58 protein-coding genes, 2 tRNA genes and 5 pseudogenes (1 of these 65 cut by a window edge) are annotated in these 54,583 nt (G+C 64.5%); 25 read left to right on the top strand and 40 right to left on the bottom strand.

Annotated elements, in window-relative coordinates:
- The 6 genes and pseudogenes from B3E91_RS18795 to B3E91_RS18770 all read left to right on the top strand — a co-directional run.
- A protein-coding gene (locus B3E91_RS18795) for an IclR family transcriptional regulator (RefSeq protein WP_287030955.1) crosses the window boundary here: on the top strand, positions 1-460 show its 3' portion. Its footprint begins 311 nt before the window's first position; the window shows 460 of its 771 coding nt (coding positions 312-771); its start codon lies beyond the left edge, outside the window; it ends in the stop codon at positions 458-460.
- A gap of 587 nt (positions 461-1,047) precedes the next feature.
- Entirely contained in the window at positions 1,048-1,539 is a 492-nt protein-coding gene (locus B3E91_RS18790) for a gamma-glutamylcyclotransferase family protein (protein WP_287030953.1), read from the top strand.
- A gap of 138 nt (positions 1,540-1,677) precedes the next feature.
- Complete coding sequence (locus B3E91_RS18785; protein ID WP_287030952.1) at positions 1,678-2,028, top strand: hypothetical protein; 351 nt, start codon at positions 1,678-1,680, stop codon at positions 2,026-2,028.
- An 87-nt stretch (positions 2,029-2,115) separates the two neighbouring features.
- A complete protein-coding gene (locus B3E91_RS18780) occupies positions 2,116-2,574 on the top strand; it encodes a hypothetical protein (protein ID WP_287030951.1) in 459 nt (152 codons plus the stop codon).
- A gap of 407 nt (positions 2,575-2,981) precedes the next feature.
- The gene (locus tag B3E91_RS18775; RefSeq protein WP_287030950.1) at positions 2,982-3,638 is read left to right on the top strand and encodes a hypothetical protein; all 657 of its coding nucleotides are present in this window, start codon (positions 2,982-2,984) and stop codon (positions 3,636-3,638) included.
- Positions 3,639-4,115: 477 nt separating this feature from the next.
- A pseudogene (locus B3E91_RS18770) lies at positions 4,116-4,381 on the top strand (tyrosine-type recombinase/integrase); the annotation flags it as partial.
- Positions 4,382-4,391: 10 nt separating this feature from the next.
- Here the strand turns inward: B3E91_RS18770 and B3E91_RS18765 are convergent.
- The 4 genes from B3E91_RS18765 to dapA form a co-directional block, all read right to left on the bottom strand.
- Positions 4,392-4,481 (bottom strand) — tRNA-Ser (locus B3E91_RS18765).
- Positions 4,482-4,580: 99 nt separating this feature from the next.
- Positions 4,581-5,447, bottom strand: a complete 867-nt coding sequence (locus tag B3E91_RS18760) for a phosphoribosylaminoimidazolesuccinocarboxamide synthase (protein WP_287030948.1) — start codon at positions 5,445-5,447, stop codon at positions 4,581-4,583.
- Positions 5,448-5,552: 105 nt separating this feature from the next.
- Positions 5,553-6,662, bottom strand: coding sequence for an outer membrane protein assembly factor BamC (gene bamC / locus B3E91_RS18755; RefSeq protein ID WP_287030946.1), 1,110 nt, complete (start codon positions 6,660-6,662; stop codon positions 5,553-5,555).
- Between the two features lie 17 nt (positions 6,663-6,679).
- Entirely contained in the window at positions 6,680-7,558 is an 879-nt protein-coding gene (gene dapA / locus B3E91_RS18750; protein ID WP_090228034.1) for a 4-hydroxy-tetrahydrodipicolinate synthase, read from the bottom strand.
- 167 nt (positions 7,559-7,725) lie between these two features.
- Here dapA and B3E91_RS18745 point away from each other — a divergent pair, with 167 nt between their 5' ends.
- Positions 7,726-8,283 carry a glycine cleavage system protein R gene (locus tag B3E91_RS18745; protein ID WP_090228037.1) on the top strand — a complete coding sequence of 186 codons (558 nt, stop codon included), beginning with the start codon at positions 7,726-7,728 and terminating at the stop codon, positions 8,281-8,283.
- A gap of 13 nt (positions 8,284-8,296) precedes the next feature.
- A complete protein-coding gene (locus tag B3E91_RS18740) occupies positions 8,297-8,767 on the top strand; it encodes a peroxiredoxin (RefSeq protein WP_287030942.1) in 471 nt (156 codons plus the stop codon).
- 46 nt (positions 8,768-8,813) lie between these two features.
- Here the strand turns inward: B3E91_RS18740 and B3E91_RS18735 are convergent, their stop codons facing one another.
- Positions 8,814-9,065, bottom strand: a complete 252-nt coding sequence (locus tag B3E91_RS18735; RefSeq protein ID WP_287030940.1) for a sulfurtransferase TusA family protein — start codon at positions 9,063-9,065, stop codon at positions 8,814-8,816.
- A 113-nt stretch (positions 9,066-9,178) separates the two neighbouring features.
- Between B3E91_RS18735 and B3E91_RS18730 the strand changes: the two genes are divergently transcribed.
- Positions 9,179-10,612, top strand: a complete 1,434-nt coding sequence (locus tag B3E91_RS18730) for a M48 family metalloprotease (RefSeq protein ID WP_090228044.1) — start codon at positions 9,179-9,181, stop codon at positions 10,610-10,612.
- A gap of 45 nt (positions 10,613-10,657) precedes the next feature.
- Here B3E91_RS18730 and nadA read toward each other — a convergent pair whose 3' ends face one another.
- The 16 genes and pseudogenes from nadA to aspS form a co-directional block, all read right to left on the bottom strand.
- A complete protein-coding gene (nadA, locus tag B3E91_RS18725) occupies positions 10,658-11,716 on the bottom strand; it encodes a quinolinate synthase NadA (protein ID WP_287030937.1) in 1,059 nt (352 codons plus the stop codon).
- A 102-nt stretch (positions 11,717-11,818) separates the two neighbouring features.
- Positions 11,819-11,894, bottom strand: a tRNA-Lys gene (locus B3E91_RS18720).
- Between the two features lie 58 nt (positions 11,895-11,952).
- On the bottom strand, positions 11,953-12,627 hold the full coding sequence (queC, locus tag B3E91_RS18715; protein WP_273229450.1) for a 7-cyano-7-deazaguanine synthase QueC: 675 nt from the start codon (positions 12,625-12,627) through the stop codon (positions 11,953-11,955).
- A gap of 67 nt (positions 12,628-12,694) precedes the next feature.
- Positions 12,695-13,519 carry a tol-pal system protein YbgF gene (ybgF, locus tag B3E91_RS18710; protein WP_287030935.1) on the bottom strand — a complete coding sequence of 275 codons (825 nt, stop codon included), beginning with the start codon at positions 13,517-13,519 and terminating at the stop codon, positions 12,695-12,697.
- Positions 13,520-13,525: 6 nt separating this feature from the next.
- Positions 13,526-14,026 carry a peptidoglycan-associated lipoprotein Pal gene (pal, locus tag B3E91_RS18705; RefSeq protein ID WP_273229446.1) on the bottom strand — a complete coding sequence of 167 codons (501 nt, stop codon included), beginning with the start codon at positions 14,024-14,026 and terminating at the stop codon, positions 13,526-13,528.
- Between the two features lie 59 nt (positions 14,027-14,085).
- Positions 14,086-15,336 (bottom strand): Tol-Pal system beta propeller repeat protein TolB, encoded by a 1,251-nt coding sequence (gene tolB, locus B3E91_RS18700; RefSeq protein ID WP_217632887.1) that lies wholly within the window; start codon positions 15,334-15,336, stop codon positions 14,086-14,088.
- Between the two features lie 53 nt (positions 15,337-15,389).
- Complete coding sequence (gene tolA, locus B3E91_RS18695; RefSeq protein WP_287030933.1) at positions 15,390-16,418, bottom strand: cell envelope integrity protein TolA; 1,029 nt, start codon at positions 16,416-16,418, stop codon at positions 15,390-15,392.
- Entirely contained in the window at positions 16,418-16,870 is a 453-nt protein-coding gene (gene tolR, locus B3E91_RS18690; protein ID WP_090228062.1) for a protein TolR, read from the bottom strand. The genes tolA and tolR overlap by 1 nt, the downstream gene beginning before the upstream one ends.
- A 50-nt stretch (positions 16,871-16,920) precedes the next feature.
- Positions 16,921-17,616 (bottom strand): protein TolQ, encoded by a 696-nt coding sequence (gene tolQ / locus B3E91_RS18685; protein ID WP_090228063.1) that lies wholly within the window; start codon positions 17,614-17,616, stop codon positions 16,921-16,923.
- A 2-nt stretch (positions 17,617-17,618) separates the two neighbouring features.
- Entirely contained in the window at positions 17,619-18,062 is a 444-nt protein-coding gene (ybgC, locus tag B3E91_RS18680) for a tol-pal system-associated acyl-CoA thioesterase (protein WP_273229440.1), read from the bottom strand.
- 62 nt (positions 18,063-18,124) lie between these two features.
- A pseudogene (gene ruvB / locus B3E91_RS18675) lies at positions 18,125-19,012 on the bottom strand (Holliday junction branch migration DNA helicase RuvB); the annotation flags it as partial.
- Positions 19,011-19,457, bottom strand: a pseudogene (locus B3E91_RS18670) (AAA family ATPase); the annotation flags it as partial. The pseudogenes B3E91_RS18670 and ruvB, both read right to left, overlap by 2 nt.
- A 1-nt stretch (position 19,458) precedes the next feature.
- Positions 19,459-20,064 (bottom strand): Holliday junction branch migration protein RuvA, encoded by a 606-nt coding sequence (ruvA, locus tag B3E91_RS18665; RefSeq protein ID WP_090228070.1) that lies wholly within the window; start codon positions 20,062-20,064, stop codon positions 19,459-19,461.
- A gap of 21 nt (positions 20,065-20,085) precedes the next feature.
- Positions 20,086-20,610 (bottom strand): crossover junction endodeoxyribonuclease RuvC, encoded by a 525-nt coding sequence (gene ruvC, locus B3E91_RS18660; protein ID WP_273229437.1) that lies wholly within the window; start codon positions 20,608-20,610, stop codon positions 20,086-20,088.
- A 142-nt stretch (positions 20,611-20,752) separates the two neighbouring features.
- Positions 20,753-21,499: a YebC/PmpR family DNA-binding transcriptional regulator gene (locus B3E91_RS18655; protein ID WP_090228074.1), complete on the bottom strand. Its 747-nt coding sequence runs from the start codon at positions 21,497-21,499 to the stop codon at positions 20,753-20,755.
- 73 nt (positions 21,500-21,572) lie between these two features.
- Positions 21,573-23,348: an aspartate--tRNA ligase gene (aspS, locus tag B3E91_RS18650; RefSeq protein WP_090228077.1), complete on the bottom strand. Its 1,776-nt coding sequence runs from the start codon at positions 23,346-23,348 to the stop codon at positions 21,573-21,575.
- 54 nt (positions 23,349-23,402) lie between these two features.
- Here aspS and B3E91_RS18645 point away from each other — a divergent pair, with 54 nt between their 5' ends.
- From B3E91_RS18645 to B3E91_RS18630, 4 genes and pseudogenes are all read left to right on the top strand, one after another.
- On the top strand, positions 23,403-23,633 hold the full coding sequence (locus B3E91_RS18645; RefSeq protein WP_287030930.1) for a hypothetical protein: 231 nt from the start codon (positions 23,403-23,405) through the stop codon (positions 23,631-23,633).
- 112 nt (positions 23,634-23,745) lie between these two features.
- Positions 23,746-24,216, top strand: coding sequence for a Dps family protein (locus B3E91_RS18640; RefSeq protein WP_090228079.1), 471 nt, complete (start codon positions 23,746-23,748; stop codon positions 24,214-24,216).
- A 309-nt stretch (positions 24,217-24,525) separates the two neighbouring features.
- Positions 24,526-24,798, top strand: a pseudogene (locus tag B3E91_RS18635) (cold shock domain-containing protein membrane protein); the annotation flags it as partial.
- Positions 24,799-24,915: 117 nt separating this feature from the next.
- Positions 24,916-25,134: pseudogene (locus B3E91_RS18630) on the top strand (cold-shock protein); the annotation flags it as partial.
- Positions 25,135-25,184: 50 nt separating this feature from the next.
- Here the strand turns inward: B3E91_RS18630 and B3E91_RS18625 are convergent.
- Positions 25,185-25,391 (bottom strand): SlyX family protein, encoded by a 207-nt coding sequence (locus B3E91_RS18625; RefSeq protein ID WP_090228082.1) that lies wholly within the window; start codon positions 25,389-25,391, stop codon positions 25,185-25,187.
- The gene (locus tag B3E91_RS18620) at positions 25,388-25,819 is read right to left on the bottom strand and encodes an HIT family protein (RefSeq protein WP_090228085.1); all 432 of its coding nucleotides are present in this window, start codon (positions 25,817-25,819) and stop codon (positions 25,388-25,390) included. Before B3E91_RS18620 ends, B3E91_RS18625 begins: the two co-directional genes overlap by 4 nt.
- 469 nt (positions 25,820-26,288) lie before the next feature.
- Between B3E91_RS18620 and B3E91_RS18615 the strand changes: the two genes are divergently transcribed.
- Positions 26,289-27,515 (top strand): OprD family porin, encoded by a 1,227-nt coding sequence (locus tag B3E91_RS18615; protein ID WP_287030928.1) that lies wholly within the window; start codon positions 26,289-26,291, stop codon positions 27,513-27,515.
- 86 nt (positions 27,516-27,601) lie between these two features.
- Here the strand turns inward: B3E91_RS18615 and B3E91_RS18610 are convergent, their stop codons facing one another.
- On the bottom strand, positions 27,602-28,009 hold the full coding sequence (locus B3E91_RS18610; RefSeq protein WP_287031013.1) for a PaaI family thioesterase: 408 nt from the start codon (positions 28,007-28,009) through the stop codon (positions 27,602-27,604).
- 112 nt (positions 28,010-28,121) lie between these two features.
- Here B3E91_RS18610 and B3E91_RS18605 point away from each other — a divergent pair, with 112 nt between their 5' ends.
- Genes B3E91_RS18605 through B3E91_RS18595 form a run of 3 tightly spaced genes read left to right on the top strand, consistent with a single transcriptional unit; the run spans position 28,122 to position 31,400 of the window.
- Positions 28,122-29,837, top strand: coding sequence for a proline--tRNA ligase (locus tag B3E91_RS18605; RefSeq protein WP_273229428.1), 1,716 nt, complete (start codon positions 28,122-28,124; stop codon positions 29,835-29,837).
- 14 nt (positions 29,838-29,851) lie between these two features.
- The gene (locus B3E91_RS18600) at positions 29,852-30,805 is read left to right on the top strand and encodes a hypothetical protein (RefSeq protein WP_287030926.1); all 954 of its coding nucleotides are present in this window, start codon (positions 29,852-29,854) and stop codon (positions 30,803-30,805) included.
- Between the two features lie 4 nt (positions 30,806-30,809).
- Positions 30,810-31,400 carry a lytic transglycosylase domain-containing protein gene (locus B3E91_RS18595; protein WP_287030924.1) on the top strand — a complete coding sequence of 197 codons (591 nt, stop codon included), beginning with the start codon at positions 30,810-30,812 and terminating at the stop codon, positions 31,398-31,400.
- A gap of 48 nt (positions 31,401-31,448) precedes the next feature.
- Here B3E91_RS18595 and B3E91_RS18590 read toward each other — a convergent pair whose 3' ends face one another.
- On the bottom strand, positions 31,449-31,724 hold the full coding sequence (locus tag B3E91_RS18590) for an acylphosphatase (protein ID WP_287030923.1): 276 nt from the start codon (positions 31,722-31,724) through the stop codon (positions 31,449-31,451).
- Position 31,725: 1 nt separating this feature from the next.
- Complete coding sequence (locus B3E91_RS18585) at positions 31,726-32,193, bottom strand: TlpA family protein disulfide reductase (protein ID WP_287030922.1); 468 nt, start codon at positions 32,191-32,193, stop codon at positions 31,726-31,728.
- 29 nt (positions 32,194-32,222) lie between these two features.
- Between B3E91_RS18585 and B3E91_RS18580 the strand changes: the two genes are divergently transcribed.
- Entirely contained in the window at positions 32,223-33,623 is a 1,401-nt protein-coding gene (locus B3E91_RS18580; protein ID WP_287030921.1) for a PilZ domain-containing protein, read from the top strand.
- Positions 33,624-33,632: 9 nt separating this feature from the next.
- Here B3E91_RS18580 and B3E91_RS18575 read toward each other — a convergent pair whose 3' ends face one another.
- Entirely contained in the window at positions 33,633-34,862 is a 1,230-nt protein-coding gene (locus tag B3E91_RS18575; RefSeq protein WP_287030920.1) for a virulence factor BrkB family protein, read from the bottom strand.
- Between the two features lie 132 nt (positions 34,863-34,994).
- Here B3E91_RS18575 and arsC point away from each other — a divergent pair, with 132 nt between their 5' ends.
- From arsC to B3E91_RS18560, 3 genes are read left to right on the top strand one after another with little or no spacing between them, the layout of a single operon-like run.
- Positions 34,995-35,348: an arsenate reductase (glutaredoxin) gene (gene arsC, locus B3E91_RS18570; RefSeq protein ID WP_287030919.1), complete on the top strand. Its 354-nt coding sequence runs from the start codon at positions 34,995-34,997 to the stop codon at positions 35,346-35,348.
- On the top strand, positions 35,345-35,941 hold the full coding sequence (wrbA, locus tag B3E91_RS18565) for an NAD(P)H:quinone oxidoreductase (protein WP_287030918.1): 597 nt from the start codon (positions 35,345-35,347) through the stop codon (positions 35,939-35,941). The genes arsC and wrbA overlap by 4 nt, the downstream gene beginning before the upstream one ends.
- A 1-nt stretch (position 35,942) precedes the next feature.
- Positions 35,943-36,356: a DUF2069 domain-containing protein gene (locus B3E91_RS18560; RefSeq protein ID WP_287030917.1), complete on the top strand. Its 414-nt coding sequence runs from the start codon at positions 35,943-35,945 to the stop codon at positions 36,354-36,356.
- Between the two features lie 129 nt (positions 36,357-36,485).
- Here the strand turns inward: B3E91_RS18560 and hda are convergent, their stop codons facing one another.
- The 3 genes from hda to B3E91_RS18545 are packed head-to-tail and all read right to left on the bottom strand — an operon-like array spanning position 36,486 to position 39,373.
- A complete protein-coding gene (gene hda / locus B3E91_RS18555; RefSeq protein WP_090228118.1) occupies positions 36,486-37,190 on the bottom strand; it encodes a DnaA regulatory inactivator Hda in 705 nt (234 codons plus the stop codon).
- Complete coding sequence (locus tag B3E91_RS18550; protein ID WP_090228120.1) at positions 37,187-38,275, bottom strand: AI-2E family transporter; 1,089 nt, start codon at positions 38,273-38,275, stop codon at positions 37,187-37,189. The genes hda and B3E91_RS18550 overlap by 4 nt, the downstream gene beginning before the upstream one ends.
- A gap of 48 nt (positions 38,276-38,323) precedes the next feature.
- Positions 38,324-39,373: a DUF2066 domain-containing protein gene (locus tag B3E91_RS18545; protein ID WP_287030914.1), complete on the bottom strand. Its 1,050-nt coding sequence runs from the start codon at positions 39,371-39,373 to the stop codon at positions 38,324-38,326.
- A gap of 186 nt (positions 39,374-39,559) precedes the next feature.
- Here B3E91_RS18545 and purM point away from each other — a divergent pair, with 186 nt between their 5' ends.
- Genes purM through B3E91_RS18530 form a run of 3 tightly spaced genes read left to right on the top strand, consistent with a single transcriptional unit; the run spans position 39,560 to position 41,993 of the window.
- The gene (purM, locus tag B3E91_RS18540; protein WP_287030913.1) at positions 39,560-40,618 is read left to right on the top strand and encodes a phosphoribosylformylglycinamidine cyclo-ligase; all 1,059 of its coding nucleotides are present in this window, start codon (positions 39,560-39,562) and stop codon (positions 40,616-40,618) included.
- Positions 40,618-41,268, top strand: a complete 651-nt coding sequence (purN, locus tag B3E91_RS18535; protein ID WP_287030912.1) for a phosphoribosylglycinamide formyltransferase — start codon at positions 40,618-40,620, stop codon at positions 41,266-41,268. The genes purM and purN overlap by 1 nt, the downstream gene beginning before the upstream one ends.
- An 8-nt stretch (positions 41,269-41,276) precedes the next feature.
- Positions 41,277-41,993, top strand: coding sequence for a DUF3108 domain-containing protein (locus B3E91_RS18530; protein WP_287030911.1), 717 nt, complete (start codon positions 41,277-41,279; stop codon positions 41,991-41,993).
- Positions 41,994-42,087: 94 nt separating this feature from the next.
- On the opposite strand, the gene B3E91_RS18525 is transcribed toward B3E91_RS18530, so the two are convergent.
- The 10 genes from B3E91_RS18525 to B3E91_RS18480 form a co-directional block, all read right to left on the bottom strand.
- A complete protein-coding gene (locus B3E91_RS18525) occupies positions 42,088-42,627 on the bottom strand; it encodes a DUF2058 domain-containing protein (RefSeq protein ID WP_090228133.1) in 540 nt (179 codons plus the stop codon).
- Between the two features lie 122 nt (positions 42,628-42,749).
- Entirely contained in the window at positions 42,750-43,577 is an 828-nt protein-coding gene (gene mazG, locus B3E91_RS18520) for a nucleoside triphosphate pyrophosphohydrolase (protein ID WP_287030909.1), read from the bottom strand.
- Positions 43,578-43,603: 26 nt separating this feature from the next.
- Positions 43,604-45,850 (bottom strand): GTP diphosphokinase, encoded by a 2,247-nt coding sequence (relA, locus tag B3E91_RS18515; protein WP_273229409.1) that lies wholly within the window; start codon positions 45,848-45,850, stop codon positions 43,604-43,606.
- Between the two features lie 66 nt (positions 45,851-45,916).
- Positions 45,917-47,278, bottom strand: coding sequence for a 23S rRNA (uracil(1939)-C(5))-methyltransferase RlmD (rlmD, locus tag B3E91_RS18510; RefSeq protein WP_287030907.1), 1,362 nt, complete (start codon positions 47,276-47,278; stop codon positions 45,917-45,919).
- 18 nt (positions 47,279-47,296) lie between these two features.
- A complete protein-coding gene (gene cysM, locus B3E91_RS18505; protein ID WP_287030906.1) occupies positions 47,297-48,196 on the bottom strand; it encodes a cysteine synthase CysM in 900 nt (299 codons plus the stop codon).
- A gap of 99 nt (positions 48,197-48,295) precedes the next feature.
- Positions 48,296-49,123: an ABC transporter ATP-binding protein gene (locus tag B3E91_RS18500; protein WP_287030905.1), complete on the bottom strand. Its 828-nt coding sequence runs from the start codon at positions 49,121-49,123 to the stop codon at positions 48,296-48,298.
- Complete coding sequence (locus B3E91_RS18495; RefSeq protein WP_287030903.1) at positions 49,120-50,175, bottom strand: FecCD family ABC transporter permease; 1,056 nt, start codon at positions 50,173-50,175, stop codon at positions 49,120-49,122. Before B3E91_RS18495 ends, B3E91_RS18500 begins: the two co-directional genes overlap by 4 nt.
- Positions 50,172-51,185, bottom strand: coding sequence for a FecCD family ABC transporter permease (locus tag B3E91_RS18490; RefSeq protein WP_287030902.1), 1,014 nt, complete (start codon positions 51,183-51,185; stop codon positions 50,172-50,174). The genes B3E91_RS18495 and B3E91_RS18490 overlap by 4 nt, the downstream gene beginning before the upstream one ends.
- Positions 51,185-52,120 carry an ABC transporter substrate-binding protein gene (locus B3E91_RS18485; RefSeq protein WP_287030901.1) on the bottom strand — a complete coding sequence of 312 codons (936 nt, stop codon included), beginning with the start codon at positions 52,118-52,120 and terminating at the stop codon, positions 51,185-51,187. Before B3E91_RS18485 ends, B3E91_RS18490 begins: the two co-directional genes overlap by 1 nt.
- 137 nt (positions 52,121-52,257) lie before the next feature.
- Positions 52,258-53,220 carry an alpha/beta hydrolase gene (locus B3E91_RS18480; protein WP_287030900.1) on the bottom strand — a complete coding sequence of 321 codons (963 nt, stop codon included), beginning with the start codon at positions 53,218-53,220 and terminating at the stop codon, positions 52,258-52,260.
- 189 nt (positions 53,221-53,409) lie between these two features.
- On the opposite strand from B3E91_RS18480, the gene B3E91_RS18475 reads away from it, so the two are divergent.
- The coding region (locus tag B3E91_RS18475) for a histidine kinase dimerization/phospho-acceptor domain-containing protein (RefSeq protein ID WP_287030899.1) at positions 53,410-54,583 on the top strand (1,174 nt) is incomplete at its 3' end.

Raw genomic sequence — 54,583 nt, 5'->3', positions numbered from 1 at the left:
CTCGCTCTCCTGCCACCTGTCGGTCCGCGAACAGACCGACAGCTTGTACATAGGCCGGGCCTTCGCCGCTCAGCGCCTCTCCGTGAACATCCCCATCGGCACACGTATCGCCTGCCATTGCACGGCCATGGGTCGTATGTTGCTCAGCGATCTGGAGGCGACGGAAGTAGGTCGCCTTTACCAGCACGTGCGCCTGGATGGCTACGCACCGCCCGCGCCGAAAACGCTTCCCGAACTGCTGGAGTTGCTGGAACAGGACCGCCAGCGCGGTTGGGTGTTGCACCGCTCGGACTATTCGGCGGCCATCGCCTGCGCCATCCATGATCACCAAGGCAAGGTCGTGGCCGCCATCAACCTATCCGGCCCCGAGGCGGTGATGGATAACACCGCTGCCCAGGAACGCCTGCTCCTCAGCCTCCAGCAATGCGCGCAAGCGATCTCGCAACAATTGGGCGGCTAGAAACCGCGGCGTGGCGGGATACTCCGAATATCTTGGACCGATGCGTTCCGCGTATCGGCAACGAAGGAGAGACTCTGCAATCCAGCGGCGCGCCTCGGCCCTGATGTCGAGAATGGCCGCCGCCAGGACGTCACCGCTTCCCGAAACAGGCCATGCGGGGTAATCCCAGGGGAGCGGACCGGGCAAGCGAAGCGATTTCCTCCCCGATTCCCCATAAAGGAAAGGCGTTAACCTCTGGCGCTTTTGATAGTGGCGGAAAGATAGGATTTGAACCCGTTTCGAGCGCCGTTTGTAGGTGGCCTACGTTGGTAAAAACCAGCTATTACGTGCTTTGCGTAGCGCTGGTTCTGGTCGCCGCCGGCGTTCCATAGGCAGTGATTTCGACGCCATGGCTGCCGGGCATTGTTGTCCGCCTCATCTGCAAGCTAATCTCGGTCAACCGCCAGCTTGCTGGCAAAGGGACTTGCAGAGCTGAGGCCGGTGTATACCCCCTTCTAGCGCATGCCTAGAGCCGTACGCTAGATCCGCATTTTCAGGTTGTTATGCACCAATTGGTATTTATTTATAGTTAACTGTTCAGGAGGGTTATGTACTACTTCGCGTATGGGTCGAATATGTCACGCTCTAGACTAAGAGAACGGGTGCCAAGCGCAGAAAATCTTGGTTATTTCATGAGTGAGCACGACTTAAGGTTTCACAAATCCAGCAAAGATGGATCAGCTAAGTGCGATGCATATTTCACATCAGACGGTGAAGATGCCGTATACGGCGTTCTATTCAAAATTGATCCAAAAGAAAAGTCAGCTCTAGACAAAGCTGAGGGCCTTGGACATGGATATAATGCAAAGGAAGTAACGGTTACTGATCATAGCGCTTTTCCAATAACAGCAATAACCTACGTTGCCATGGATATCAATGAAAGCTTAAAACCGTACACATGGTACGTAAACCATGTTCTAGTAGGTGCAAGGGAAGCATCACTCCCATCGGATTACATTGAATCTAAAATCACCTCGGTCGAAGCTATCGAAGATATTGATAAAATAAGGGACGCAAAGCAACGTGCAATCCACAGCTAACAATTGTTTCAAATTTTCGCTTCGCTCACTTGGGACGGATAAAGCCGGCCCCTTAACCAAACTTTAGCTATACAGGAGAGACTCGTGCAACCGAATTACTGGGTCGTAGGCGCTATGTGGGGCGGAACGGAAGACGTCTTGGACAAATTCCTCAAGCGTGGCTACTGGTACTGCTGGGACATCGGCGAGGAATCCGGAGCAGAGTCAGACGCGGGGAACTCGGTAGCTACTCAGCGAGAGCGATTTAAGAAAATAGAGATTGGGGACCGCATCGCGGTCAAGAAAATGCTCGGTCAAGGCGCAACAGAGATCGAGATACGCGCCCTAGGAATTGTAAAAGACGTAGATCCGAAGGAATGGCGCGTCTACGTCAGCTGGATTACTGGTGCAGAGTTTTCCCGCCGCGTTTCTATCAAGGGCTGCGCCGCATCGGTTCATGGGCCATTTCAAGGTAATGATCGCTGGGTGCATGAAACGTTCTGCATCTAGCACACCTAACAATTCATTCAAGCCGATATCGCTTCGTGGCATGGCTTAATTCAATCGTTAGCGCGAATAAATTACTGGAGACGTCTGATGTGGAATCAATTCATTGCAAGCCTACATACTCCAGGAAGAATTGAATTTGGAGCGCACCAATTAGAACGAAATGAAAAAGGGAAAACTTGGCGTAGGCATGACAACCGTAGCCGCTTTGTAAATTTGTCCAATGCTTTATTCAGCGACAAAGGCGCATACGCTGCTTGCACAGGAACTTCTGATTACCCTAAAAGAATGTACTCAGCCACTGGAAGACTGATCATACCTTATGTATCAGCATGGATTCATAACGAAGAATTCGCAATTCTTGTGAGGTCAGCCACGCCATTACCTGAGTCTGTCTTAATAAATAGTACCTTTGTGGATAATTTTGCACCAGAAAGTGATATTGAGGCATTACAAGCTCTGGCCTGCTTATTCGGTCGCGGAGCCGAAGAGCATGGAGTGAAGTGGCTTTCACATACATCAATAGAAGAACCAGTAAATCTGCGCTAACAGCTCATTTAAATCATGAGCTTCGCTCACTGGAACGGGCTAAAGCCCGCCCCTTAGCAAAACGTTAGGCGCTATTAATTTTTAATTCGGTGCAAAACATGGCAGTTGGCTTCGTCACCGCCCATTCTGCATTTCTCCCACAACAATTGTGCTATCTGAAAACTCGCCGTGATCCTCGTGCGGGCTATCGCCCCATCATCGCCCTGGCTGACGCACATACGCCGTGCACAAGTGTTTCCCTGCCTTGCCGTTCACGCTTGAATCTCCGTAGCGGCTCGGTCATCGTGCCGCAACGACCAACGCTCGGCCTCAGGCATCTCTGCCTAACAACTGGTTCAAGGCCGCTCGCTTCGCTCACTGGAACGGGCTAAAGCCCGCCCCTTAACCAAACGTTAGCTGAAGGAAAGATGCGAGACCTTCGAGGAACCCAAGTAGTCGCAGAAGACTTAAAGCGGCTATATATAGAGATCAACACCTCCAGAAGGTATCCATTCAAATTCCGGCAAGCTTTTGAGCAATACATTTACAAAAGCCAGCAACTGACAGAAACCATGCGAAAAGAATTTAAATCTCTTACTGGCAAAGAATGGGCAGCTAAAGACTTCCGCGGCTGGAACCCGTGCACCGAAATACTGAAAGCTTTAAGAAATTCGACATACCACGGCTATCCTCTAGCACTTCATTGCTGCGCCATTTCTGTATATGAAGGCATTGAATTTGAAACCGATAGTAAACCTCTAAGTGAAATCACTCTAATTAGAGGTTACAGAATCATGAAATCCACTTTATTTGCTGAGCTACCCTTCGATGAAGAGGTTTGCCCAATGAGCGCTGGCTATCCTATAAAGCATGCTCGTCCCGGATGCTCTACGCACGCTTTCCCTTTAAAAGACTTCGTGAGCTATGAGCTCACCTGGGGGCTTCTTGATGAAGGAGTCCGAAAAGCCACAGATAAAGCAGGAACCACCGACGCGGTAAAAATCACACTACACAGCTACTCAGCTTTATCTGCATATATCAAATACTATGAACACGTCTTGGATCAACACCGTGCACACAGCTAACAATGCGCTCAAAGCGCTCACTTCGTTCGCTAGGACGGCGTTCCGCCGCCCCTTAGATTAATCGTTAGGCAAACTTAAGATGAATATTTGCGACCCAAACAAAAAACCAGATTTTTCCATCTGCCCTGAACAGTATTGCTTCAACTGGTGCCCTCCAAAAGGAAAGGCTGATCTATCTGGAGAAACATATGCTTCTCTTGAATAAGCCATTTCGATTAGCAAAAGCTGCGTCACACATGGTCGATGCGCTGCTTCATTCGGCCCGTGCCGTCGATACACAAAGAACCAATCAGACAAAGACTTTTACGAACCATGTGAACCGCCGTGTTGTTCATCCCTGATTATTTCCTTCGGACCATCCCCTAGCCGCTTCTTGCGTGATTGCTATCCCGCGCTTTGAATTTCTATTTGCTTCGTCGTATTCCGGCTCTTTCGAACGACTTGAACAGCTTCGACCAGACGTTGACTGCCTCGAAAATCCTGCTGCCTGCGGCTCAGTCCTCGCACGTGCTTCGGCACACCTTCGCCAGCCGTTTCGTCATGAACGGCGGCAGATCCTGACCTTGCAACGCTTCCTGGGCCACCAGTCGTTGGCGATGACCATGCGCTACGCACACCCTGCACCGGACCATCTACAGGCTGCCGTTGGGTTTGGCCCGGTGAAGGATTTTCGACAGGGCTTCGGCAGTTGCCCGGCCAGAAAAGCAAAAGCCCCCGAAACTCTACGAATTTCAGGGGCTTAGGCATTTGATATGGCGGGAAGATAGGGATTTGAACCCTAGGAACTGTTGCCAGTTCAACGGATTTCGAATCCGTCCCGTTCGGCCACTCCGGCATCTTCCCAGCGGCGCGCATGATAGCAGCTCAGAACGTGTTGGCGAACCCCCGTGATGCGACTTTTTCAGTGCTTTCAGGTGGTTGCGCCATCCGCACGGAGTTTTTTCAGGCGGTGAGCTTGGTCAGGGCTTCGCGATACTTGTCGGCGGTCTTCTGCGCGACCTCGGCGGGCACCTGTGGCGCGGGTGGCTGCTTGTTCCAGCCGGTGGACTCCAGCCAGTCACGCACGAACTGCTTGTCGAAGCTCGGCGGGTTGGAGCCTTCGGCGTAGCTTTCCGCCGGCCAGAAGCGGCTCGAATCCGGCGTGAGCACTTCGTCCATCAGGGTCAAGGTGCCGTCTTCGTCCAGGCCGAACTCGAACTTGGTGTCGGCAATGATGATGCCGCGGGTGGCGGCGTATTCGACGGCGGCGCTGTAGAGGGCGATGGAGGTCGCACGCACCTTCTCGGCCAGGTCGGCGCCGATGATGGCCGCACACCGTTCGAAGGAAATGTTCTCGTCGTGATCGCCCAGGGCGGCCTTGGTGGACGGCGTGAAGATCGGCTCCGGCAGCTTGGACGCTTCCTTCAACCCGGCAGGCAACTGAATGCCGCACACCGTCCCGCTCTTCTGATACTCCTTCCAGCCCGAGCCGACGATGTAGCCGCGCACGATGGCTTCCACGGCGACCGGCTTGAGGCGTTTGGCGACGACCGAGCGGCCTTCCACCAGGGGCAGCTCTTCGGCGGGGACGACGTCCTCGACGCGATCGCCGGTGAAATGGTTAGGCACGATACCGGCGAGCTTTTCGAACCAGAAGTTGGAAATCGAGGTGAGGATCTTGCCCTTGTCCGGGATCGGCTCGGAAAGGATCACGTCGAACGCTGACAGCCGATCGCTGGCGACCATCAGCATGCGCCCGGCGTCGATCTCGTAGAGATCGCGGACTTTTCCGGAGTAGATCTTCTTCAGGCTCAGGGTGGTCGCAGTCATGTCAGTTTTCCGCTCTATCAAACGAAAACAGGCGAAACCGAGGTTTCGCCTGTCGATTCAAACTCCAGAAACGCTCGCCAGGCCGTCAAGTCGCGCGAGCGACGATCAACCCAGGTTGTCCTGGATCAGACCGAGCACTCGACGGGCGATGTCGTCCGGAGCGACGGTGTCGATGTCCTTCTCGACCGATACCTGCACGCCATCGCCCACACGGGTCAGACGCACCTGGTAGCGCTCGGCGCGAGCATCTTCCTTTTCCTTGTCCGGCTTGCTGCCGAACAGGCGACCGAAGAAACCGGGTTTCTTCTCGTTGACCTGCGCACCTTCGGCCAGGTTGATGTAGTAGACACCCAGGCTGCGGTTGAGGTCGTCGACGCGTACGTCGCCGCTTTCCAGGGCGCGGCCAACGCTGGACCAGGCGCGGTCGAAATCGGCGCCGAGGCTGAGTACCGGGTTGCCGTTGCCGTCGTCGCTGAGGCTGATGCGGCTTGGCGCATCGAAGTCCCGTGCGGCGAGCAGCGAAACCGAGCCGCCCTGCTCGGCGCTGCTGGCCATGCTGGCGACCATCTGGTCGAGCAGCGCAGCTTCCAGCGCGGAGTTGCCCGGGCCGGCGGCAGGGAAACCGACGTCGGCGCTGCTGCCCGCGGGACGCGTGGCGCTGACCACGAAGACTTCGCTGGTGTTGCGCTGCACGCCTGGCTCGATGCGCACGCGCAGGCGGGTTTCGCTGTCCGGCGCGGCATTCTTCAGGCTGGCGGCCACGGACGCCGAAAGCTCGTCGGGGCGCTGCCATTCGGTGACGAATTCGCCGGTCTGCGGACGTTCCTGAGCGACGCGGAAGCCGTTGTTTTCGAAGAACTGGCGCGTGGTCGGCCAGACTTCGGCCGGATTGCGCTGCGCCACGAGCCAGCGCGACTCGCCGCTCTTCTGCAGGCTGAATTCGCTGACATCACCGCTGATAACCAGCGCCTGCGGCCTCGGCACGTCGTACTCGTCGGCTGGCTTGGCGTCGGCGACATTGGCCGGCACCGGCAGCAGGGGATCGAGACGCTTGCTCTGTACGTCGGACGGCAGCTTCATCGGCGCCGTCTGGCGAGCTTCCAGGTAATCGCTACCACGGTCGCGGAAATAACCTTCTTTGCCCCAGATCCAGCCACAACCGCTGGTACTGGAAATGATCACGGCGAGTGCGGAGAGCCCGGCCAGTCGCTTCATGCGTAGTACTTCCTCAATTAAACCAATACGCCGGACTGACGCAGCGCTTGACGCAGCGGTTCGTGGCAACGCGGGCTGAGCCAGGTCAGCGGCAGACGGATGCCGTCGGCCATAAGCCCCATTTCATTCAGGGCCCATTTCACCGGGATCGGGTTGGATTCGATGAACAGCGTCTTGTGCAGTGGCATCAGACGGTCGTTGATGGCACGGGCAAGGGCGGCATCGCCACGCATTGCGGCGGCGCACAGCTCGCTCATGGCGCGCGGAGCGACGTTGGCGGTGACCGAGATGTTGCCGCGGCCACCCATCAGCATCAGCTCGACGGCCGTGGCGTCGTCGCCGGAATAGACCAGGAAGTCCTTGCCGACGCGATCGAGTACGTCCTGGCCACGCTGCAGGTCGCCCGTGGCCTCCTTGATGCCGATGATGTTGGCTACCTTGGACAGGCGCTCGACCGTTTCCGGGAGCATGTCGCAGGCGGTACGGCCCGGCACGTTGTAGAGGATCTGCGGAATCGCCACCGACTCGGCGATCAGCCTGAAGTGCTGGTAAAGGCCTTCCTGGGTCGGCTTGTTGTAGTACGGCGTCACCAGCAGGCAGGCATCCGCGCCGGCGTCCTTCGCCAGGCCGGTCAGTTCGACCGACTCCCGCGTGGAGTTGCCACCGGTGCCGGCGATGACCGGAATCCGTCCATTCACCTGATCGACGACCCGACGAATGACTTCGACATGCTCGGAGACTTCCAGCGTGGCGGACTCACCGGTGGTGCCGACCGCGACGATGGCGTTGGTGCCCTCTTGCAGGTGGAAGTCCACCAGCTTGCCCAGGGCGTCCCAGTCCAGGCCACCTTGTGCATCCATGGGCGTGACCAGTGCCACCATACTGCCCGCAATCATGCAACCGCTCCTGCCGGAAAAAAGAGCGGTAATGGTACTGTCGCCACCTGCCCAGCACAAGCTGACCGCTGGGGCTGCAAGCATTCCCTCGGACCGCGCTTTTCGCTACCCTTCCGGCTTTGATCGGCGCGACAGGCGTCGCTCTCATCTCGCTCTAGGAAGGCTGCATGTCCACCCCGCCCGTTCGCGAACAATTTCTCGTCATCAGTGCTCTCGGCCCCAACCCCATGGAGCTGACCAACGTCCTGTGCCGCGCTACCCACGAGAACCGCTGCGCAGTATCCAGCTCGCGTCTGACCCGGCATGGCGAGTTCAGCTCGCTGATCCTCCAGGTGTCCGGCAGCTGGGATGCCCTGGCTCGCCTGGAAGGCAGCCTGGCCGCACTGGCCAAGCGTCATACCTTCACCATCAGCGTGATCCGCAGCGCCGCGCTGGAGCCGCGTCCACAGGCGTTGCCCTACGTGGCCTACGTCAGCGCGGCCTACCGTCCGGACATCCTCAACGAGCTCTGCCAGTTCTTCATCGACCACCGCGTCGAACTGGAAAACCTCACCTGCGACACCTACGAGGCGCCGCAGACCGGCAGCACCATGCTCAACGCCACCATCACCGTGACATTGCCTGCCGGTACGCAGATCAGTTGGCTGCGCGATCAGTTCCTCGACTTCGCCGACGCGCTGAACCTCGACGCCCTGATCGAGCCCTGGCGCCCACAGAACCCGTAAGTAAGGAAGCCGCATGAGCGTTACCGTTGGAGAAGCCGTAGCCGATTTCAGCGCCGAGGCCACCAGTGGCCAGCGGGTCATCCTGTCCGCGCTGGCCGGTCGCCAGGTGGTCCTTTATTTCTATCCGAAGGACAGCACGCCGGGTTGCACCACCCAGGGCCAGGGTTTCCGCGACAGTCACGACGCGTTTCTTGCCGCCAACACGCTGGTCTTCGGCGTATCGCGCGACGGCATGAAATCCCACGAGAACTTCAAGGCCAAGCAGGGCTTTCCCTTCGAGCTGATCTCCGACAAGGACGAAGCGCTCTGCCAGCTGTTCGACGTGATCAAGCTGAAGAAGCTCTACGGCAAGGAGTACCTGGGCGTCGACCGCAGCACCTTCCTGATCGACAGGAACGGCGTGCTCAGGCAGGAATGGCGCGGGGTGAAGGTTCCGGGACACGTCGACGCCGTTCTCGCGGCCGCGCAGGCCCTGAACGGCTGAGCTGAACACGCATCCAGAAAGGCCGCTTCGCGCGGCCTTTTTTCATTCAGGCCTTGCGCAGCCAGTAGCGAAAGAGGCCGCCCTCCACCTCTTCTTGTAACAGCGCATTCCCGGACAGGGACGCGAAGGTGCGGAAATCGCGCTGTGAGCCCGCGTCGGTCGCGGTCACCTTGAGCACCGCGCCCGAGGGCAGACGATTCAGCTCCAGCTTGGCCTTGAGCAACGGCAGCGGGCAGTTCAGCCCGCTGGCATCGAGTTCGGCATCGCAGGCCCCGGCCTGCCAGACAGCATCGTTCATGGTCGTATTCCTCTGAAGTGCCGGCAGATTACCCAAGCCACCCGACCCTGACCAGTTGGACGGCCGGACCGGCAGGCGGATACAGTAGGCCTTTGCCGTTTTGAGCCATGTGCATGAAAGTCCTGCGCCCTGCCCTGTTGACGCTCGCCTGTTTCCTCGCTGTTCCCGGCCATGCCGATGACCTGCCTTCCCTCGGCGATGCCAGTTCCTCCATCGTGTCCCCGGAACAGGAGTACCAGCTCGGCCGAGCCTGGCTGAGCCTGCTGCGCGGCCAGGTGCAGGCGCTTTCCGATCCGCAGTTGAAGGACTTCGTCGAGACCAGCGTCTACCGCCTGGCCGAAACCAGTGACCTGCAGGATCACCGGCTGGAGTTCATCCTGATCAAGGATGACCAGATCAACGCCTTCGCCGCGCCCGGCGGAATCATCGGGGTCAACGGCGGGCTCTTCCTGCATGCCGAGACCGAGGGCGAATACGCCGGCGTGCTCGCCCACGAACTCGGCCACCTGATCCAGCGCCACTTCGCACGCGGCATCGAGGCGCAGCAGCGCATGCAACTGCCGATGATGGCGGCGATGCTCGCCGGTATTGTCGCAGCCGTCGCCGGCGCCGGTGACGCCGGCATGGCCGCCATCGCCAGCACCCAGGCGGCGGCGATCCAGAGCCAGCTGCGCTTCTCCCGGCAGAACGAAGAGGAGGCCGACCGCGTCGGCGTGGTCAATCTGGAACGTGCCGGGTACGACCCGCGCTCGATGCCGAGCATGTTCGAGCGGCTCGCCCGGCAATACCGCTACACGCAGAACCCGCCGGAATTCCTCCTGACCCACCCGGTTACCGAATCGCGCATCGCCGACACCCGCAACCGCGCCGAAAACTATCCGGCGGGCGGCAAGGAAGACAGCCTGACCTATCAACTGATGCGCGCCCGGGTTCAGCTGATGTTCGAGAGCACCCCGGGAATCGCCACCAAGCGCTTCCGCGCGCTGCTCGAGGAGAATCCGCAACGGGATGCCGCCCGCTACGGTCTGGCCCTCGGCCTGACGAAAAGCGGACAGCAGGACGAGGCACGCAGCATCCTCAAGGCGCTGCTGGCCAAGGACCCGAACAACGTCTCCTACAACCTCGCGCAGGTCGACCTGGACGTTGCCGCGAATCGCCTGAACGACGCCCAGGCGCGCATTGACCGGCTGTCAGCCATCTACCCGAACAATTTCCCCCTGAAGCAGGCCCGCACCGATCTGCTGCTCAAGCAGAACCATCCGGACCAGGCGGAAACCCTGCTCAATACGTTGCTGAAGAGCCGCCCGCACGACCCGGACATTTGGTACCAGGTCGCGGAAGTGCGCGGCATGGTGGGCAACACCATCGGCCTGCACGAAGCCCGCGCGGAGTATTTCGCGCTGGTGGGCGATTACGACCAGGCGATCGAGCAGCTGGACTTCGCCAAGCGACGGGCCAGCAGCAACTTCCCGCTGGCTTCGCGGATCGACGCACGCCAGCGCGCCCTGATCGAAGAGAAGAGAACCGTCGAGCAGATGATGCGCTGACAAAAAAGCCCGCCGATTGGCGGGCTTTTTCATTGTCGCGGTCGCTCAGGCGTTGCCGGCCAACGCCAGCCGCGCGGCCTGGGTGAAGTCCAGCATGCGCTTGAGCGGCTTCACCGCGCGCGGCACCAGGGCCGGGTCGACGAAGATCTCGTTGCTGCCCTCGCGCAGCCCCTTGAGCGTGCGCTCCAGCGTATTCATCGCCATCCAGGGGCAGTGCGCGCAACTGCGGCAGGCGGCGCCGTTGCCAGCCGTGGGGGCCTCGATGAAGGTCTTGCCGGGGCACAACTGCTGCATCTTGTAGAAGATGCCGCGATCGGTCGCGACGATGAACGTCGGGTTGGGCAGGGTTTGCGCGGCCTTGATCAACTGGCTGGTCGAACCTACCGCATCGGCCAGGGCGATCACCGATTCCGGCGACTCAGGATGAACCAGGATCGCCGCGTCGGGATACAACGCCTTCATGTCTTCGAGCTGTTTGGACTTGAACTCCTCGTGAACGATGCAGGCACCGTCCCAGAGCAGCATGTCGGCACCGGTCTCGCGCTGGATGTAGCGGCCGAGGTGCTTGTCGGGCGCCCAGAGGATCTTCTCGCCGTTGTCCATCAGGCTCTCGACGATCTCCAGCGCGCAACTGGAAGTCACCACCCAGTCGGCACGTGCCTTCACCGCCGCCGAGGTATTGGCGTAGACCACCACGGTGCGCTCGGGATGCTGGTCGCAAAACGCCGAGAACTCGTCCACCGGGCAACCCAGGTCCAGCGAACAGGTCGCCTCGAGCGTCGGCATCAGCACGCGTTTTTCCGGGTTGAGAATCTTCGCGGTCTCACCCATGAACTTGACCCCGGCCACCACCACGGTGGTGGCCGGATGCTGGTTACCGAAGCGGGCCATTTCCAGGGAGTCGGACACGCAACCGCCGGTTTCCTCGGCGAGCGCCTGGATGACCGGATCGCAGTAATAGTGCGCGACCAGAACGGCATTCTGCTTCTTCAGCTCGGCAGCGATCTCGCCACGATAGAAGGCTTCCTGCTCATCGGTCAGGGGCACCGGCTGCTTGGCGTCTAGGTGAGCCTGAACCAACAGGCGTTCGGAAATCTGAGTCATGTCATCAGGCTCTGAATATGCTTTCAGTGCGCCGATTATACCCGCCAACGATGCTGGCAAGCGGCTCTATATGAATACGGGAGGGGTGTTGCGAGGAGGGAGTGGTGGGTCGTGTAGGATTCGAACCTACGACCAATTGGTTAAAAGCCAACTGCTCTACCAACTGAGCTAACGACCCGACGCGGAGCGCATGATACTGATTTATCTCGACAAATCAACACCTGCGCGAAAAAACTTCAATAATAGCGGGTCGGATCGGCAACCCCCGCCGCCGAAAAGCCCGAAGCCCGCAGTCGGCAGCTGTCGCAGCGGCCGCACGCGCGCCCGTCGTCATCGGCCTGGTAGCAGGACACCGTCAGCGCATAGTCGACGCCCAGCGCCACGCCCGCTGCGATGATCTGGGCCTTGCTCAGGTACTGCAACGGCGCCTGGATACGGAAATCGAAGCCCTCGATTCCGGCCCGGGTCGCCAGGTTGGCAACACGCTCGAAAGCCACGATGAACTCGGGCCGGCAATCCGGATAACCGGAGTAATCCACCGCATTCACGCCGATGAAGATATCGCGCGCACCGACAACCTCCGCCCAGCCCACGGCGAGGGATAGAAACAGCATGTTTCGCGCTGGCACGTAGGTCACCGGGATTCCCTCGCCGGGTTCCTCCGGCACTGCGATGGACGTATCGGTCAGCGCGGAGCCACCCATGCCGTTGAGGTTTAGCCCGATGACCTTGTGCTCGACCACGCCCGCCTGCTTCGCCACGCGCTCCGCAGCGACCAGCTCGGCGCGGTGACGCTGCCCGTAGTCGAAACTCATGGTGTAGCAGGCGTAGCCTTGCTCACGCGCCATCGCGACCACCGTGGCCGAATCGAGACCACCGGACAGCAGGATGACCGCCTTCTTGTCACTCATCGAAATACCTCGATGGCAGAAACGAAAATCCCGCGCCAGGCGCGGGATTCAGGGAAGCGAGAACGCCTCAACGCAGGGTCTGCAGATCCCGCTGCGCCAACTGCGCGGCGGAACTGCCGGGATACTGGGCGATAACCTGCTGCAATGCCGTCCGCGCCTTGTCCGTATTACCCAGCCGCCGCTCGACATCGGCGAGCTTGTACAGGGAGTCCGGCACCTTGGGATGATTCGGGTAGGTCGCGCTGACCTTGGCGAATGCCTGACCGGCGCCCTGCAGGTCACCCTTGGCGAGATTCACCTCTCCCAGCCAATACTGCGCATTGCCGGCGTACTGGCTGTTGGGATACTTGCGCAGAAAGGCGTTGAACGCCTGACTGGCCTTCTCGAAATCCTTGGCCTTGATCAGATCGAAGGCGGCGTCGTAGTACACCTTCTCCTTCGCCGGATCGCCCGGTTCCGAATTGGCCGCCGCGGCAGGCGCACCTGCGGGGGCGGACGGGGCACCGCTGGCGTCTATCGCACCAGCGGCTGAATTCTGGGTGGTCGGTGCGCTGGCTGCGCCCGCCAAACGACGATCGAGGTCCTGATAGCGCTCGAGACCTTCCTGCTTCAGGCGCTGGATCTCGTTCTGCTGTTCCTCGAGAGTACCACGCAACTGCGCGATATCCTGTTGCATCTGCTGCAACTGCATGAACATTTCGCCCTGCGCCGAGGTCGGAGCCGAAGCCCCGCCCCCGGCGGCATAGGCGCCACTCGTGCCGTAACCCGACGGAGGATACGAACTGCTGCCGCTGTTATAACCGGCATCGCCATCTTCTACGGGGACCTGGGCCATTGCCGCGAACGGCAAACCGACGGCCAACAGGATCAGAGCACGAGAGCACTTGCGCATATCGAATTACTTACGCAGTTCGACGCGACGGTTCTGGGCCCAGGACTGCTCGTCGTGGCCAGTGGCAACCGGACGCTCTTCACCGTAGGAAACCAGTTCCAGCTGAGCCGGGGAAACGCCCTGCAGTACCAGGTAGCGCTGAACGGCATTGGCGCGGCGCTCGCCCAGAGCCATGTTGTACTCACGGGTACCGCGCTCGTCGGTGTGGCCTTCCAGAACGACGCGAGCGCCGTTGGCTTTCAGGTCCTTGGCGTGAACGTCCAGAGCGCGCATGGCTTCCGGCTTCAGGTCGGAGCTGTCGTACTCGAAGTAGAAGGTGGTGATGGCGCGCAGAGCGGCTTCGTCGCTCAGGCTGCCGTCGACGGCACCGCTGTTTGCGCCGTAGCCAGCGTTCGGATCAACAGCAGCGCCTTCGCCAGCAGCATCGCCGCCTTTCGAGGAGCAACCAACAGCAACGGCCATGGCCAGAGCCAGAGCAGCGAATTTCCCAAATTTCAGCATTTCCATGATGTAACTCCTAATGACCCCAGTGTGTGTTTCAAAGTTGTAGGTATATCGACGCCGCATCAGTTCAGGTAGGGGGACCAGGATGGCTCTCGGACTTCGCCTTGAGCGGTAGGAAGTGGGAGCCTAACTCGACCGTTTATAGATACGAGCATCAAGACTCCCCGGCCCTGCTGGCGGGTGGCGTAGATTAGCATGGTGCCATTCGGCGCAACAGTGGGAGACTCATCCAGGTTGGTATCGGAAAGGACGCGCAAGCTGCCGCGCTGGAGATCCTGCGCAGCGACTTTGAAGTTGGTGAAGCCATCCTGACGATGGATCATCACCAAAGTTTTTTCATCGGCGGAAAGTTTCGGGTTGGCGTTGTAGTTACCGGTAAAGGTAACTCGCTCCGCCGCACCGCCACCGATGCTTTGTTTATAGATCTGCGGTTTGCCCGCGCGATCCGAAGTGAAGTACAGCGTGCGACCGTCGGCGCCCCAGAAAGGCTCGGTATCAATGCTGTTGGAGTTGGTCACACGGGTGATCTGCCGGCTACCGAGGTCCATCACGTAGATTTCCGGATTGCCGTCCTTGGACAGCACGAAGGCCAGGCGATTGCCGTCCGGCGAGAATGCCGGCGCGCCATTCAGCCCTTCGAAGTTGGTCAGCTGCTCACGGCGACCGGTATCGATGTACTGCAGGAAGATCCGCGGACGACGTTGCTCGAAGGACACGTAGGCGATGCGACGGCCGTCCGGCGCGAAGCGCGGCGAGAGGATCGGCTCGCGCGACTGCAGCAGGGTGACGGCGCGGGCGCCGTCGTAATCGGAACGCTGCAGGGTGTAGCGGGTGCTGGTGGCGCCCGCGCCCATGCGCTCGGCGGTGACGTAGAGCATGCGGGTGGAGAACGCACCCTTGATGCCGGTGAGCTTCTCGAACGACTGATCGGAGATGTGGTGAGCCATGTCGCGCAACTGGTCTACGCCGCCGCCAACGCTGCCGGTCGCAACCTGTTGCTCGGTGGCCACGTTGAACAGGGAGAACTGGACCTGCAGGCGGCCGCCGGCGGGAACGATGTTGCCGACCAGCACGTACTGCGCGCCAATGGCCTTCCAGTCACGGAAGATGATTTCGCTGGCCTGTGACGGAAGGCTGATCATGTTCTGCCGCGGGATCGGCTCGAAGACGCCGGAGTTGCGCAGGTCGTTGCCGATGATCTCGGCCATGTCGTCGGGCAGCACGCTGCCGCTCTGCCAGCCGAAGGGAACCACGGCGATCGGGATTGCCCGATCGGCGCCGGTGGTCACCAGGATGTTCTTTTCCTGGGCCATCGCAGCACCGGCCGCACAGAAGACGATTACCAGTAAACCTCGAAGAAACTTGGTCACAACGCTAAATCCTCAGGTGTGAATGTCATCTTGAATGAGCGGTACGGCTGGAAGTCGGCGGGCTTCAGGCCCTGCATCTCTGTAAGTCGGCCAATGTTCTTCACCGCGGCGACCGCCGAGGCGTCGAATGGACCATCGCCACTGGACTTGGCCACGCTGACGCTGGTCACGGTGCCATCGGGCAACATGGCGATCTGCAGCACCACCGTCATGTTGTTGCGTGCCGACGGGGGACGGGTCCAACCCTCGGCAGCGCGAATCCTTATCAGGTCGTCGAAGTTTCCGCTGGTCTGATCGCCCACCTCGTCCGCGAGAGCCTCCTGACGCTCGGTGGTGTCGGAGAGCAACTCGGCGAGGGCCTGGGCTTTCTTGTCCTCGGCCGCTTTTCTCGCGGCTTCGACGGCGGCCTTCTTCTTCGCCGCGTCGGCGGCAGCCTTCTTCTTGGCATCCTCGACGGCTTTCTTGCGGGCCTCCTCCGCGGCTTTCTTCTTCGCGTCTTCGGCCGCCTTCTTCTTGGCGTCCTCTTCTTTCTTCTTCGCGTCGGCTTCGGCCTGCTTCTTCGCCTCTTCCTCGGCCTTCTTCTTCGCGATGTCGGCCTGCTCGGCTTTCTTGGCCTCTTCGGCCTTGGCGGCTTCGGCTTTTTTCGCCGCGGCGGCCTTCTCGGCTTCCGCCGCCTTTTCCGCTTCGTCGGCCTTTCGAGCTTCGTCGGCTTTCTTTTGTTCCGCGGCCTTCACGGCCTCTTGCTTCTGCTGCTCGATCTTCTTCTGTTCGAGCTGCTCGGTCTCGTATTGCTTGGCCGCCGTCTTCTTCGCTTCGCCGGCGATTTTCTGGTTGGTCTGGGTGGTCGCGCGGCTCTGGGATTTGAGCTGATACAGGGTGGCCTGGACGATCGGCTTGGAGGGCGGCAACTCGGGCGTGTAGGCAAAGCTGATGAACATCGTGCCGAACAGCAGGATGTGCAGCGCCAGGGCCAGGATACTCGGCCAGAAATAGCTTTCCGAAGGGGACCGCTCACGCTGGAACATCAAGGCGCCTCGGTGATCAGCCCGACATTACCCACGCCGGCGGTCTGCAGGCCTCCCATGGCGGCCATCACCGCGCCGTAGTCGACGGCTTTGTCGCCACGCACGAAGACCTGGACCTTCTTACCCTGACGGCTGTTCTCGCTCATGATCGCAGTGACCGCACGGGTCATCTCCGGCAGGGTCGAGGCCTTGGCCTGCTGCGTCTCGGTGTCCACTTCGCTGCCGATGTTCCAGTAGTAGGTCTTGTCGGCCTTGATGGAAATGGTCAGCACCTGGGAGTCGTTGTCCTGCGGCAGCGCTTCGCTGCTGACCTTGGGCAGATCGACCTTGACGCCCTGGTTGAGCATCGGCGCGGTCACCATGAAGATCACCAGCAGCACCAGCATCACGTCGATGTAGGGCACCACGTTCATCTCGGCGACCGGCTTGCGTCTGTTGCGAATTCTCGCCATGACTTAGAACCTGTTCGAATGGAAAGCCTGCTGAGCGGGGCGTTTTCGCCTCACTCCTCGCTGGTGTGGACCTTGCGGTGCAGGATCGCCTGGAATTCGTCGGCGAAGGTGTAATAGCGGGCGATCAGCATTTCGCCGCGCGAGGAGAAGCGGTTGTAGGCGACCACCGCCGGGATGGCCGCGAACAGGCCGATCGCCGTGGCGATCAGCGCCTCGGCGATGCCCGGAGCGACAGTGGCCAGCGTGGCCTGCTGCACCTGCGCCAGGCCGCGGAAGGAGTTCATGATGCCCCAGACGGTGCCGAACAGGCCGACGTACGGGCTGGTGGAACCAACGGTGGCAAGGAACGGCAGGCTCTGCTCGAGCTTTTCTTCCTCACGCGCGATGGCCACGCGCATGGCACGGGCGACGCCGTCCATGACCGCGTCCGGGTCGACGCCGGCCTGCTGGCGGAGGCGGGAGAATTCCTTGAAGCCGGCGCGGAAGATCTGCTCGACGCCCGAATCCGGATCGGGATTGCTGCCGGCCTGGCGATACAGCTTGGACAAGTCGATGCCCGACCAGAAGCGCTCCTCGAAGGTATCGAGGGACTTCTTCGCGGCGCGCTGCATGGTGGCGCGCTGGAAGATCATGATCCACGACGTGATCGAGGCGGCCACCAGGACCAGCATGACCAGCTGTACAACCACGCTGGCGTTGCTGATCAGACTCCACATGGACATATGGTCAACGGCGTTGGCTTCCACGCTTACTCTCCTGAAAGGGACGACGGGTCATCGGCGAAGGCTGCGCGCAGCGCTTGCGGAATGCCCCGGGGTTTCAAACTGTCGGCGCGCACACAGGCCACCAGGAACTGCCCTTCGCAGAGCAGCGCATTATCCGAGGCCCGCCGCACCTGTTGCATGAAGCGCAGGCTGGCCCTGTTCAATTCCACGACATGCGCCGTCACTTCGAGTTCGTCGTCGAGCCGTGCCGGCGCCAGGTAGCGGGCCTGCGTCGAATGCACGACGAATAGCAGATTCTCGCCGACCAGCTCGGACTGGGAGAAACCCAGTGCTCTTAGCCGTTCGGTGCGAGCCCGCTCCATGAACTTGAGGTAATTGACGTAGTAGACGATGCCCCCGGCATCGGTGTCTTCGTAGTAGACGCGACAGCGATGGGCGAAAGGCGGTACTGCGTTTTGCGCGGGCATACTCTAGTGCGCGCCTGCGTGGTTGCCAATCGGCAATGCCAAGTATTTTTTTGCCGCGATGGTCATTCGCCGGCACCCTCGAACAGATCGGCGACCGGCGCCTCGCCCAGCCGCTTCGGCACGTTGAGGCCGAAATGCAGGTAGGCATGACGGGTGACCACGCGGCCGCGGGGCGTTCGCATGATGTAACCCTGCTGGATCAGGAAGGGCTCGAGGACGTCCTCGATGGTGTGACGCTCCTCGCTGATCGCGGCGGCCAGGCTGTCGATGCCCACCGGCCCGCCGTCGAACTTGTCGATCATGGTCAGCAGCAGACGGCGGTCCTGGTGGTCGAAACCATGCTCGTCGACGTCCAGCAGGTTCAGCGCCTTGTCCGCGATGTCACGGCTGATGTAGCCGGTGCCGCGCACTTCGGCGAAATCCCGGACGCGGCGCAACAGGCGGTTGGCGATACGCGGCGTACCGCGCGCGCGGCGGGCGATCTCGTAGGCGCCCTCGACTTCCGTCGGCAGCCCGAGAATCTCCGCGGAGCGGCTGACGATGGTGGTGAGGTCGGCGGTGTTGTAGAACTCCAGGCGCTGCACGATGCCGAAGCGGTCGCGCAGCGGGTTGGTCAGCATGCCGGCGCGGGTGGTGGCGCCGACCAGGGTGAAGGGCGGCAGGTCCAGCTTGATCGAGCGCGCGGCCGGGCCTTCGCCGATCATGATGTCGAGCTGGAAGTCCTCCATCGCCGGATAGAGCACTTCCTCGACGATCGGGGACAGGCGGTGGATCTCGTCGACGAAGAGCACGTCGCCCGGCTCCAGATTGGTCAGCAGCGCGGCCAGGTCGCCCGGACGCTCGAGCACGGGACCGGAGGTGCTCTTGATCGCCACGCCCATTTCCTGGGCGATGATGTTGGCCAGGGTGGTCTTACCCAAGCCGGGCGGACCGAAGATCAGCGTGTGGTCGANNCGAGCGCGCGGCCGGGCCTTCGCCGATCATGATGTCGAGCTGGAAGTCCTCCATCGCCGGATAGAGCACTTCCTCGACGATCGGGGACAGGCGGTGGATCTCGTCGACGAAGAGCACGTCGCCGGGCTCCAGGTTGGTCAGCAGCGCCGCCAAGTCGCCCGGACGCTCAAGCACGGGACCGGAGGTACTCTTGATCGCCACGCCCATTTCCTGGGCGATGATGTTGGCCAGGGTGGTCTTGCCCAGGCCGGGCGGGCCGAAGATCAGCGTGTGGTCGAGCGCCTCCTGGCGGCCCTTCGCGGCCTGGATGAACAGCTCCATCTGTTCGCGCACGCTCGGCTGGCCGATGTACTCGGCCAGACGCAGCGGCCGGATCGCACGATCCAGCTGTTCGTCGCGCTCGCGGCTGCTGGCGGTGACAAGGCGATCGGCTTCTATCACCTCAGACCATTCCCTTCAGCGCGCGACGGATCAATTCTTCACTGCTCAAGCCTTTCTCCTGAATCGCGGCGACCGCCCGACTCGCCTCCTGCGGTTTGAAACCCAGGGAAACCAGGGCGCTCAACGCATCGTTCTCGGCGCTTGAGACTGCCATACCCGGGCGAGGTTCAACCACCAGCGTGGCGATGGAAGGCAGACTCTCCCAGGCCTTGAAGCGATCCTTGAGCTCCACCAGCAAGCGCTCCGCCGTCTTCTTGCCGACACCGGGAATCTTCACCAGGGTCGAGGTATCGCCCGCCTGGACGCAGCGCACCAGCTCGTCGACCTCCATCCCGGACATCAGCGCCAGTGCCAGCTTCGGGCCGACGCCATTGAGCCGGATCAGCTCGCGGAACAGCTCGCGCTCGCGCTTCTCGTAGAAGCCATAGAGCAGGTGAGCGTCCTCGCGAACCACCAGATGGGTGTGCAGGGTCACCGTTTCGTTCAGCGACGGCAGGCGATACAGCGTGGTCATCGGCACTTCCAGCTCATAGCCAACCCCCCCTACGTCGACGACCAGGTGCGGCGGCTGCTTTTCCAACAGGGTGCCACGCAAACGTCCGATCACGAATGCCTTCCTCAAATAATCTTACAAACGAAGCCGACCGCCGCGCCGCTTGGCGCTGGCCAGGCCATGGGGGATCAGACTCTGCCGGTGGTGCGCATGGCAGAGCGCGATGGCGAGGGCGTCGGAGGCGTCGATCTGCGGCTTCTGCACCAGCTTGAGCAGGTGCATCACCATCATCATCACCTGCTGCTTGTCGGCGCCGCCGGTGCCGGCGATGGCCTGCTTGACCTGGGTCGCGGTGTACTCGGCGATCACCAGGCCCTCTTCCGCCGCCGCGACGATCGCCGCGCCGCGCGCCTGGCCGAGTTTCAACGCCGAATCCGGATTGCGCGCCATGAACACCTGCTCGATGCCCATGGTCATCGGCCCGTGCAGGCGGATCACCTCGCGCACGCCACGGTACACCGCCTGCAGACGCTCCGGCATTTCGCCGCTGCCGGTGCGTATGCAGCCGGAAGCCACGTACTCGCAGCCACGCCCAGTGTCTCGCACCACGCCGTAGCCGGTGATACGCGAGCCGGGGTCGATACCGAGGATCAGCGTCATACCTTGTTCACCCGCAGCGCCATCCACTGTCTATTTATCCAGGCCGCGAGTATAGGGCCGGGCGACGCCTGCGTCACCGCGCCACCAACAAAAAGCCGGAAGCGCGCGAACGCGTTCCGGCTTCTTGTCACCCGGCCTGGATTCAGCCGAGCTGCTCCATGATTTCTTCGGAGATGTCGGCGTTGGAGTAGACGTTCTGCACGTCATCCAGGTCCTCGAGCATGTCGATCAGCTTGAGCACCTTCTGCGCGGTTTCCAGATCGAGCGACGCGGTGGTCGACGGAATCATCGTCACCTCGGCTTCCTCGCCCTTGAAACCGGCGGCACTCAGCGCCTCGTTGACCGAAATGAAATCGGCGAAGCTGGTGAAGACGTCGAAGGAACCGTCCTCGTTGCCGACCACGTCGTCCGCGCCGGCTTCCAGCGCCGCTTCCATCAGCGCGTCTTCGGCCACGCCCGGCGCGAAGCTGATCTGCCCCTTGCGCTCGAACAGGTAGGCCACCGAGCCGTCGGTACCGAGGTTGCCGCCGCACTTGCTGAACGCATGGCGCACTTCGGCGGCGGTACGGTTGCGGTTGTCGGTCATCGCCTCGACGATGATCGCCACGCCGCTCGGCGCGTAGCCTTCGTAGGTCAGCTCCTCGACCTTGCCGGCGTCGTCGGAACCGACGCCGCGGGCGATCGCCCGATCGATGGTGTCACGCGTCATGTTGGCGGTGAGCGCCTTGTCCACCGCCAGCCGCAGCCGCGGGTTATCCGCCGGCACACCGCCGCCCTGGGACGCGGCCACCGTGAGCTCGCGAATCAGTTTGGTGAAGATCTTGCCGCGCTTGGCGTCCTGACGACCCTTGCGATGCTTGATGTTGGCCCATTTGGAATGACCAGCCATAACTCACTCCGTCCTTCTACTCGTTCACTGTGTTACGGGGGCGCCGGCCGCGGCCGGCACTCCCCGGTGCCGATCACTCGGCCTTGGGCTGTTCGCGCAGACGAATGTGCAGATCGCGCAGCGCCCGCGAATCCACCGCACCCGGCGCCTGGGTCATGACATCCGCCGCGCTCTGGGTTTTCGGGAAGGCGATCACTTCGCGGATCGACTGGGCGCCGGTCATCAGCATCACCAGGCGATCCAGACCGAAGGCCAGGCCACCGTGCGGCGGCGCACCGAACTTCAGCGCATCGAGCAGGAAGCCGAACTTCTCGTCCTGCTCCGCCTCGTCGATGCCGAGCACGCGGAACACCGCCTGCTGCATCGCCTTGTTGTGGATACGGATCGAACCGCCGCCCAGCTCGGTGCCGTTGAGCACCATGTCGTAGGCGCGCGACAGTGCCGCCGCAGGATTGGCTTCGAGCTCTTCCGGCGTGCATTTGGGCGAGGTGAACGGGTGGTGCAGCGCGGACAGCGAACCGTCGTCGTTTTCCTCGAACATCGGGAAGTCGACGACCCACATCGGCGCCCACTCGCAGGTCAGCAGGTTGAGGTCATGGCCGAGCTTGATGCGCAGCGCACCGAGCGCCTCGCTCACCACCTTGGCGCGGTCGGCACCGAAGAACACGATGTCGCCGTCCACCGCGCCGACGCGGTCGAGGATGGTGTTGAGGTTGGCCTCAGGGATGTTCTTGACGATCGGCGACTGCAAGCCTTCGACGCCCTTGGCGCGCTCGTTGACCTTGATGTAGGCCAGGCCCTTGGCGCCGTAGATGCCGACGAACTTGGTGTACTCGTCGATACGGCTGCGCGGCATGCTCGCCCCGCCCGGCACGCGCAAGGCAGCGACGCGCGCCTTGGGATCGTTGGCCGGACCGCTGAAGACCTTGAATTCGACATCCTTGAGCTGGTCGGCGACGTCCACCAGCTCCATCGGAATGCGCAGGTCGGGCTTGTCGGAGCCGTAGCGGCGCATGGCCTCGGCGAAGGTCATGTGCGGGAACTCGCCGAACTCGAGGTCGAGGACTTCCTTGAACAGCTGGCGAATCATCTTCTCGGTCAGACCGATGATTTCGTCCTCGCCGAGGAAGCTGGTCTCGATGTCGATCTGGGTGAATTCCGGCTGGCGGTCGGCCCGCAGGTCTTCGTCACGGAAGCATTTGGCGATCTGGTAGTAGCGGTCGAAGCCGGCCACCATCAGCAGCTGCTTGAACAGCTGCGGCGACTGCGGCAGGGCGAAGAAGTGGCCCGGATAGGTGCGGCTCGGCACCAGGTAGTCGCGCGCGCCCTCGGGAGTCGGACGACCGAGGATCGGCGTCTCGACGTCGAGGAAGCCGTTCTCGTCGAGGTAGCGACGGATGCTCGAGGTGATGCTCGAACGCAGGCGCAGCTTGGCGGCCATCTCCGGGCGACGCAGGTCGATGAAGCGATAGCGCAGGCGGGTTTCCTCGCCGACATCGCTGTATTCGTTGAGCGGGAACGGCGGGGTTTCCGCCTCGTTCAGCACTTCGAGCGAGTAGCCCAGTACTTCGATGGCGCCCGAAGCCATGTTGGCGTTGCCGGCACCGGCCGGACGCAGGCGAACCTTGCCGGTGATCCTGACCACGTATTCGCTGCGCACGCGGTCGGCGAGCGCGAAGGTCTCGGCACGATCCGGATCGAAGACCACCTGGGCCAGCCCTTCGCGATCGCGGATATCGAGGAAGATGACCCCGCCATGGTCGCGGCGACGGTGAACCCAGCCGCACAGAGAGATTTCCTGACCTTCCAGGCTTTCGTTAAGTTGGCCGCAATAGTGGCTGCGCATCATGATCCGGTTTCTTCTCTTGAGTCTTGATTCGTGGGGTCGCGCGGAAGGAGCGGTATGGCGCTGAACAGGCGCCTGATCGGCCGACGGCTGCGCGAATCCGGGAGCACGCTCTTCGATCGAGTCGCCGACGCGGGGAAAACCCGACGGCGCGCCAATGAAGCGGTGAGCGGCAACAAAGCGCGGGATTATATCTGGTTAATCGACACGACGCAGCCGTCGCCCGGCCACAACCGGTCGTTGCGCAGGCCCTGCCGCATGATCCAGCGCAATCACCTGTCGGGCTGATCGACGCACCATCGAATTGCCCCGGCGAACAGCCAGCATCGCGGACGAGACGGCGCGCAGCCGCTCTATGCTAGGCTCCACTACCGCTTTCAACCACCGACAAGGAGAAGACATGGAAATCAACATCGGCATCGCAGAACAGGACCGCGCCGCCATCGCCGAAGGTCTTTCGCGACTGCTTGCGGATACCTACACCCTGTACCTGAAGACCCACAACTTCCACTGGAACGTCACCGGCCCGATGTTCAACACGCTGCACCTGATGTTCGAAGGCCAGTACACCGAACTGGCCCTGGCGGTGGACCTGATCGCCGAGCGTATTCGCGCCCTGGGTTTCCCGGCTCCCGGCACCTATGCCGCCTATGCCAGCCTCTCTTCGATCAAGGAGGAAAGCGGCGTTCCGAGCGCGGAAGAAATGATCAAGCTGCTGGTACAGGGCCAGGAAGCGGTGGTCCGTACCGCGCGCGGCATCTTCCCGCTGCTGGACAAGGTCAGCGACGAGCCGACCGCCGACCTCCTCACCCAACGCATGCAGGTCCACGAAAAAACCGCGTGGATGCTGCGCAGCCTGCTGGCAGCCTGAGCCCTACCCCCGAGAGCCTGCGCCCGCAGGCTCTCGCTTTCACATCGCACCAGAACGCACCGACCAGCCTTCTCGACGCCCGTGCTCCGAGCCGCCGGCATCACCGCCCCTTTCATCCAGCCCGACGCACGACGTGCACGCGCCACGCCGGATGCCTGATTTGAGCGCATCCTTTCTTTGCTGTTAAATACGCAGCGTGCCGCGAAGGGTGACAAGCGCGGCATAGGCTGACGAAGAGCATTCGCCTTTCCCTACAGGCATTCCGACTCAGCTCCTCCTCGTGACATCTATATAGTGAGCCACTTCAACATGCTGAGAATCGTCCATCTACTGGCGGGCGCTGCTGCCCTGCTGCTGTCCTTTGTACCTAGCCTGAGCGCCGAAGCGTTTCCCTACCTGCAACAACCCGATGCGCTCTACTTGGCCATGTTCGGCCTCATCAACCTGCTGATGGCCCCAATCGCCCCGCTCGGCAAGGTTGCCCATCCGCAACTGCAAAGCCTGGTGTCCGCCCTGCTGGTCATCGCGGTGATCGTGCAAACGCTGGTACTGCTGGCGCCCCTGCCGCTGATCGGTGGCAAACCGGCCATCTTCCTCAGCCTCATCGTGGTCGTCGTAGCCGCCGCACTGCACCTGGCCATCAACCTGCCGCGGCGCGGCTCCGAGTCCTATGCATCGAATGGCGGTGCCGAGCCGGGCAACCGCGAGACCGGCACGGTCAAGTGGTTCAACACCTCGAAGGGTTTCGGCTTCATTTCCCGCGATACCGGCGACGATATCTTCGTTCACTTCCGGGCCATCCGCGGAGAAGGCCACCGCGTGCTGATCGAAGGCCAGCGCGTGGAGTTTTCGGTAATGCAGCGCGACAAGGGGCTCCAGGCGGAAGACGTGATCGCCGCCCTGCCCGGTCGCTACTGATACCCTGCAGAAATGAAAAAGCCCGCTGATCAGCGGGCTTTTTTCTGTCCTCAATAATGAGGCGGCGGCGCCTCGTCCTGCTCGCCACTCAACTGCCCGCTCAGCTCCTCCTGCCGTCCGGCAAGGGCAGCCAATTGCACCTGCAATCGATCGATCAGGCGCTGCTGCTCGGCAACCACGTCGCTCAGCGTCTGCAACGCATCGTCCTGAAACGCCTGGCGACTCTCCAGATCCGCCATCCTCGACTCCAGACTCATGCCCCTGCCTCAATGAACGTGAAGCTGCTTGCCAGCACCATGCGCAGCTTGTCCTTGATGGTATCGACCTGTGCGGCCTCGTAGGGCTTCGGCGGGTACTTACCCCAAACCGGGGCAGGCCAGGCGACATCGGAGCGCCGGCGCGCGATCACGTGCATGTGCAATTGACTGACCACGTTACCCAGGGCCGCCACATTGATCTTGTCCGCGGCGAAGGTGTCCTTCAGGGCCTCGGCAAGAAAGGTTGTTTCATTCCACAACGCCTGCCGATCCGCCTCCGACAGTTGAAACACCTCGCTGACGTCTTCACGCCTCGGAACAAGGACGAACCAGGGATACTGGGCATCGTTGATCAATAGCAGCCTGCACAACGGAAAGTCGCCAATCGGCAAGGTGTCGTGCTCAAGTTGCGGATCCAGTGTAAACATCAGCCCCCTCCTTCTTATCCTGGCGAGCACTGCCCGCCCTCAGTGCGCCAAGGATAACGCCGCTCCCGCTGCTCGCCCTAGCATGAGGCAGACCAAAAAAATGACGCCCCAAGATCTGGCATACAGGTGGTCGCGGGCAAGTGTGAAAAAAGCGTGAAATGGTGCAGACTGATCGGCGAGCGCGAAAGTTCGGCTTTTTTCAGTTTTTTTGGATTTTGTGCACGGTTGTTGCTATCGAGAACTCAGTGTTTTCTGGCGGGCGCTAACGGGAAACCCTCTTAGCCACCCACGATCAGAAAAACGACACTGGATTTGGTCATTTGCGACATTGGCGAAAAGTTCAATACGAAACAGCTTGCAACTATCGCCAACCCAAGCTGACATGCTATAAGTTAGCGCCGATAAAAACGAAAAAGAGCAGACCCATCAATGGGCTGCGCGAATCTTCTAAACCAAAGGAGCAATCACGATGCAAGTGATGAAGTGGAGCGTAATCGCCCTGGCAGTAGCAGCGGGCACCACTCAAATGGCTGTTGCCAGTGAGCAATCCGAGTCGAAAGGTTTCGTGGAAGACAGCAGCCTGAACCTGCTGCTGCGCAACACCTACTGGAACCGTGATTACAACAAGGGCGTAGATGATCGCAAGACCTGGGGTCAAGCCTTCATCGGTACCTTCGAGTCCGGCTTCACCCAAGGCACCGTTGGTGTCGGCGTCGACGCTTTCGGCCTGCTGGGCCTGAAACTGGATGGCGGTCAGGACGACATGTTCGAACTGAAATCCAACGGCCACCGTACCGACGACGTCTCCCAAGCTGGCGCTGCGGTAAAAGCCCGCTTCTCCAATACCGTGATCAAGTACGGCAACCAGATGCCGAGCCTGCCGGTTCTGGCGTATGACGACTCCCGCCTGCTGCCGCAGTCCTTCACCGGCACGCTGGTAACCAGCAGCGAGATCGAAGGTCTCGAGCTGAACGTCGGTCGCTTCACCCAGGACAGCTCCATGGCGTCCTCCAGCAGCGATTCGGGCGAGCTGAAAAGCATCGACGTCTATGGTGGTAGCTACAAGGTCAACGACCAACTGAGCGTCGCCCTGTACGCCTCCGACGTTGAAGACACGTACAAGAAAAAGTACGCCAACGTTAACTACCAGATCCCGCTGAGCGAAGAGCAATCGCTCGCCTTCGACTTCAACATCTACAAGACGAAGTACGACAGCAACTTCTTCGCTGATGGCGCTGACAAGAACACCATCTTCAGCCTGGCCGGCACCTACGCCTTCGGCGCGCACGCTCTGACCCTGGCTTACCAGCAGAACTCCGGCGACGCAGGTTATGCCTATGACTTCGGCGACGGCGGTAGCGCGATCTTCCTGGCCAACTCCTATTACTCCGACTTCAACGCAGAAGACGAGAAATCGGTACAACTGGCTTACGACCTCGACTTCTCCGCTTACGGCGTTCCGGGTCTGACCTGGAGAACCGCATACGTCTACGGTTACAACATTGCAACCGACGACGGCGATGCCAAAGAGCGTGAATTCTTCAACCAGGTCAAGTACACCGTTCAAAGCGGTCCGGCCAAAGATCTGGCTCTGAAAGCGCGTAACTCGATCTACCGTGGCGACAACAGCTACGTCAACGGCACCGACCTGAACGAATGGCGCCTGTTCATCGAGTACCCGCTGAGCATCCTGTAATCCAGGACCTCTTCGGTTAGTCGATACGAAAAAGCCCGGCAGATGCCGGGCTTTTTCTATTCGGGCTTTGCCAGCAACGCGCCCCCTCAACTCGGCAACGCGTAGGTCCCGGTCACGTGGGCGACGAGGTTGTCGCGCGCGCCGGCCGTGTACAGCAGCACCTCGCACACCGCCTGGCGCTTGCTCAGTCGCAGGATGGTCGCTTCGGCCAGCAGATCGGTTGGCGACGGACGGGCAAGGAAATTGATGTTCAGGCTGGAGGTCACCGCCATTTCCACACGCCCCAGTCGACCCAACACCACGGCGTACATCGCCGCATCGGCAAGGGCCATCAGGGTCGGACCGGAAAGGGTGCCACCAGGCCGCACCAGCTTTGCCTGAAAAGGCACCCGCGCCAGCGCGCAGTCGGCATCCAGCCGGTCCACACGCAGATCGATGTCCTCGGCCATCAGCACGCCTTCGCGAATGAGCACCTGAACCTGTTCCGCCGTCAGCATCGCCCCGCTCTCCCCATCGCCTTTGCCCGGTGAATTCTGTACGCCACCCTGTCACCGCCGTACAATGCCGGGCCACTTCCCGCCCCAGCAACCGACAGAACGGCCAAACATGCGTACCAGTCAGTACCTGCTCTCGACCCTCAAAGAAACGCCCTCCGACGCCGTCGTCATCAGCCATCAGTTGCTGCTGCGCGCGGGGATGATCCGCAAGTTGGCGTCCGGCCTCTACACCTGGCTGCCGATGGGGTTGCGTGCGCTGCGCAAGGCCGAGGCCATCGTCCGCGAGGAGATGAATGCCGCCGGCGCGCTGGAAGTGCTGATGCCCGCCATTCAGCCAGCCGAGCTGTGGCAGGAGTCCGGCCGCTGGGAACAGTACGGCCCCGAGCTGCTGCGCCTGAAGGACCGTCACGATCGCGCATTCTGCGTCGGGCCGACCCATGAAGAAGTCATCACCGATCTGATGCGCAACGAGCTGAACAGCTACAAGCAGTTGCCGATCAACTTCTTCCAGATCCAGACCAAGTTCCGCGACGAGATCCGCCCGCGCTTCGGCCTCATGCGCGGTCGCGAGTTCATCATGAAGGACGCCTACTCCTTCCATCTGTCCCAGGCTTCCCTGCAGGAAACCTATGACGTGATGTACGGCGCCTACAGCAAGGTGTTCACCCGCCTGGGCCTGAATTTCCGTCCGGTACAGGCGGACAACGGCTCCATCGGCGGCAGTGGCTCCCACGAATTCCATGTGCTCGCCGAATCCGGCGAGGATGACATCGTCTTCAGCGACACCTCGGATTACGCGGCGAACATCGAGAAAGCCGAAGCGGTCCCGCGTGAAACCGCGCGCCCGGCGCCTGCCGAGGAACTGCGCCTGGTCGACACGCCGGAAACCAAGACCATCGCCGCCCTGGTGGACGGCTTCGGCCTGCCCATCGAGAAGACCATCAAGACGCTGGTCGTGCAGGGCGCCGAGGAAGGCACGCTGGTCGCGCTGATCGTCCGCGGCGACCACGAACTGAACGAAATCAAGGCCTCCAACCAGGCGCTGGTGGCCGCGCCGCTGGTGTTCGCCAGCGACGCCGAAATCCGCGCCGCCATTGGCGCCGGCCCGGGCTCGCTGGGCCCGCTGAACATGCCGCTGCCGTGCATCGTCGATCGCTCGGTCGCATTGATGAGCGACTTCGCCGCCGGCGCGAACATCGAAGACAAGCACTACTTCGGGGTGAACTGGGAGCGCGACCTGCCGCTGCCGGAAGTCGCCGACCTGCGCAACGTCGTCGCCGGCGACCCGAGCCCGGACGGCCAGGGTACGCTGGTGATCAAGCGCGGTATCGAAGTCGGTCACATCTTCCAGCTCGGCACCAAGTACAGCGAGGCGATGGGCCTGAGCGTGCTCGGCGAGCAAGGCAAGCCGGTCACCCTGACCATGGGTTGCTACGGCATCGGCGTATCGCGCGTGGTGGCAGCCGCCATCGAGCAGAACCACGACGAGCGCGGCATTCTCTGGCCCGACGCCCTGGCACCGTTCCAGATCGCACTGGTCCCGCTCAAGTACGAGACCGAGTCGGTGAAGGTCGCCACCGACCAGCTGTACGCCGAGCTGACTGCTGCCGGCTTCGAAGTGCTGCTCGACGACCGTGACAAGAAGACCAGTCCGGGCGTCAAATTTGCCGACATGGAGCTGATCGGCATTCCGCACCGCATCGTGGTAAGCGATCGAGGCCTCGGCGAAGGCGTCCTGGAGTACAAGGGACGTCGCGAAACCGAGAGCCAGAACGTGGCGGTTACCGACATCCTGTCGTTCATCACCGACCGTATCCGCCGCTGACCACAGAGCCCTTCATGTTCAACGCAAGTTCATTGCGCCTCGCCGGCGCCGCCCTGGGCGGTGCGCTTTTTCTCGCAGGCTGCGCCAACCATCTGCCGCAGCGCAGCGAACACGAGGAAAGGGTCGAGCGAAAGCTGCTGAGCCATAGCCTGCAGATCGAGACCGGCGAACCCGCCGTCCTCGAGCTGCCGCAACGACGCGTGCGCATTCTCGAGCAGAAGACCTTCGAGCTGACCGAGTTCGAAGTCACCCGTCGTTACGACCGCTACACGCCCTACCAGGCCTGGCGCGAACTCTACGAAGTGCCGCTGGGCGCGGTCGCGGTGGTCGCTGGCGTCGGTGCCAATGTGCTCAACGTGGTGCTGCTCGGGCGCCTGCCGGACAGCGCCACCAAGGGCTGGATCAGCTACGGCTTCGCCGGCCTCAACCCGTTCATGAACGTGCAGTCCAACGGCCGCTCGCAGCAGAACCTGGCCGGCATCGACGAGCGTCAGCTCGACAAACGCATGGATTACTCCAGCCTGCCGTGGGCGGAGCGCCCGGTGCAGGTCAAGGTGGGCACGCACGATCTCGACCTGCTCACCGACCGCACCGGCGTGCTGCGTCTGAACCTGCTCGACGGCCCGTTCGCCGAGCAGGATTTGAGCGGTGTCGCTACCCTCGGCATCAGCGTCGAGGACCCGCAGGATGGAACCCGCGCCTCCGCCAGCCTGGGCATCAGCCGTTCCCTGCGGGGCAAGCTCAGCGAAGCCCACGCGCTGATCTTCGATGACCTCGAAGGCGACGACGTCGATCAGTGGGTGCATCGGGTCAAGCGTCTTTCCGAACTCGGCCTGGAAGAAGAAGCCAGCGAACTGGAGCAGAGCCTGATCGAACTGACCCGCAACGATCCGGAGCTGCAGAAGGAATTCCTCCACGCGCTGCTCAAGGATGCCGGCCGCCTGGCCGCCGATCCGGGCGAGGACTGAGCCCGTGGGCCCGGCGTCGTGGTGGCGCTGCGCCCTGCTCGCGCTGCTGCTGGTGACATCTGCGGCGCACTCGGCGCTGAGCCAGCTTCCCCAGGCGCCCGAGCCCGAGTTGCGCGCACTGCTGCAACGCACCGTGGCCGAATCCGAGAGTTTTCAGGACCGTTTCGACGCCGAGGTCTGGTTGCTCGACATGTCGACACGCCTGCAGCGCTACGTGCCGCGTGCCGACGATCGCCTGACGCTGCTGCGCCTGGTCCACCGGGAGGCCAGCAAGGCGGGCCTCAAGCCTGATCTGGTGCTGGCGCTGATCCACGCCGAAAGTCGCTTCGACCGCTTCGCCATCTCCTCGGTGGGCGCCCAGGGCATGATGCAGGTGATGCCCTTCTGGAAGGCCGAGCTGGGCAGGCCGCAGGACAACCTCACCGACAACGCCACCAATCTGCGCTACGGCTGCACCATCCTCAGCTACTACCTGAAAAAGGAAAACGGCGACCTGAGCCGGGCCCTGGCGCGCTACAACGGCAGCCTCGGCAAGAACTGGTATCCGGCACGGGTGATCGGGATCTGGCAGGACATCTGGTACGTGAAGCCGTGAGGGGACGCGCCGGCTGGCCCGCAGCGGGCACGCGCACGCGGACGGTCGTCAGCGGCGGATGGCGAAACCGACCAGCCCCTGCGCAGAGCGCTCGTCCAGCGCCAGCGCATCGACGCGCGCGCCGGCCGGCCCGTGTTTCAGCCAATCGGCCAGTTGCTGCAGCGCCTCGTCCCGCCCCTCGAACAGCGTTTCCACACGCCCGTCCGGCAGATTGGCCACCCAACCCGCGAGCCCCAGGCGTTGCGCCTGAGCCTGCGTGGCCTGGCGAAAACCGACGCCCTGTACCTTGCCGGCGATCAGCCCGTGCAGGCAGCGACGGGCCATTTCAGGAACCCGACCGTAGCGTCGCGAGACGCGCGCGCAGGCCTTCCGCGGTCTGCTCGCCGAGCAGCCGTTCGCGCAGCTTGCCCTGCGGATCGACGATGAAGGTGGCCGGCAGCGCCTCGCTGCGTGGCAGGGCGAAACGCTCGGCGGGGTCCCGGGCGAGCACCACGAAGCGAATGCCCATATCGCTAGCCGCCTTGCTCAGCGCCTCGTCCTGCAGGCCATCGAAGTTTACCCCGATGACCTTGCCCCCCTCGGACGCGAGCTGTTCGGAAAGCTGGTTGAGCTGCGGAATCTCGGTGCGACAGGGCCCGCACCATTCGGCCCAGTAGTTGATGACCAACCACTGGCCTTCGAGACTGCCAGCCGTTACCTTCTGCCCATGCTGGTCGAGCCCCAGGTTCTCGCCACAGCCGCTGAGCAGCAGGCACGCCAGCAGCCCCATGACCCGTCGGAGTTGCGTTCCCATGCTTTCGATCCTCGTGCTCGCTGATTGATATGATCCTGGATGCCTTGCACCTGGGTGTGGCGGACATCGACGGTGAACCGATAGCGCCTTTGGCGGAGTTGAACGGGCGCTTGCTGGAGGCCCGCCAGCAAGCGCTGGAGATCGGCCTGCAGGAGACCCTGAGGCTGCTGTTCCGCCTCAATCGCAGCGCCCTGACCTTACTTGAAAGGCAGCGCGCGCTGCAAAGCTTCAGCGACGAGTTCCGCCACTACGCCAAGTCCCTTTCGCCACAGGGTCCGCTGCCGCCGTTGTTTTTGCGCCTGTGCGCGGAGCTGGCGGTGGGCTTCAAACGCCTGCTGTTGCAGATCATCCAGGGCCGCTCGCCGTCCCGTCCGCACCTCGCCTGGTGCCTGTACATGGCGCTGTATTTCACCGCGCAGTGCCTGCTGCGTCACTACCATCTGTACCAGGAGCCCGCGCCGGAGCTGTGGCGCGACAGCCACCTGCTCTACTGGATCGGCGAGCAGCAGGCCTGCCTCGACGAGCCGGTGGCGGCCGCTTTCCAGCCCACTCCCGCGAGCACGCCGGGCGGGCTCTATCAGCAGGTCCTGCTGCTGGCGCTGAGCAACCCCTTCCACCTCGCCGAGGAAGAATGCCTGCTGCTGTTCAGTGCCCTGGCGCCGCTCGCCACGCTGCCACAGGTGATGCCGTGGGCGGTGGACGACGACAGTGGTGCCCCGGTCATCGACCTCACCCTCGCGCAGCCTTCGCTGGCGCCTGGACAGCCCGCCAACGGCAATCCCGCCTATCTGCGCCGGCTCGAACTCGGCGCCCTGCTGATTGCGGTGAACGACCCCGCCCCGCTGCGCAGCGGCCCGGAGCATCACCTGCTGGAACGGGTCAAGCACCACTGGCTGGGTCGGGAGCAGCGCCGCCACCCGCGCAGCGAACGGGCGGCCGACTGCAACCTGCTGATCGGCCTGCAGGCGATCCATGCCCATCTGCTGGAACAACGCCCCGTGCAATGCGCGGCGCGCCTGGTCGACAGCAGCGCGGGCGGCGCCCGGCTGCTCTGCCCGTCCGGACTCGGCAACCAGTTCCCGGTCGGTCAACTGGTGCTGCTGCTCGACGGCGCGCCGAACCTGGTGATGGTGCGCTGGCGTCACCTCAACGCCGAGGGGCTGCACCTCGGCCTGCATGCGATGCAGGGCCTGCCGCGCCCGGTATGGCTGCGCCGCACGCCCAGCGGGCAGACGCACCCCGGACTGCTGCAGAGCACGGCTTCGGAGAATGGCTGGGAACATGGGCTGTGGCTGGCGCGCGATGCGTTTGCCGAGGGCGAGAAGCTCTGGCTGCAGCTGAGCGGCATGCACAGCCAGACCGAGATCCAGCTGTCACCGGCCAACCTCGGCAGCACCACGGTCAGCCGCCATCCGCTGAAACTGCGCTGAGCGACGGCCTCAGCGGTCGTGTGGCGCGGCGGGCTGCAGCCAGCCGGCCAGGTCCTCGCCGAACAGCTCGACCTGCTCCTCGTGCAGTTTCGCCAGCGCGTCGCGCAGCGGCACCAGCCAGTGCTCGCCCGCTTTGTCCGGCAGTTGCTCGACGCGCGGCAGCGGCCAGGGACTATGGCGGATCAGTTGGTGCACCGGGTAGCGACTCAGGTCGCGGCACAGTACCCAGGCGCCGCCACTGGTACGGCAGACCAGTTGTTCGCTCTCGAGAAACTCGACCACCTCGACCCACTCGTCCTCCGGCATCGGCCAGCCGGCGCTGCGCATGTCCGCATGACGCACCGGGCGCCCGCTCTGCTGACGCTGGTGAAACACCCGCAGCGCGCCGAACACCGCCAGCAGCCGGGGCACCTCGCGGTTGCGCCATTCGCGCGACGACGACAGATTGCACACCAGTTCGGCGCCGAGCAGGACGATTATCCAGGACAGGTAGATCCACAGCAGGAACAGCGGCACCGTGGCGAACGCGCCGTAGATCAGCTGGTAGCCGGGGAAGAATCCGACGTAGAAGCTGAAGGCCTTCTTCGCCGCCTCGAACAGCACCGCGGCGAACACTCCGCCGATCAGGGCGTGCCCCAGCGGCACGCGGGTGTTCGGCACCGCCGCGTAGAGCAACGTGAAGGCCGCCACGCTGAGCAGCAGCGGCATGTACTTGAGCAGCGTGCCGGCGCCGATCAGCGGATGCGGCCCGCTGATCAGCGACAGCGAGGCGATGTAGGTGCTCAGCGCGAAGCCGGCGCCCAGCAGCAGCGGCCCGAGGCTGAGAATCGCCCAGTAGATGAGGAAGCTGGTGATCCCGCGGCGCGTCTGGTGGACCCGCCAGATCGTATTGAAGACCTTCTCGATGGTCAGCAGCATCAGCAGCGCGGTGACCAGCAGAAAGGCGATGCCGACCCAGGTCAGTTGGCGCGCCTGGACCGTGAACATCCGCAGATATTCCTCGATGGCGCTGCCGGTGGTGGGCACGAAATTGCGGAAGATGAAGCTCTGGATCAGCTCGCCCATGTTCTGGAACGCCGGCACCGCCGAGAGCATGGCGAAGGTCACCGTCATCATCGGCACCACCGCGAACAGCGTGGTGTAGGTCAGCGCCGCGGCGTTGTTCGGCCCCTGGTCGGCCAGAAAGCGGCGCAGCAGGAAACGCCAGAAATCGACGGTATCGATGAAGCGCGTACGCATCCCTTCTCCTTTGATCCGGCCAGTCACCGGCGTGCATGGGCCGCCGCGCTGCGACGGTGATACCACGCAGGCTCCGGAGCGGCGCCGAGGCGGGTAGAATAGCCGCCACCTCACGCAAGATGCGATCCGCAAATGACCGATCTGATCCTCTATCACAACCCCCGCTGCTCGAAATCCCGCGGCGCGCTGGAGTTGCTCGAAGCGCGCGGCCTGTCGCCGGTCGTCGTGCGTTATCTGGACACACCGCTGAACGCCGCCGAGATAAAGGCACTGCTGGGCAAGCTCGGCATCGGCGCGCGCCAGTTGCTGCGCCGTGGCGAAGACGAATACGCCACCCTCGGCCTGGCCGACGAGCAACTCGACGAAGCCCACCTGATCGACGCGATGGCCCGCCATCCGAAGCTCATCGAGCGACCGATCCTGGTGGTCGGCGACAAGGCGGTGATCGGCCGTCCGCCGGAGAAGGTCCTGGAGCTGCTGCCATGAGCGCGCCCTACGTCCTGGTCCTGTACTACAGCCGCCACGGCGCCACCGCCGAAATGGCCCGGCTCATCGCCCGCGGCATCGAGCAGGCCGGCATGGAGGCCCGCCTGCGCACGGTGCCGGCGGTCTCCAGCGAGTGCGAAGCGGTAGCCCCGGCGATTCCTGCCGACGGCGCGCTCTACGCCAGCGTTGACGACCTCAAGCACTGCGCCGGCCTGGTGCTCGGCAGCCCGACGCGCTTCGGCAACATGGCCGCGCCGCTCAAGTACTTCCTCGACGGCACCAGCGGCCTGTGGCTGACCGGCGAGCTGGTGGGCAAGCCGGCAGCGGTGTTCACCTCCACCGCCAGCCTGCACGGCGGCCAGGAAACCACCCTGCTGTCGATGATGCTGCCGCTGCTGCACCACGGCATGCTGATCTGCGGCCTGCCCTACAGCGAGGCGGCGCTGGTCGAGACCCGCGGCGGCGGTACGCCGTACGGCGCCAGCCATCACGCCGGCGTCGACGGCAAACGCCCGCTCGACGAGCACGAAGCGGCCCTCTGCCGCGCCCTCGGGGAGCGCCTGGCGCGCGTCGCCCAGCGCCTGGAGAACTGACATGGCCAAGACGCCAAAGCCACTGCCGGCGCTGGAATGGCTGCAACCGCGGATGAAACTGGTGCGCAGCCTCAGCCTGCTCAGCTTCGTCGCCCTGGCGGTGCTGATCGTCGGCTGGAACCTGGCATTCGCCGACCTGCACGGCGCGCGGGTCGGCGTAGTGCTGGCGATCCAGCTGGTGCCGCTGGCACTGCTCGCGCCGGGCATGCTGATGGGCAGCCCGCGCGCGCATGCCTGGCTGTGCTTCGTGGTGAACCTGTATTTCATCCAGGGCGTACTCGCCGCCATCGACCCGGCGCGCGCACTGTACGGCTGGCTGGAAGCGGTGATCAGCGCCCTGCTGTTCTGCACCGCCCTGCTCTACACGCGCTGGTGCTTCCAGTACCAGCGCAAGCTCGCCGGCGAAGGGAACTGAGCAGCTTGCTCGATGGTTACGGCGCAGCGGATGCCCTGTGCGCCAGTGATCCCGTGCGCTGCGCCTAACCCATCCTACGGTGGGGTCAGATGCTCTCGTAGATACAAGGACGGGTTAGCGGCGAGCGCCCTACCAACCCAGGGTTTCCTTGAGGAACGGAATGGTCAGCTTGCGCTGAGCCTGCAATGACGCCTGGTCTAGACGCTCGAGCAGTTCGAACAGCGCGCTCATGCTGCGCGCGCCGCGGGTGAGGATGAAGCGCCCGACTTCATCGTTGAGGTGCAGCCCGCGGCGCGAGGCGCGCAGTTGCAGGGCGCGCAGCTTGTCCTCGTCGGACAGCTGCTGCAGCTGGAACACCAGCGCCAGACTCAGCCGTGATTGCAGGTCGGGCAAGCCGATCGCCAGCTCGCGCGGCGAAGCGCTGGCCGACAGCAGCAGCCGCCGACCGGCGTCGCGCAACCGGTTGAACAGGTGGAACAGCGCCTCTTCCCAGTCGGCGCGTCCGGCCACCGCGTCCAGATCGTCAAGGCAGACCAGCTCGCACTGCTCCAGGTTGTCCAGCAGCGCCGGGCCGTGGTCGACCACCTCGCCGAGCGGCAGGTAGACCGCCAACTCGCCGCGCTGCTCGAAGCGCAGACAGGCCGCCTGCAGCAGGTGGCTGCGGCCGACCCCCTCGGCACCCCACAGGTAGATCAGGCTCTCCGTCCAGCCGGCGTCCGCCTCGCACAGGCATTCGACGTAGCCCAGCGCGGCCGCGTTGGCGCCGGGGTAGTAGTTGGCGAAGGTGGCGTCGTCACGCAGACGGACGCCGAGGGGGAGCTGCAGGGGTGTCATGCCGGACCGGGAGGTTCATGGGAGTTGGAAGGCTCCCGATAGAGGTCTGAAAGTTTATATAAAACATGCACATGCCGCAGCAGAACCATGACCACCGCCGCCACCGGCAAGGCCAGCAGCACACCGGTGAAGCCGAACAGCTGGCCGCCGGCGAGGATGGCGAAGATCACCGCCACCGGGTGCAGGCCGATGCGGTCGCCGACCAGCAGTGGCGTCAGCAGCATGCCCTCGAGCAACTGGCCGACGGTGAACACCGCCGCGACCCCGATCAGCGGATACAGATCGCCGCCGTACTGGAACAGCGCCGCGATCACCGCCGCGCCGAAACCGACGACGAAGCCCATGTACGGAACGATGCTGGCGAGACCGGCGAGCAGGCCGATCAGCAGGCCGAGGTCGAGGCCGATGATCATCAGCCCGGCGGCGTAGATCACCCCGAGCGCCAGCATCACCAGCATCTGCCCGCGCAGGAAGGCGCCGAGTACCTCATGGCACTCGCCGACCAGTTGCACGGTGGTTTCCTCGTTGCGCCGCGGCAGCAGCACGCGCAGGCGGGCGACCATCAGGTCCCAGTCGCGCAGCAGGTAGAAGCTCACCACCGGGATCAGCAGCAGATTGCCCAGCCAGGCGAGCAGCGCCAGGCTCGAGGTGGTCGCGCTGGCGAGGACGATGCCGACGATGTCGGTGGTCTGCCCCAGGTGCTCGGAGAACACCGCCTTGATCCGGTCGAAACGCCAGAACTCCTCGGCCAGGCCGAGCTTGGCCTGCAGCCAGGGCAGCGCGCTGACCTGCAGCCAGTCCAGCGCCCGCGGCGCCAGCTGATAAAGGTGCATCAACTGCTTGCCGAGCATCGGCAGGACGATCAGCAGCGCCGCCAGCAGGATCAGGCTGAACAGCGCGAACACCGCGACCACGGCAAGCGTGCGCGAAAGCTTCCAGCGCTCCAGCCGATCGACCAGCGGATCGCCGAGGTAGGCCAACAGCACGCCGATGAGGAACGGCGAGAGGATAGGAGTGAGCAGATAGATCAGCCAGCCGGCCAGCAGCAGGCCGATCAGCCACAGCCAGCGATTAGAAGGGGTCATGCTCGATTCCTTGAACGGGGAAGTCAGCGGCCGCGCAGTGTACGCCGGCTACCAGCCGAAACGCAGCACGGGGTCCCGAGGGGCGGCAGGCGCCGCGGGGGACGCGGCCGGATCGGTCGCCACGCCTTCCGCCGGCGCGCTGGCTGCGGGCGCTTCGGCGGCCAGCTCGTGCAGGCCACCCAGCGCGAGCTGCGCGCGCAGTTGCTCCGGGCTGGCGTTCAACTGGTAATTGAGCTGATTGCCCGAGACGCTCTGCAGATGCGCCGCGAAGGGTTCGAGCAGGCGATCCAGTTCGGCGTAGCGCGCCAGGTCGGCGCCTTCTATCTGCACCGACAGCCCGCGCGCGGCGCCCGGCTTGGCGACGAAGCGCGGCGCCAGGCGCTGGTTCACGGCCCACATCACGGCCTCGGCCAGGCTGGCGGCGTCGGCGCCCTCGGCGTTGCCCTGCTCGCGGGAGTCGCCGAGCCAGAGCTTCCACTGCGCCGTCCACTTGCCCTCTTCCTCGTGGGCATCCACCGCCAGCAGCGCATCCGCGCCGTAACGCGTGGATATCTCGCGCAGCGCGTCCGGCGACGACGCCTTGAGGGTGTCGGCGGTCGCCACCAGTTGCTCCGGAAGATCGGCCAGCGGCAGGCGCAGCGGCAGCCCGGCGCGCTGGGCGGCGGCACGCAGCGGCGCGGCGCTGCCCTGGCCATCGCCGACCAGACTGGCGGCGTCGACGGACTCGTTCAGCCACCAGGCAAGAATCGACGGCCGGTTGGCGCCCCACAGGGATATGCCGGCGCGGCTCAGCGCGCGCTCGCTGGATAGCGGATCGAAGTCGACCCGCAGCGCCTCGTCGTCGTAACCGTATTGGCTGATCAGTTGCTGCGGGTCCTTGCGCAGCTCGGCGAGGCCCGGATTGCGCAGCGCCGCCGGGTCGCCGGAAAGCCGCAGTACCAGGGTATCCAGCGCCCGTTGCAGGGCCTGTTCGCGGTCCGCCGGCTGCTGGCTGGTGACCGGCTCGCGCACCTCGTAGAGCCCGGCGACCGGTTCGGCGAAGCTCGGCAGGCACGGCAGCGACAGGCTGAGAAGGAGCAGACGGGCGATCGGGCGCATGGATAACTCTCAGGACGTGGGCGGCATGGCGGCCGCCAGGAGGGCTATACCTTAAACAGCCCTCCGCCACCCGGCAACCGGGCGGGCAGGATGGCCGCTGCCCGGCAAGCCTGATAAAATCGCGCGCCTTCGCAGACCGGCCCCGCGCGGCACCGGTCCCACCCCGAAACCCCAAGGGCCCGATTTATGAGCAAGCAACCCTCCATCAGCTACAAGGACGCCGGTGTCGACATCGACGCCGGAGAAGCGCTCGTCGAACGCATCAAGGGTGTGGCCAAGCGCACCGCGCGTCCGGAAGTGATGGGCGGCCTGGGTGGCTTCGGCGCCCTTTGCGAAATCCCCGCCGGCTACAAACAGCCCGTGCTGGTCTCCGGCACCGACGGCGTCGGCACCAAGCTGCGCCTGGCGCTGAACCTCAACCAGCACGACAGCATCGGCCAGGACCTGGTCGCCATGTGCGTCAACGACCTGGTGGTGTGCGGTGCCGAGCCGCTGTTCTTCCTCGACTACTACGCCACCGGCAAGCTCAACGTCGACGTGGCCGCCACCGTGGTCACCGGCATCGGCGCCGGTTGCGAGCTGGCGGGCTGCTCCCTGGTCGGCGGCGAGACCGCCGAGATGCCTGGCATGTACGAAGGCGAAGACTACGACCTGGCCGGCTTCTGCGTCGGCGTGGTGGAAAAGGCCGAGATCATCGACGGCTCGAAGGTCGCCAGCGGCGACGCACTGATCGCCCTGCCCTCGTCCGGCCCGCATTCCAACGGTTACTCGCTGATCCGCAAGATCATCGAAGTCGCCGGCGCCGACATCGAGAGCATCCAGCTCGACGGCAAACCGCTGAAAGACCTGCTGATGGCGCCGACGCGCATCTACGTCAAGCCGCTGCTCAAGCTGATCAAGGACACCGGCGCGGTGAAGGCCATGGCCCACATCACCGGCGGCGGCCTGCTCGACAATATCCCGCGCGTGCTGCCGCAAGGCGCCCAGGCGCTGGTCGACGTGGCCAGCTGGACCCGCCCGGCGGTGTTCGACTGGCTGCAGGAGCAGGGCAACGTCGATGAGCACGAGATGCATCGCGTACTCAACTGCGGCGTCGGCATGGTCATCTGCGTCGCCCAGGAACACGTCGAAGCCACGCTGAGCAATCTAACCGCCAGCGGCGAGCAGCCTTGGCTGATCGGCCAGATCGGCACCGCCGCCGAAGGCGCCGCGCAGGTCGTGCTGAACAATCTGAAAGCCCATTGATGGCCGAACCCTGCAATGTGGTGGTGCTGATTTCCGGCAGCGGCAGCAATCTGCAGGCGCTGATCGACGATCTCCACGGCGCGGGTAGCCCGGCCCGCATCCGCGCGGTGATCAGCAACCGCGCCGACGCAGCGGGCCTTTCCCGCGCGCGGGCTGCCGGCATCGACACCCGCGTACTCGACCACACGCGCTATGCAGGCCGGGAGGCCTTCGATGCCGCGCTGATGGCGGAGATAGACGCTTTCGAGCCGCAGCTGGTGGTCCTCGCCGGCTTCATGCGCATCCTCAGCGGAGGCTTCGTGCGTCACTACCAGGGCCGCCTGCTGAACATCCATCCTTCGCTGCTGCCCCGGCACAAGGGCCTCGACACCCACCGCCGGGCGCTCGAGGCCGGGGACACCGAACACGGCTGCAGCGTGCACTTCGTCACCGAAGAACTCGATGGCGGTCCTCTGGTCGTACAGGCAGTGCTGCCGATCGAAGCGGACGACACGCCCGAGCGCCTGGCGACGCGTGTCCACCACCGGGAGCACCTGATCTACCCACTCGCCGTGCGCTGGTTTGCCGATGGTCGCTTGCGCCTCGCGGCCGATGGCGCAATGCTTGACGGCGCAAAACTGCCGGCCACCGGCCATCTGATCCGAACCTAGGAGCCTTTATGCGTCGCGTCCTGCTGTTCGTCCTCGCCCTGCTCGCCTTGCAGGTACAGGCTTACGAGCTGAAGCCGTTCTCCGCCAGCTACACCGCCGACTGGAAGCAGCTGCCCATGAGCGGCACCGCCGAGCGCAGCCTCAAGGCCGACGGCGACAACCGCTGGCTGCTCAATTTCAAGGCCTCGATGCTGGTTGCCAGCCTCACCGAGGAAAGCACCTTCCGCCAGGACGCGGACCTCTTCGTGCCACTGACCTACCGCTTCGACCGCAGCGGCCTGGGCAAGGGCAAGACCGTCGAGCAGGATTTCGACTGGAACGAAAAGCAGATCATCGGCAGCGACCGCGGCAACCAGCTGCGCGTGCCGCTGAACCGCGGGATGCTCGACAAGTCGACCTACCAGCTGGCGCTGCAATACGACGTGGCCGCCGGCAAGAAGAGCATGAGCTACCAGGTGGTCGACGGCGACGAAGTGGAGACCTACGACTTCCGCGTGCTGGGCGAGGAAGTGGTGCGCACCCGCGCCGGCCTGCTGGATGCGATCAAGGTGGAGCGCGTGCGCGACCCCACCCAGAGCAACCGCAAGACCGTGCTCTGGTTCGCCAAGGACTGGGATTACCTGCTGGTCAGCCTGCAGCAGGTGGAAAAGGACGGTAAGGAATACCAGATCATGCTCGCCGAGGGCGACGTCGACGGCCGCAAGGTCGAAGGCCGCCGCGACTGATTCGCCTCCTCGCTCCTCCGTCCGGGGGAGCGATTCGTTTCACCCCACTCCTTCCTACAAGACACAGGCGCGGCCCCCGAGGCCGCGCCCTGCCTCACCACATCAGGTCGTCGGGAATCTGGTAGGCGGCATAGGGATCGTCGGCATCCGGCGCTTCGGTCTGCACGTTGAGCTGCACCACGCGCTGCGGGTCGCGCTCCTGGATCTTCAGCGCCGCTTCGCGCGGAATCACCTCGTAGCCGCCGCCATGCCGGACGATGGCCAGCGACCCGCGACTGAGCTTGTCGCGCATCAGGTTGTTCACCGAAAGGCGCTTGACCTTCTTCTCGTCGACGAAGTTGTAGTAATCCTCGGTGGTCAGCTTGGGCAGCCGAGAGGACTCGATCAGTTGCTTGATCTGCGCCGCGCGGGCCTTCTGCTCGGCCTTTTCCTGCTGCTGGCGGTTCAGCTCCTGGTCGCGGGCAAGCTTCTCGGCCTGCGCCTGCAGGGCGGCCTGGCGCTGCGAGTCGTCCTTTTCCACCTGGTTCTTCTTCTCCAGGCGGACCTGCTTCTGCTTCTGTTTGCCGGCCTGCTTGGCCTGCTTCTCGTTGACCAGCCCGGCTTTGAGCAACTGATCGCGTAGGGAAAGACTCATGTTTCGGCTCGTCGTGAATTGAATTGGACTTGGGCTGGCGCGCGCTTCATCGCGCCACCCGGGGGATTGTGGTGGATGTGAAAAGCGACATCCACCGGCTTTGTGTTCGCCGCGCAGTGGGCTCAAAGGGCCGCTGCTTTCTCCTGCTTCTTCGCCTCGCCCCAGAGCGCATCCAGCTCGTCGAGGCTGCACGCCTCGATGGGGCGGCCGCGTTCGCGCAACCGTTGCTCGATGAAGCGGAAACGCCGCTCGAACTTGGCGTTGGCGCCGCGCAGCGCGGCTTCAGGGTCGACCTTGAGATGCCGGGCCAGGTTGACCGCGACGAACAGCAGATCGCCGACTTCCTCGGCGATCGCCCGTGGGTCGTTCTCGCTCATCGCCTCGAGCACTTCGTCGAGTTCCTCGCGGACCTTGTCGACCACCGGCAGCGCCTCCGGCCAGTCGAAGCCGACGTGGGCCGCGCGTTTCTGCAGCTTGGCCGCGCGCGACAACGCCGGCAGCGCTGCCGGTACGTCGTCGAGCAGCGACAGTTGCTGCGGCGCGGAAGCGACCTCGGCGCGCTCCTCGGCCTTGATCTGCTCCCAGCGCTGACGGATCGCCGCCTCTTCCAGGCGAGCCATGTCCGGCGCGCCATACAGGTCGCCGTCGGGAAACACGTGCGGGTGGCGGCGCACCAGCTTGCGCACGATGCCGTCGACCACCGTGGCGAACTCGAAGCGCCCTTCTTCGCGCGCCAGCTGGCTGTAGTAGACGACCTGGAACAGCAGGTCGCCCAGCTCACCGGGCAGGTGGGCGAAATCGCCGCGCTCGATGGCGTCGGCGACCTCGTAGGCCTCTTCGATGGTGTGCGGGACGATGCTCGCGTAGTCCTGCTTGAGGTCCCACGGGCAGCCGTGTTGCGGGTCGCGCAGGCGCGCCATCAGGTGCAGAAGGTCGTCGAGTCGGTACATCGGAATGTCCTGGAGCGCGGAGACCGTCAGCCGCCGACGCGGTGACGGCGGGCTTCGATGATGTTGGGCAACTGCGAGAGGCGCCCGAGCAGACGGCCGAGGGCGTCCAGGCCGGGAATCTCGATGGTCAGCGACATCGATGCGGTGTTGTCTTCCTTGTTCGAGCGGGTGTTCACCGCCAGCACGTTGATGCGCTCGTTGAGCAGCATCTGGGAGACGTCGCGCAGCAGGCCGGAACGGTCGTAGGCGCGAATGACGATGTCCACCGGATAGGTCATCACCGGCACCGGGCCCCAGCTGACCTGGATGATCCGCTCCGGTTCGCGGCTTTCCAGTTGCAGCACCGAGGCGCAATCCTGGCGATGGATGCTGACGCCGCGGCCCTGGGTGATGTAGCCGACGATGGGATCGCCCGGCAGCGGCTGGCAGCAGCCGGCCATTTGCGTCAACAGGTTGCCGACGCCCTGGATCTGGATGTCGCCGCGGCGACCCGGCTTGTTGCCGCCATGCTTGCGCGGGATCAGCTCCAACTGCTCGGAGCCGCGTTCCGGCTCGACCAGTTGCTGGGCATGGTTGATCAGTTGCGCCAGGCGCAGGTCGCCGGCGCCGAGGGCGGCGAACATGTCCTCGGCGGTCTTCATGTTGGCCTTCTCGGCCAGCCGCTCGTAATCCACCTGCAACAGCGCCAGGCGGTTCAGCTCGCGCTCCAGCAGGCCCTTGCCGGCGGCAACGTTCTGGTCGCGGGCCTGCAGCTTGAACCAGTGGACGATCTTCGCCCGCGCCCGCGAGGTGGTGATGTAGCCGAGGTTGGAGTTCAGCCAGTCACGGCTCGGCGAGCCCTGCTTGCTGGTGATGATCTCCACCTGTTCGCCGGTCTGCAGGCTGTAGTTGAGCGGCACGATGCGCCCGTTGATCTTCGCGCCCCGGCAGTTGTGGCCGATCTCGGTGTGCACGCGGTAGGCGAAATCCAGCGGCGTGGCGCCTTTCGGCAGGTCGATGGCGTGGCCGTCGGGGGTGAACACGTAGACCCGGTCCGGCTCGATGTCGACGCGCAGCTGTTCGGCCAGCCCGCCGATGTCGCCCAGTTCCTCGTGCCATTCGAGCACCTGGCGCAACCAGGAGATCTTCTCCTCGTAATGGCTGGACGTGGCCTTGAGGTCGGTGCCCTTGTAGCGCCAGTGCGCGCACACGCCCAGCTCGGCTTCCTCGTGCATGGCATGGGTGCGGATCTGCACTTCCAGCACCTTGCCGTCCGGGCCGATCACCGCGGTGTGCAGCGAGCGGTAGCCGTTCTCCTTGGGGTTGGCGATGTAGTCGTCGAATTCCTTGGGGATGTGCCGCCAGAGGGTGTGCACGATGCCGAGCGCGGTGTAGCAGTCGCGGATTTCCGGGACCAGCACGCGCACCGCGCGGACGTCGTAGATCTGGCTGAATTGCAGGCCCTTGCGCTGCATCTTCCGCCAGATCGAATAGATGTGCTTGGCGCGCCCGCTGATGTCGGACTTGATCCCGGTGGCGGCCAGCTCGGCACGCAACTGGTCCATCACCGTGGTGATGTACTGCTCGCGGTCCAGGCGTCGCTCGTGCAGCAGCTTGGCGATCTGCTTGTACTGCTCGGGCTCGAGGTAGCGGAACGACAGGTCCTCCAGCTCCCACTTGATATGGCCGATGCCCAGGCGGTGCGCCAGCGGCGCGTAGATGTCGAAGACCTCGCGGGCGACGCGGTGGCGCTTCTCGTCGTCGGCATTCTTCACGGTACGGATGGCGCAGGTGCGCTCGGCGAGCTTGATCAGCGCGACGCGCACGTCGTCGACCATCGCCACCAGCATCTTGCGCAGGTTCTCCACCTGCGCCTGGGTGCCGAGCACCAGCGACTGGCGCGGGTTGAGGCTGGCGCTGATCGCCGCCATGCGCAGCACGCCCTCGATCAGCTTGGCGACCACGGGGCCGAAGCGCTGGTTGACGTCGGGAAGCTGGATCTGCCCCTCGCGAACGCCGCGATAGAGCACTGCGGCGATCAGCGAGTCCTGGTCGAGCTTGAGGTCGGCGAGGATTTCGGCGATTTCCAGGCCGGTCTGAAAGCTCGACGTGCCTTCGACCCAGAGGTTCTGCGCGGCATTCGCCTGCTGCTCTACCTGGCGGGCGAACTCGCAGGCCTCGCGCATGGCGTCGCGATCCAGCGCCGGGTCGAGACCGATGACGTGGTCCAGCCACGCCTCCAGATTGATGCTGCCGTCGGTATTGATCGGCTGATGCGCTCTGACCTGTACCATTTCGCCTATCCCCACGACGTGCCGAACACGTCGAAAACGTCGGTCCGGAAAATTGGACCGCACGGATTACCGGAGCTTCCCGCTCCTCTCGAATAAAACCATCGCCTCGACATGCGCCGTCTGCGGGAACATGTCGAGGATGCCGGCGCGCCGCATCCGGTAGCCCTGACGGGCCAGCTCGGCTGCATCGCGCGCCAGAGTCGCCGGATTGCACGACACGTACAGCACCCGATCGGCATCCAGCTCGGCCAGGTGCCGCACCACATCCCACGCGCCATCGCGCGGGGGGTCCAGCAGAATCGCGTCGAAGCCCTGCTGCGCCCAGGGCGCCTCGGCAAGCGGCTTCGACAAGTCGGCCTGGAAAAAGTGCACGTTGCCCAGACCGTTACGCCGCGCGTTACCCTGCGCGCGCTCGACCATCTGCGCCACGCCTTCCACCGCTACCACTTCACGCACCCGCTGCGCCAGCGGCAGGGCGAAATTGCCCAGCCCGCAGAACAGGTCGAGGACCCGCTCGCCAGGCTGCAGCGCCAGCCATTCCAGGGCCTGGGCAACCATCGCCTGGTTCACCGGCGCGTTGACCTGGACGAAATCGCCGGGGCGAAAATCCAGTTGCAGATCCCAGTCCTCCAGGCGGTAACCCAGCTCCTGCCCGGCCATGAACGCCTGCGGCTCGCCCGTGCCCTGCAGCCAGAGCTGCGCGGCGTGATCGGCGCAGAACGCCTGCAAGCGTTGCAGATCGGCCTCGCCGAGCACCGCCGTGTGCCGCACCAGCAGCGCCTCGGCGGTGCCGCTGAAGATTTCCACGTGGCCGATCGCCTGGGGTTTGTCCAGCGCACGCAGCACCTGCGGTAACGCGCGCACGATCGGCTGCAAGGGCTGTACCAGCACCGGGCATTCGTCGATGGAAAGGATGTTCTGGCTGGACGCCTCGCGGAAGCCGACCTCCAGCCGCGAGGCCCGCGCGTCCCAGCGTACGGCGATGCGGGCACGGCGCCGGTAGGCGAACTCCGGCCCGCTCAGCGGCGCGGCCCACTGCTCCGGCTGCAGCTGCGCGGTGCGCGTCAGTTGCTCGTCGAGGGTGCGCTGTTTCAGCGCCAGCTGCTCGGCATGGGGCAGGTGCTGGAGGCTGCAGCCACCGCACTGGCGCGCGTGCTTGCAGGGCTCGACACGGCGCAGCGGCACGGCCTCGAGCACGCGTTCGACGCGTGCCTCGACCACCTGGCTGCGCGCGCCGAGCACCCGCGCCTCGACCCGCTCGCCCGGCAGCGCACCGGCGACGAACCAGGTGCGCCCGTCGAGAAAGGCGATGCCGCGCCCGTCGTGGGCGAGACGCTCGATGCTCAGCTGCTGCTTCTTGCCGGTCGGCACCTGCACGCTGCGCGCGCCGCCACTGGGCTGAAAACGCAGGCCGCCACGCTTGGCCATCAGCGCGCGCTCCGCGGATCAGGGCTGTTCATACACACCGGTGGACAGGTAGCGGTCGCCGCGGTCGCAGACGATGGCCACGATCACCGCGTTCTCGACTTCGCGCGACAGGCGCAAGGCCGCCGCCACCGCGCCGCCGGACGAGACGCCGCAGAAGATGCCTTCCTCGCGGGCCAGGCGGCGCATCACGGTTTCGGCTTCGCTCTGCGCCATGTCGACGACCCGGTCGACGCGCGTGGCGTCGTAGATCTTCGGCAGGTATTCCTGCGGCCAGCGCCGGATGCCGGGGATCGCCGAGCCCTCCATCGGCTGCAGGCCGACGATCTCGATCGCCGGGTTCTGTTCCTTGAGGTAACGCGAGGTGCCCATGATGGTGCCGGTGGTACCCATGGAGCTGACGAAGTGGGTGATGGTGCCGGCGGTCTGCCGCCAGATCTCCGGGCCGGTGCCGGTGTAGTGCGCCTGCGGGTTGTCGCCGTTGGCGAACTGGTCGAGCAGCTTGCCCCGGCCTTCGCGCTGCATCCGCTCGGCAAGGTCGCGGGCGCCTTCCATGCCCTCCTCCTTGCTCACCAGGATCAGCTCGGCGCCGTAGGCGGTCATCGCCCACTTGCGTTCGTCGGTGGAGTTGTCCGGCATGATCAGGATCATCCGGTAGCCCTTGATCGCGGCGGCCATGGCCAGGGCGATCCCGGTATTGCCGGAGGTGGCTTCGATCAGCGTATCGCCGGGCTGGATGTCGCCGCGCAGCTCGGCGCGGGTGATCATCGACAGCGCCGGGCGGTCCTTCACCGAGCCGGCCGGGTTGTTGCCCTCGAGCTTCACCAGCAGGGTGTTGCTGGTTTCGCCGGGCAGGCGCTGCAGGCGGACCAGAGGCGTGTTTCCGATGCAATCGGCGATCGTGGGGAACTGCGGAGTCATGGGCTCGACGATCCGAACGGCGAAAAGAAGGCGCCTATGATACCGGCAAACCCGGCGCCGCCCCACCGCGACGACGCACGCAATGAACCGGCAGGCCGATCAGCGCGGGCGGCGACTCACACCGGCGATCAACGGCGTGCCGCTGTGCGGATCGCGCAGCAGCATGCACTGCACGTCGTACAGCTGCTCCACCAACTCAGGAGTGACGATCTCGCCCGGTGCGCCCTCGGCGACGATCCGCCCGTCCTTCATCGCCACCAGATGATCGGCGTAGCGGCATGCGCTGGAGAGGTCGTGCACCACCATCACCACCGTCTTGCCCGCCGCGGCCAGCCCGCGAATCAGCTCGAAAACTTCGATGGCGTGCCCCAGGTCGAGGGCCGAGGTGGGCTCGTCGAGCAGCAGCAGCGGCGTTTGCTGCGCCACCGCCATGGCGATCCAGGCGCGCTGGCGCTGGCCGCCGGACATCGACTCCAGCGGCCGCTCGGCCAGCTCGACCAGGTCGGCGACGCGCAGCGCCTCCTCGACGATGGCCTGATCCTCGGCCGACCACTGGCGCAGGATGCCCTGGTGCGGCTGGCGGCCGAAACGGATCAGCTCGGACACGCTGAGGCCGTCCGGCGCGGTCGCGTCCTGCGGCAGCAACGCCAGCAACCGCGCCACCTCGCGTGACGGCTGGCTGCCAATGGCGGCGCCGTTGAGCAGCACCGCGCCGGCGCTCGGCTTGTGCAGGCGCGACAGGCCGGCGAGCAAGGTCGACTTGCCACAGCCGTTGGGCCCGACGATGGCGGTGACCTTGCCCGGCGGAATGCGCAGCGACAGCTCGCGCACGATCGGCGTGTCGCCGTAGCCCAGGCTCAGCGCCTGGGCCTCGAGGGTCGCCGTGGCGCTCGACCGGCCGATGAGCGGGGATTCGGGGTGGCTCATGTCAGCCTCCGCGCCGGCTGGCGCAACAGTATCCACAACAGATAGGGGCCGCCGACGATGGCGGTGACCACGCCGACCGGGATTTCCACCGGCGCCAGCAGGGTGCGCCCGGCCCAGTCGGCGCCGAGCATCAGCAGCGCGCCAGCGAGCCCGGCGTTGAGCACCGGCACGCCGCGATGGCCGCTCAGGTAGCGGGCCATTTCCGGCGCGGCCAGGGCGATCAGCCCGACCGGGCCGGCGACCGCCACGCCAAGCGCGGTGAGCGCCACCGTGACGATCAGCGTGAGCAGGCGCATGGCACCCAGGCGCACGCCGAGGCCGACCGCGACGCTGTCGGAGAAGCGCATCAGGTCCAGCGCTCGCCCCAGGTACTTGGCCAGCGGCAGGCATACCGCCAACCCCGCCGCGAGCAGCCAGACCGCCTGCGCGGGGCGCGCGTTGAGGCTGCCGACAGTCCACGGATAAGCCTGGTTGGCGGCGTCCATGTCAGTGCGCGCCAGCATCAGGTTGGTCAGCGCGCCGAACACCGCGCCGATGGCGATGCCGACCACGATGAACCGGTAGCCGCGCGCTCCGGCGCCCGCACTCAGACCGAAGGCCAGGGCGGCCGCCGTCGCCGCGCCAACCAGAGCGAGCATCGACGGCGCCAGGCTGGTCGGCACGGCGACAATGGAGGCGACGGCGAACGCGGTGGCGCCCTCGTCGATGCCGATCACGCCCGGCGTGGCCAGGCGATTGCGCGCCAGCGTCTGCAGCAGGCAGCCGGCGACGCCGAAAGTCAGCCCGGTGAGCACGCCGGCGGCCAGGCGCGGCAGGCGCAGCTCGCGCACCAGGAAGACCTGCATCGGCTCGCCCTGGCCGAAGGTGGCCTGCACCGCGCTCCACGGCGACAACAGCGCGCTGCCCGAGGCCAGGCTGATCGCCGCCATCGCCAGCAGCGCCAGGCCCAGCGCCAGCCCGACCAGCAAGCCGCGCCGGTTGAACAGAACGCGCCAGGGCCCGACGGCCAGCAGCCAATGGCCGGCCGGCGCATGCAGAGGCCGGGCGTTCATAGCGTTGGCAACCGGTGACTGCGCACCACGGCGATCAGGATCGGCGCGCCGACGAAGGCGGTGACCACTCCGATAGGCAACTCGTAGGGCCTCACGATCAACCGCGACAGCGTGTCGGCGAACAGCACGATGGCCGGCCCGAGCAGCAACGACAGGCCGAAGGTGCGGCGGATGTCGGGCCCGACCAGGCGCCGCGCAATGAACGGAACGATCAGGCCGACGAAGGCGATCGGCCCGGCGGCGGCGGTGGCGGTGCCCACCAGCAGCGCGACGCCGGCCAGCGCGGCCAGGCGGATCGCCGCCGGATGATGGCCGAGGCCGCGGGCCATTTTCTCGCCGAGGGCCAGGGCGGCCAGCGGACGGATAATCGGCAGCAGCACCAGCAGGCCGAGCAGCAGGCCGGGCAGGCTCCAGCCCAGCACGTCCTGCGGCCGGCCGGCCAGTGCGCCGATGATCCAGAAACGGATTTCGTCGGCGCTGCGCTGGTCCTGCAGCAGAATCAGGCTGCTCAGCGCCGAGAGGATGCCGGAGAACGCGGCGCCGGCCAGCACCAGGCGTACCGGGTCGTTGCCCAGCCCGCGCGCCTGGGTCACCAGCAGCACCAGCAGGCAGCCGACCAGCGCCCCACCGATGGCGACGCCGAGGTTGAGGGTCGCCGCGCTGGCGCCAAGGCCGATCGCCAGCACCACGGCGAACGAGGCGCCGGCGCTGACGCCGAGCAATCCCGGCTCGGCCAGCGGGTTGCGGGTCGCCGCCTGCAGCACCACGCCGGCCGCGCCGAGCGCCGCACCGACCAGCAGGCCGAGCAGGGTTCGCGGCAGGCGCAGCTCGAAGACCACGAAGCGCGCATCGTCAGTGCCCTGCCCCAGCAGCGTCTGCACGCCTTGCAGCGGGTCGACGTTGCCGGCGCCGAACAGCAGGCTGGCCAGGCACAGCACGAGCAGCGCGCCGCCATTGAGCAGCAGCGCGGCGGGAACCGTCAGCGGGACGGGGGAACGACACGGGGACATCAGTCGCGCAGCGCCTTCTCCACGTCATCCAGCACTATCTGCGCGGCCAGCGGCCCGGAACCGCTGCTCCAGACCTGGCCGTCGACGCTCAGCAGCTTGCCGTGGCTCACCGCGTTCAGCCGCTCGAAGGCCGGCTGGCGGCGCGCCTGCTGCAAGGCCTTGTCGCCGTCCGGATTGAGGGTGGCGAGGAACAGCCAGTCGCCGTCCACCTGCGAGAGGTTCTCCAGGCTCAGGGTGTCGCTGTGCGGTTTCTCGGTCAGCGAGCGCGCCAGCGCCGTGCTCTCGAAGCCCAGCTGGCCAAGCAACTGGCCGACGAACAGGCGGTTGGACATGAGGATCGGCCCCTGCGGGTTCCAGCGCACCACGGAGGCGACGACGCCCGGCCTGATCTCGGTCTTCAGCGCGGCGATGCGTGCATTGACCTGCTCGAGATAGGCCTCGGCCTCGGCCCGCTTGCCGAGGGCCTCGGCGTAGAAGGTGGTGACCTCCTGCCAGGCGTCGAAGGAATTGCCCTTGGGCACCAGGGTCGGCGCCATCAGGCTGAGCTTGGCGTAGAGGTCGCGGGTCAGGTCCGGCGCGGCGAGGATCAGGTCGGGCTGCAGTTGCAGCACCGCTTCCAGGTTCACCTCGCGGCTCGTACCGGCCATCGCGATGGGCCCGGCCTTGTCCTTCAGGTAGTTGGCAACACCGCTGCCGCCGCGCGTGGCGAGCGTGCCGACCGGCTTCACGCCCAGCGCCAGCGCGGTGTCCAGCGCCGTCTCCGTGAGCACCACCACCCGCTGGGGCGTGCCGTCCAGGCTGACCGCGCCGTAAGCGGTGTCCAAGGTCCGCGCGGCCGCTTCGGCATGCACAGCGAAGACCATCACCCAAGCGCCGAGCAGCGCTGCGGCGGCCCGCTGGAGCGAACGGGAAGTCGGGAGGAACGCATGGGGCATGACCATTTCCTTGCTCTAGAAACAGGCGAAGACGCGGGGCGAAAGGATAACCGGGGCGGCAGACAATAATCGTTCTCAAACGCCAGATATTTGTATCAGATCAATGACGGAGGCTTCCGGCAGGCTCGCGACCGGTCTCACTCGCCGTCCCGAGCCAGTTCCGCCGGCGTCCTGCCCACCGCCAGTTGCAGCGCCAGATCGAGCGAAACCGGCAGCAGCGGACCGTGGCCCATGCCGGGAAAGCCGCGATAGCCGACCTGCATGCCCGGCCGTTGCGCCAGGCGCCCGGCCAACTGCGCGATGGCGTCCGGCGGCACCGCGGTCTGGGCCTCGCGGCGTGCCTGGATCACCTTGTCGTCCACCCCTGGCGGCGTGCCGCCATCGGCCGGGGCCTCGCCGTGCATCAGCAGCAGGCGCTTCGGCCTGTTCTCTCGGCTGGCGAACGCCTTCTCCTCGCTGAGGACGAACCCCTTCTGCCACCACAGCGACGGATCGGCGGCGGCGTAGAACTGGAAGCTCTGCGGCCGGGTGAACAGGCAGTGCAGCACCAGCAACCCGCCGTAGGAATGGCCCCAGAGCGTCTGCCGCGACCTGTCGAGCGGCGCGCGTTCGGCCACCGCCGGCTTGATGCGTTGCTCCAGCAGGTCGAGGAACCGGTCCGCCCCGCCGCCCTGGCGGTCACGGGAGAGGTCGTCGATGACGTGCGCCACGCCCGGCATCGGCGGCGTGTAGTCGTAGGCCCGGGCGACCACGTCGAAGCGCAGGTCGGTGGCGTAACCGATCGCCACCAGCACCGGCGGGCCCTGTCGGTCCAGCTCGCCCAGGCGCTTCTCGTCCAGCGCGGCCATGGCGGCGTTGCCGTCGAGCAGGTAGATCACCGGATAGCCGGTCCGGGGCGCCGGTCGCCGGGGCACGCCGACCCAGATGCGGTAGTGCCGCGCACGGTCCGCCGAGTGCATCTCCAGGGTCTCGAAACGGTAGAAGGCCGAGCCACGCTCGGCGATCGTCGGGCCGAGCTTCTCGCTCAGGTCGGGCTTGGCCTGTACCGGAGCGGCGATGCCCAGGCACAGCAGAAGGGAAAGCCACAGAACGCGCTTCATCGATTCATCCCTCTCCGTGGCCACCAGATCGGGTCGTCCGCAATCAGCGGAATGCGGGGGGAAACGAGACTGATAGACTGCATGGAGACGGCCCGAGATCAAATGAGAACGATTCTACATCGCCGTCGATCGTTAGTGCCCAGGGAATCGCGGCGCATTGCACACACCACCGAGCGGGGGCCGATCATCGTGTTGACGGATTTGGGGATAAAGGGACGTGTCCTGCTGCTGACGCTGCTGCCCACCAGCCTCCTGGCGCTGATGCTGGGCGGCTACTTCACCTGGATGCAGCTTTCCGACCTGCAATCCCAGTTGCTCCAGCGCGGGCAGATGATCGCCGAGCAGCTGGCGCCGCTGGCCGCAGCCTCGCTGGCACGGCGCGACAGCGCGCAGCTCGAACGGATCGCCGACGACGCCCTGGAGAATCCCGACGTGCGCGCGGTGAGCTTTCTGGGTTCCGACCGCGCCCGCCTGGCCCACGCCGGGCCGGGCATGCTCAACCTGATGCCCGATGGCGACGGCAATCGCCTGTCGCTGAACAGCGGCAACGACGCCACGCGCTTTCTCCTGCCGGTATTCAACCGCCATCGCGCACTCGGCGGCGACGTCGACCCGACTGGAGACGAGCGCCTGCTCGGCTGGGTCGAGGTCGAGCTGTCGCACCAGGGCACCCTGCTGCGCGGCTACCGCAGCCTGCTCGCCAGCCTGTTGCTGATCGTCACGGGCCTCGGGGTGACCGCGCTGCTCGCGCTGCGCATGGGGCGCACCATCAATGAACCCCTTCTGCTAATCCGCCAGGCCGTTGCGCAGCTCAAGGACGGCCATCTGGAAACCCGCCTGCCGCCGCTGCGCAGCCGCGAACTGGACCAGGTCGCCGAGGGCATCAACAGCATGGCGCAATCGCTGCAGAGCGCCCGCGAGGAACTGCAGCACAGCATCGACCAGGCCACCGAGGACGTCCGGCAGAACCTGGAGACCATCGAGATCCAGAACATTGAGCTGGACCTGGCGCGCAAGGAAGCGATCGAGGCCAGCCGCATCAAGTCCGAATTCCTCGCCAACATGAGCCACGAGATCCGCACCCCGCTCAATGGCATCCTCGGCTTCACTAACCTGCTGCAGAAGAGCGAGCTGACCTCGCGCCAGCATGACTACCTGGGCACCATCGAGAAATCCGCGGAGAACCTCCTCGGCATCATCAACGAGATCCTCGACTTCTCGAAGATCGAGGCCGGCAAGCTGATGCTGGAGAACCTGCCGTTCAACCTGCGCGACCTGCTCCAGGACACCCTGACGATTCTCGCCCCGGCGGCGCATGCCAAGCAGTTGGAGCTGGTCAGTCTGGTCTATCGCGACACGCCGC

Origin of the sequence: Pseudomonas sp. UBA6310 (assembly GCF_002438225.1) — a bacterium.
Taxonomy (GTDB): domain Bacteria; phylum Pseudomonadota; class Gammaproteobacteria; order Pseudomonadales; family Pseudomonadaceae; genus Pseudomonas_O; species Pseudomonas_O kuykendallii.
Note: the sequence above shows the minus strand (reverse complement) of the source record. Positions and strands in the feature narration are given on the sequence as shown.

Bases quoted from the DNA above. Each gene is read 5' to 3' on its own strand.
- B3E91_RS18480 (WP_287030900.1), bottom strand. From the start codon at position 53,220: ATGAAGCGCGTTCTGTGGCTTTCCCTTCTGCTGTGCCTGGGCATCGCC.
- purN (WP_287030912.1), top strand. From the start codon at position 40,618: ATGGCCGAACCCTGCAATGTGGTGGTGCTGATTTCCGGCAGCGGCAGC.
- rlmD (WP_287030907.1), bottom strand. From the start codon at position 47,278: ATGGCCAAGCGTGGCGGCCTGCGTTTTCAGCCCAGTGGCGGCGCGCGC.
- mazG (WP_287030909.1), bottom strand. From the start codon at position 43,577: ATGTACCGACTCGACGACCTTCTGCACCTGATGGCGCGCCTGCGCGAC.
- B3E91_RS18655 (WP_090228074.1), bottom strand. From the start codon at position 21,499: ATGGCTGGTCATTCCAAATGGGCCAACATCAAGCATCGCAAGGGTCGT.
- B3E91_RS18745 (WP_090228037.1), top strand. From the start codon at position 7,726: ATGTCCACCCCGCCCGTTCGCGAACAATTTCTCGTCATCAGTGCTCTC.
- B3E91_RS18550 (WP_090228120.1), bottom strand. From the start codon at position 38,275: ATGACCCCTTCTAATCGCTGGCTGTGGCTGATCGGCCTGCTGCTGGCC.
- B3E91_RS18780 (WP_287030951.1), top strand. From the start codon at position 2,116: ATGTGGAATCAATTCATTGCAAGCCTACATACTCCAGGAAGAATTGAA.
- B3E91_RS18545 (WP_287030914.1), bottom strand. From the start codon at position 39,373: ATGCGCCCGATCGCCCGTCTGCTCCTTCTCAGCCTGTCGCTGCCGTGC.
- B3E91_RS18575 (WP_287030920.1), bottom strand. From the start codon at position 34,862: ATGCGTACGCGCTTCATCGATACCGTCGATTTCTGGCGTTTCCTGCTG.
- B3E91_RS18615 (WP_287030928.1), top strand. From the start codon at position 26,289: ATGCAAGTGATGAAGTGGAGCGTAATCGCCCTGGCAGTAGCAGCGGGC.
- B3E91_RS18590 (WP_287030923.1), bottom strand. From the start codon at position 31,724: ATGGCCCGTCGCTGCCTGCACGGGCTGATCGCCGGCAAGGTACAGGGC.
- arsC (WP_287030919.1), top strand. From the start codon at position 34,995: ATGACCGATCTGATCCTCTATCACAACCCCCGCTGCTCGAAATCCCGC.
- ybgF (WP_287030935.1), bottom strand. From the start codon at position 13,519: ATGCGCAAGTGCTCTCGTGCTCTGATCCTGTTGGCCGTCGGTTTGCCG.
- B3E91_RS18560 (WP_287030917.1), top strand. From the start codon at position 35,943: ATGGCCAAGACGCCAAAGCCACTGCCGGCGCTGGAATGGCTGCAACCG.
- B3E91_RS18740 (WP_287030942.1), top strand. From the start codon at position 8,297: ATGAGCGTTACCGTTGGAGAAGCCGTAGCCGATTTCAGCGCCGAGGCC.
- B3E91_RS18645 (WP_287030930.1), top strand. From the start codon at position 23,403: ATGGCGCTGAACAGGCGCCTGATCGGCCGACGGCTGCGCGAATCCGGG.
- cysM (WP_287030906.1), bottom strand. From the start codon at position 48,196: ATGACTCCGCAGTTCCCCACGATCGCCGATTGCATCGGAAACACGCCT.
- pal (WP_273229446.1), bottom strand. From the start codon at position 14,026: ATGGAAATGCTGAAATTTGGGAAATTCGCTGCTCTGGCTCTGGCCATG.
- B3E91_RS18530 (WP_287030911.1), top strand. From the start codon at position 41,277: ATGCGTCGCGTCCTGCTGTTCGTCCTCGCCCTGCTCGCCTTGCAGGTA.
- B3E91_RS18605 (WP_273229428.1), top strand. From the start codon at position 28,122: ATGCGTACCAGTCAGTACCTGCTCTCGACCCTCAAAGAAACGCCCTCC.
- wrbA (WP_287030918.1), top strand. From the start codon at position 35,345: ATGAGCGCGCCCTACGTCCTGGTCCTGTACTACAGCCGCCACGGCGCC.
- B3E91_RS18485 (WP_287030901.1), bottom strand. From the start codon at position 52,120: ATGCCCCATGCGTTCCTCCCGACTTCCCGTTCGCTCCAGCGGGCCGCC.
- B3E91_RS18495 (WP_287030903.1), bottom strand. From the start codon at position 50,175: ATGAACGCCCGGCCTCTGCATGCGCCGGCCGGCCATTGGCTGCTGGCC.
- aspS (WP_090228077.1), bottom strand. From the start codon at position 23,348: ATGATGCGCAGCCACTATTGCGGCCAACTTAACGAAAGCCTGGAAGGT.
- B3E91_RS18790 (WP_287030953.1), top strand. From the start codon at position 1,048: ATGTACTACTTCGCGTATGGGTCGAATATGTCACGCTCTAGACTAAGA.
- tolB (WP_217632887.1), bottom strand. From the start codon at position 15,336: ATGGCCCAGGAAAAGAACATCCTGGTGACCACCGGCGCCGATCGGGCA.
- ruvC (WP_273229437.1), bottom strand. From the start codon at position 20,610: ATGACGCTGATCCTCGGTATCGACCCCGGCTCGCGTATCACCGGCTAC.
- B3E91_RS18625 (WP_090228082.1), bottom strand. From the start codon at position 25,391: ATGAGTCTGGAGTCGAGGATGGCGGATCTGGAGAGTCGCCAGGCGTTT.
- tolA (WP_287030933.1), bottom strand. From the start codon at position 16,418: ATGTTCCAGCGTGAGCGGTCCCCTTCGGAAAGCTATTTCTGGCCGAGT.
- hda (WP_090228118.1), bottom strand. From the start codon at position 37,190: ATGACACCCCTGCAGCTCCCCCTCGGCGTCCGTCTGCGTGACGACGCC.
- B3E91_RS18500 (WP_287030905.1), bottom strand. From the start codon at position 49,123: ATGAGCCACCCCGAATCCCCGCTCATCGGCCGGTCGAGCGCCACGGCG.
- queC (WP_273229450.1), bottom strand. From the start codon at position 12,627: ATGAGTGACAAGAAGGCGGTCATCCTGCTGTCCGGTGGTCTCGATTCG.
- purM (WP_287030913.1), top strand. From the start codon at position 39,560: ATGAGCAAGCAACCCTCCATCAGCTACAAGGACGCCGGTGTCGACATC.
- B3E91_RS18600 (WP_287030926.1), top strand. From the start codon at position 29,852: ATGTTCAACGCAAGTTCATTGCGCCTCGCCGGCGCCGCCCTGGGCGGT.
- dapA (WP_090228034.1), bottom strand. From the start codon at position 7,558: ATGATTGCGGGCAGTATGGTGGCACTGGTCACGCCCATGGATGCACAA.
- B3E91_RS18735 (WP_287030940.1), bottom strand. From the start codon at position 9,065: ATGAACGATGCTGTCTGGCAGGCCGGGGCCTGCGATGCCGAACTCGAT.
- B3E91_RS18525 (WP_090228133.1), bottom strand. From the start codon at position 42,627: ATGAGTCTTTCCCTACGCGATCAGTTGCTCAAAGCCGGGCTGGTCAAC.
- B3E91_RS18620 (WP_090228085.1), bottom strand. From the start codon at position 25,819: ATGTTTACACTGGATCCGCAACTTGAGCACGACACCTTGCCGATTGGC.
- B3E91_RS18775 (WP_287030950.1), top strand. From the start codon at position 2,982: ATGCGAGACCTTCGAGGAACCCAAGTAGTCGCAGAAGACTTAAAGCGG.
- tolR (WP_090228062.1), bottom strand. From the start codon at position 16,870: ATGGCGAGAATTCGCAACAGACGCAAGCCGGTCGCCGAGATGAACGTG.
- B3E91_RS18640 (WP_090228079.1), top strand. From the start codon at position 23,746: ATGGAAATCAACATCGGCATCGCAGAACAGGACCGCGCCGCCATCGCC.
- bamC (WP_287030946.1), bottom strand. From the start codon at position 6,662: ATGAAGCGACTGGCCGGGCTCTCCGCACTCGCCGTGATCATTTCCAGT.
- B3E91_RS18730 (WP_090228044.1), top strand. From the start codon at position 9,179: ATGAAAGTCCTGCGCCCTGCCCTGTTGACGCTCGCCTGTTTCCTCGCT.
- relA (WP_273229409.1), bottom strand. From the start codon at position 45,850: ATGGTACAGGTCAGAGCGCATCAGCCGATCAATACCGACGGCAGCATC.
- B3E91_RS18585 (WP_287030922.1), bottom strand. From the start codon at position 32,193: ATGGGAACGCAACTCCGACGGGTCATGGGGCTGCTGGCGTGCCTGCTG.
- nadA (WP_287030937.1), bottom strand. From the start codon at position 11,716: ATGACTCAGATTTCCGAACGCCTGTTGGTTCAGGCTCACCTAGACGCC.
- B3E91_RS18490 (WP_287030902.1), bottom strand. From the start codon at position 51,185: ATGTCCCCGTGTCGTTCCCCCGTCCCGCTGACGGTTCCCGCCGCGCTG.
- B3E91_RS18580 (WP_287030921.1), top strand. From the start codon at position 32,223: ATGATCCTGGATGCCTTGCACCTGGGTGTGGCGGACATCGACGGTGAA.
- B3E91_RS18760 (WP_287030948.1), bottom strand. From the start codon at position 5,447: ATGACTGCGACCACCCTGAGCCTGAAGAAGATCTACTCCGGAAAAGTC.
- ybgC (WP_273229440.1), bottom strand. From the start codon at position 18,062: ATGCCCGCGCAAAACGCAGTACCGCCTTTCGCCCATCGCTGTCGCGTC.